Source organism: Nocardia sp. NPDC003693 (assembly GCF_053981095.1).
Genome location: NZ_JBSFNO010000018.1, coordinates 115344 through 159312, shown reverse-complemented (window position 1 = coordinate 159312; position 43969 = coordinate 115344). Strand labels below are relative to the sequence as shown.

Below are 43969 nucleotides of genomic sequence, written 5' to 3'. Positions count from 1 at the left end.
GGTGGGGGATTCGGAACCGCCACGAATGGCAAGGGTTATGCCGATCGTGGCGGTGATCGCGGTGAGCATACGGGGCGGGCGGCGGTTTCGTAATCAGTCGGGGTCGCGCGCCGAATCGTTCAGGGTCGCGACCTGAACCGTTCGGGGTCGTGCGACCCGCCCCGCATCGGGGCGGACCGGATCCGGGACAGCGGTTACGCCAGTTCCTGCTTCAGCTTCTCCAAGACCTCGGCCTGGATCTTCTTCAGTCCCAGCGGCGCGAAGATGCCCTCGAAGATGCCGCCGATGCCGCCGGCGCCCTTCCAGCTGGTGCGCACGGTGACCAGCGAACCACTGCCCTCGGGGGTGACGGTCCAGGTGGTGACCATGGAGGAGTTCGAATCACGTTCGGTCACCATGGAATCGGAGACCGTGATGGCCGCGCGCACGTTGCGCTGGCGCTTCTCGGTGGCCTGCAGCGTCCATTCCACGACGGTGCCCGCGCCCTTGCCGCCCTCGACCACCTTGTAGTCACGGTAGTGCGAGGAGAGGATGCGCGGCCGCACCGACTCGTAGTCGGCGATCGCGTCGAGCGTGCGCTTCGGATCCGCCGTGACGACGATCGAACTGGAGGCGCTGACCTGTCCCACCATGTGCTCCTTTGTGATTCCCGGCTGTGTGCCCTGGTGCCGCCCGGTCATGGTACGCCGGGCGGGGTTCCGGGTGGGTATCCGGATTGGAGACCGGTGAGCCGCTTCACGGGGCGGCGGTCAGCAGCAGACCGGTCACCGCCGCCCCGGTCGCCAGGACCGCCAGCGCGCATCCGGTGAGCACGAAGCGCCGCATGGGGATTCGCACGTCGTGGGTGCGGCAGAACTCCAGGCACAGCAGTGTCGCCAGCGAGGCCCACGGCGTCACCAGCGGACCGGCGTTGGTGCCGATCAGCAGCGCCAGCAGCCGATCGGTCTCCCCGGCGGGTATCACGGCCTCGCCCGCGGTGTAGGCGGGCAGGTTGTTCACCAGGTTGGACAGGCCCGCGCCCGCGGCCGCGGCCCGGAACGCGCCGAGCGCCCCGGTGTCGTCGCCGATCACCGCGCTCATCACCGTCGAGAGCCCGTACCGGCCGAGAGTGGGCACCACCAGGAACAGTCCGGCCACGAAGACCAGCAGCTGCCAGGGGAACAGCGACCACCGCAGGGCCGCGCGATCCAGGAATCCGAAGGCCGCCACCGCGATCAGCGCGGCGCCGCCGGCGGCGTACTCGACGTGCGCGCCCGCGAAGGGAATCGCGAGCACGAACAGCGCGCACGCGCCGCCGGTGACGTACAGCAGCACCCGTTCACGAGCGTCCGCCGGGGTCACCGGCTCCGGCACGACGTAGCGGTCCGCGCCGCGACGCGGCCGCCGCCAGTACCAGAGCCACAGGCAGATCATGGTGACGCTCACCGAAAGCAGCTGCGGCAGCCACATTCTCGCGCCGAAGTCGAGGGCGTGCAGGGCCACGCGGTCGGCGGCGAGCAGATTGGTGAGGTTGGAGACCGGCAGCAGCAGGCTCGCTGTGTTGGCCAGCCACAGCGTCGTCATGGCCAGCGGCACGGGTGCGATACGGGCCGGGATCGCCAGGGCCAGCATGACCGGGGTGAGCAGCACCGCGGTCGTATCGAGGTTGAGCACCGCGGTGGTGGTGGCCGCGAACAGCACGCACAGCAGGAACAGCGCGGCGTAGTTGCCGCCCGCGATGATCGCCAGCCGGTGCGCGATCACGTCGAAGACCTTGGCGCGCCGGGCCAACGCGGCCAGCACGATCACGCTGACCAGGAACAGCAGCAGCGGGGCGATGCGGGCCATGTTGTCGGCGGCTTCCGCGCGCGGCAGCAATCCCGTTGCCACGCAGAGCAATCCGAGGACCAGCAGACCGATTCGAACGCCGTCGAGGACGCTCACCCGGCGGCGGACAGCGGTGGACAGCCGCGCGAGAGCCGAATCCCGCGGCTCGGAATCGAGTTCTCGCATCGATCAATGCTGACATGGCGCATACGGCTGGGCAGCATGCCCGCGCCCGGTTATGCTTCGCCGCGATCCTGCATGACCGGATTGTCTGTTCTACGGGTTTTCTTCGAGGGGAATCGCTCCACCATGCACTCCGTTCGCCGCGTCAAGAGCGTGCTGTCCTGCGTTCTCTCCATCGTTCTCGGATGCGCCCTGCTGTTCGGCGGCGTGAGCACGCTGAGCGACGACGGCACGGTGAAGTGCGGCAGCCGGGTCATGTCCCCCGGCGACACCTGCGACACCACCCGTAAGGGGCGCACCACCACCCGCACGTACGAGGAACAGAAGGACAGCAACGGCTCCACCCCCTGGATCCTGTTCGGCCTCGGCGCCCTGCTGATCGCCGGCGGCGGCTTCATGCTGGTCCGCGAGATCCGCCGCGGCTCGGGCAACGGCCCCACTCCCCCGGCGGGCGGCGCGCCCGACCCGTACGCCCAGCCCTCCCCCTACGGTCAGCCCGGCCCGTACGGTCAGCCCAACCCGTACGGCGCGCCCGCACCGCAGGCGCCCGCGTACGCCCAGCAGCCCGCCTATGCCCAGCAGCCCGGCTACGGACAGCCCGCGCCCTACGGCGGCCAGCCCGGCTACGGTCAGCAACCCCAATACGGCGCACAACCGGGTTACGGCCAGGCCCAGCCCGGGTACCCCGCACCGCAGGGGTACCCGCCGGCCGGTCAGCCCTATGCCCCGGCGCCCGGCTACGGTCCGCCGCCCGGTCAGGCCCCGTCCCCGTACGGTCAGCAGCCGGGTTACCCCTACCGATAGGCCCGCGACCCGGCCCCGGACCGGGCCCTCCCGGGTACCCACACCCCGCTACCCGCGGCGCCATCACCACCAAAGCCGCACCGGCACACCGCAATCCTCAAGCAATTAGCCGAAGTAACTATTCTCACGGCGACGCCGGGAATAGACTCGAAGCGTGGCTGATCAGAGCCGCGACGACGCATGCTAACTGTGTGTGAAAAACCGCCCCGCCGGTGTGCTCTTGCTGGCCGTACCGGTCGGTGCACGCTAGCGTTCCGAGGGTGGCAGTGAGTCTGTTGGGGTTGGCTGGCCGCGCACCGGCCGCACGCGAATCAGGGTTCGCCGCGCATCGAGCCGGGGTCGAGAGACTACTGGCGTCCTACCGCGCCATCCCGCCCGATGCGAACATCCGGCTGGCCAAGAAGACCTCCAATCTCTTCCGCGCGCGAGCGAAGAACCCTGCGCCCGGGCTCGACGTCTCCGGCCTGACGCAGGTCATCGCGGTCGATCCGGAACAGCGCACGGCCGACGTGGCGGGCATGACCACCTACGAAGACCTGGTCGCGGTCACCCTGCAGTACGGGCTCGCGCCGCTGGTGGTCCCCCAGCTCAAAACCATCACCCTCGGCGGCGCGGTGACCGGGCTCGGCATCGAGTCCACCTCCTTCCGCAACGGGCTACCGCACGAATCGGTCCTGGAGATCGATGTGCTCACCGGGGCCGGCGAGATCGTGACCGCGACCCCGGACGGCGAGCACGCGGACCTGTTCCGCGGGTTCCCCAACTCCTACGGAACCCTCGGGTACTCCACCCGGCTGAAGATCGAGCTCGAACCGGTGAAACCGTATGTGGCACTGCGCCACATACGGTTTCATGATTTGCGGGAGCTGGAGGCCGCCATGGCGCGAATCGTCTCCGACCGCTCGTACGCCGGGGAGCAGGTCGACTACCTCGACGGCGTGGTGTTCACCGCCGCCGAGAGCTACCTCGTGCTCGGCCGCCAGACCGACGAACCCGGCCCGGTCAGCGACTACACCGGCATGGACATCTTCTACCGGTCCATCCAGCACGACTCCGATCGGCCGGCCCGCGATCGCCTCACGATCGCGGACTATCTCTGGCGCTGGGACACCGACTGGTTCTGGTGCTCGCGGGCGTTCGGGGCGCAGAACCCGAGGATCCGCCGCTTCTGGCCGCAGCGCTACCGGCGCAGCAGCTTCTACTGGAAGCTCATCGCCCTCGATCACCGGTACCACATCGGCGACAAACTCGAGGCGCGCCAGGGTAATCCGCCGCGCGAGCGGGTAGTGCAGGACATAGAGGTGCCCATCGAGCGCACCGCCGACTTCCTGGACTGGTTCTTGCGCGAGATACCCATCGAGCCGATCTGGCTGTGCCCCTTGCGATTGCGCGACGAGAACGGCCCCGAACGCCCCTGGCCGCTCTACCCGCTCGAACCCGGCCGCACCTACGTGAACATCGGGTTCTGGTCCGCCGTGCCCACCACGCCCGGGCAGCAGGACGGCGCCGCCAATCGTGCCATCGAGCGCAAGGTCTCCGAGCTCGACGGCCACAAATCGCTCTACTCGGATTCCTACTACGGACCCGAGGAGTTCGCCGAGCTGTACTACGGCGGCGGCACCTACGCCCGCCTCGCGAAGGACTACAACCCGGATCATCGACTACTCGACCTGTATTCGAAGGCGGTGCAACGCAAGTGACGACGTTCAAGGACCGTTCCGAGGTGTTCGCGGAGCTAGGTACCAAGCTCACGATCGCCGAGATATTCGAGTCGCTCATCGAGGGACCGATGCCCGTGCGCTTCACCGCGTACGACGGCAGCAGCACCGGACCGGCGAATTCCGAGTTCGGGCTCGAGATAGTCAATCCGCGCGGGGTGAACTACGTCGCCAACGCACCCGGCGATCTGGGTATGGCACGCGCCTACATCTCCGGTGACATGCGCATTCACGGCGCACATCCGGGCGACCCGTACGAGCTGCTCAAGGCCATGGCGAGCATGAAGTTCCGCCGCCCGACCGCCATGCAGCTGGTGGTCATCGCCCGCTCGCTCGGCTGGGAACTGCTCAAGCCGGTCGCCCCGCCGCCCCAGGAAACCCTGCCGCGCTGGCGGCGCATCGCCCTGGAAGGGCTGCGGCACTCCAAGACTCGCGACGCCGAGGCGATCCACCATCACTACGACGTCTCGAACACCTTCTACGAGTACGTACTCGGCGATTCGATGACCTACACGTGCGCGGTGTACGGGGACGAGGCGTGGAACCTCGAGCAGGCGCAGGAGAACAAGTACCGGCTCGTGTTCGACAAGCTGAACCTGAAGGTCGGCGACCGGCTCCTCGACATCGGTTGCGGCTGGGGCGGAATGGTGCGCTACGCCGCCAAGCGGGGCGTCCGCGTCATCGGCGCGACGCTCTCGGCCGAGCAGGCCGAATGGGCGCAGGCCAGGATCGCCGCGGAGGGCCTGTCCGGGCTGGCCGAGGTGCGGCACTCGGATTACCGCGACATCGCCGAGGATTCGTTCGACGCCGTGTCCTCCATCGGCCTGACCGAGCACATCGGCGTCCACAACTACCCCGCGTACTTCGAGTTCATCCAGTCCAAGCTGCGCGACGGCGGCCTGTTCCTGAACCACTGCATCACCCGCCCGGACAACAAGCACACCAGCAAGGCCGGGGATTTCATCGACCGGTACGTCTTCCCCGACGGCGAGCTCACCGGCTCGGGCCGCATCATCTCCGAGATCCAGAACGTGGGCCTCGAGGTGCTGCACGAGGAGAACCTGCGCCGCCACTACGCCCTGACCCTGGCCGAATGGTGCGACAACCTGGTGAAGAACTGGGACGCCGCGGTCGAGGAGGTCGGCGAGGGCACCGCCAAGGTGTGGGGCCTGTACATGGCGGGCTGTCAGCTCGGCTTCGAGCGCAACGTGGTGCAGCTGCACCAGGTCCTGGGCGTCAAGAACGGCCCGGACCAGGCCTGGACGGTCCCGCTGCGCCCGTGGTGGCAGCCCTAGCGCGGCTCAGACCAGGGATTCCAGGAAGCCCCGGGGCAACTCCTGCGGCTCGGAACCCCCGGTGCCCAACGGCATTTCGGTGCGCAGCGTGCGCAGCAGCCCGACCACGCCGGGGCCCGCGTCCAGCAGGGGCCGGGTCCAGCCGAGGTCGGCGCAACGGATCACCACGGGCACCAGGACGCCGATGGCCTCGCCCTGCCAGCGGGCCGAGGCCAGGCACTCGGCGAGCAGCAGGGCCGCGTCGAGTTCGGCTCGGGGACGGTTCTTCTCGCGGGTGCGGGCGTGCAGGGCGCGGGCGCGTTTGACCGCGGTGTCGGCGTTGCCGAGCGGCGCCAGATCGTCGGCGGGGCCGCGATCCTCGCCGCGATAGTGGCGGGCCAGCAGGGCGCGGATCGTGGCGATCTCCTCGGCCTCGACGGCCAGGGCCGCGGCGCCGACGGGATGGTGAACGGGCCGGATCTGGGGGTCCGCGGCCGGGCCCGGGGTGAGCTGGTCGGCGGGCAGATCGAGCCGGAGACGTTCGGCCCGGATGTGCGCCGCCAGCCGGGTGAGCTTGCGCTCCAAGGCAATTCGCGCGCCCTCGTCCAGGCGCGCGGCGGCGGTGTCGGTGTCGCCCAGCACCGCCTTGACCCGCGCGCCCACCACGAAGGTGCTCACCAGGAAGTCGATGGGGCCGACCCGGGCCGAGAGCTGATGGCTCAGATCGAGCAGGCGTTCGGCACTCTCCAGATCGCCACGGCGGTAAGCCAATTCGCCGAGCAGCGCGCCCGCCACCCGGGCTGGATGTGAACGCGGGCCGGACCGATCGCGGGCTATCTGCCACGCCTGCTCGAAACACGCGGTGGCGGTAGGTATGTCGAGCTGCTCGTAGGCGGCGGCGCCGAGACCGCAGCGGCCGAACACCGCACCGAGCGGATCGCCGGACCGCGCGTGATACGGCTCGGCCCACTCCTGGGTGCTGCGCGCGCCGTCGAAATCGAACTCGCAGAGGCGCACGAACGAGGCCAGATTCGCGGCCGTCGACACCGTCCACGCGGGCAGCTCGTCGACCAGGCGCAGCGAATCGGTGAGTTGCTCCAGCACGCCGTCGGTGCGATCGCGCGCCACCTTGTCCGCGGCGGCCAGCACGGCGGCCTGGCAGCGCTGGATCACCGCCTCCGAATCCTGCGGCGAGCTGCGGGCCAGCATGTTCGAGAGCCGGCCCAGCGCCGTGCGGGCCGCGCCGGACTGCTGGAGGTTCACGTTCGCCCGGGCCAGCGCCATGAGCAGCTTGGAGCGCGATGTCACCTGCTGCACCGGCAGTTTCGACACCGTCCCGAACAGCGTCGCGAGCCGAGACCGGTCGATGAGATCCATGCCGCCGCTCTCGACCAGGTCGAGGGCGAACTTGAAGTCGGTGGCCGCCATGGCGTGATCCACCGACTGGCGCAGCATCTGGTGTTCGGCGAACCAGCGCGCGGCCTTGCGGTGCAGGGCTTTCACCTGCCCGGGCTGCCCGCGCTCCAGCCGGGCGCGCAGGTACTCGGCGACCATGGGCTGCACGCGGAACCAGCGCGAATCCTCGGACAGCCGGTGTACGAACAGCTCGCGCTCCTCGGCCTGTTCCAGCATCGTCTCGGCGTCCGCCACCCCGCTCAGCGCCGCCGCGAGCGAGGCGTTGACCCGTTCGGGCACCGCGATCGCGCTCAGGAACTCCAGCATCGACGGCTCCAGCTCGCCGAGTACGTTCTCCGCCAGGTACTCCCGTATCGCCCGGCTGTCCCCCGAGAGCCGGGCGATGAGCTGATCGGCGTCGTGCCGGGCGCCGCGCAACGACAGGCTCGCCAGCTGGATCGCCGCGGGCCAGCCGCCGGCCGCGGCGTGGATCTGCTCCACCTGCCGATCGGTGAGATCCAGGCCGTTGCGATCCACCAGGATCTCCCGGGTCTCGGACTCGGTGAGACTCAGCTGATCGCAGTCGATCTCGACGAGTTCGTCGGCCACCTGCATCCGGCTCAGCGGCAGTCCGGCGCGCTCACGGCTGGTGACCACGAACCGGAGATGGTGACAACCGTTGTCCAGCAACGACTCCAGGACCCGGTGCGCGCCCGCGTCGGTGATCCGATGCCAGTCCTCCACCATCACCACCACCGACGACCCGCTCGCGTGCACCTCGTCGATGAGCGCGGAGATCGCGTACGGCACCGCTTCGGCGGGCCGCTCCTCCAGGACCTGCTCCAGCCCCGCACCGATATCCGGGCGCACCCGGCGAATGGCCGCGATCATGTGCGCGAGCAGCCACACCTCGTGATCGTCGTCGCGGTCGATGCCGAGCCAGGCCACCGCGACCCCGCGATCGGTGAGCTCGGCGCACCACTGGGTGGCCAGGGTGCTCTTGCCGAAACCGGCGGGGCCGTGCAGCACCGCCAGCCGGCGGCGGCCGCCCTGGCGCAGCGGTTCCAGCAGCCGCGGCCGCGGCACCGGCTCGCGCGCGGGCGTCGGCGGACGGAATTTCGTTGTGGCCGTTGGCGGTAGCGTGTTGCCCGGGGCGGGGAAGTCACCGCTGCCCGCATCGCCGGCCCGGGCCGCGCCGGTCTCCGAGCCCGCGGGCGGGCGCAGGGTCATCGAGCGATGTCGCGAACCGGGCCGCACCGTTCCGGTGCGCTGGCGCGAAAAATAGCGGCTGTCATCGTAATCGGTGTCCGGACCGGCGACATCGCCGTCCAGCAGCGCCATCTCGTCGGGCACCTGCCCGAGATCGCCCTGCACGGTGCGCAGCAGCTCGCCGAACTCGACGGCCGAGGCCGGCCGATGCCGCGGATCCGGGGACATGGCGGCCTCGATGGCCGCCGCCACGTCGGCGGGAATGTCCTGCTCGCGCAGGTCCGGCACCGGCTGGCTGGTGATGCGCAGGAACTGCGCGATGATCTTCTCCCCCGACTGCCGCTCGTAGGCGGCGTGCCCGGTCAACAGCGCGAACAACGTGGAGCCGAGGCCGTACACGTCCGAGCGCACCGTGGGCTCCTCGCCCTTGAGCACCTCGGGAGCGGTGAAGGCGGGCGAGCCGCTGATCAGACTGGTGGAAGTCCGGAATCCGCCCGGGATCCGGGCGATTCCGAAGTCGGTGAGCATCGGCTCGCCGTAGCGGCTCAGCAGCACGTTGGCCGGTTTCACGTCGCGGTGCAGCACCTGCGCGCGATGGGCGGTCTCGATCGCGCCCGCCAGCTTCACCCCCACCCGCAGCGAATCGGACCAGCCGAGCGGGCCGTTGTCCCGGACCAGGCGTTCGAGCGAACCGTGCGTGGCGAAGGGCATCACGATGTACGGCCGGCCGCTGGCGGTCACGTCCACCTGCAGGATGTCGACGATGTTCGGATGCCCGGACAACCGGCCCATGGCGTGTTCCTCGCGCAGGAAACGCTCGCGGCTCTCGTCGTCGATCTCCGAGGACAGCACCTTGACCGCCACGACGCGATCCAGCACCCGCTGCGTGCAGCGGTAGACCACACCGAAGCCGCCCCGGCCGATCTCCTGCGCCTCGGCCAGCCCCATGGCTTCGAGCTCGTCCACGATCGACACGGGAACGTATGCCTCGGTGGCGTTTTCGACTCGGGAAGGCGCTCTCCGGGGGCCTCCCGGGTCAGGCTGTGAGTTCACGTCTCTGCCCACCTCGAACTCGACACGAGCGCACACACCGAACCGACGGGTGGTCCGATGCGCAACCCGTACATATTCCCAACGTAGCGCGGGTTTCGCCGGATCGGGCACGAAACGCCAGCACGGGGACCGGAAAGCACACCGCCCGGGTCACGAGAATCGTGACCCGGGCGGTGCCGGTCGTTGTCAGCGGCGCGGACGCCGCCTCCCGACTACTTGCGCAGCGAGGACGGAACCTCGAAGCGCTCGCCGAACTTGGCGGCCAGCTCGTCGGCGCGCGCCACGAAGCCGGCGGTGCCGCCCGGGTAGCCGACGATGAACTGGTGCACGCCACCGGTCCAGGCCGGGTAGCCGATGCCGAAGATCGAGCCGATGTTGGCGTCGGCGGTGGTGGTGAGCACACCCTCGTCGAAGCACTTCTGGGTCTCGATGGCCTCGATGAAGAGCATGCGGTCCTTCAGGTCCTGCAGGGTGACGCCCTCGGGGAGCTCACGCTGGGAACCGAAGGCGTCGCGCAGACCCTCCCAGATGCCGGCGGTCTTGCCGTCGACGTAGTTGTAGAAGCCGGCGCCGTGCAGCTTGCCCTTGCGATCGAACTTGTCGATCATGGTGCCGATCACGTTGCCCGAGGCCAGCGACGCCGCGGAGATGACCTTGCCCTCGGCCTCGGCCGCGGCACGGGTCTCCTTGAAGATCTTCTGCATGGTCTCGAAGTTGAGCTCGTCGCTCAGCTTCAGCGGCGCGGCCGGGTAGCCCGCCTGCAGGCCGACCTGCTCGATGGTCTGCGGATCGATGTTCTCCTCGAGCATCATGATGGCCTCGTTGATGAACGTGCCGATGACGCGAGAGGTGAAGAAGCCGCGGCTGTCGTTGACCACGATCGGGGTCTTGCGGATCGCCAGGGTGTAGTCGTACACGCGGGCCAGCGCCTCGTCGGAGGTCTTCTCGCCCTTGATGATCTCGACCAGCGGCATCTTGTCCACGGGGGAGAAGAAGTGGATGCCGATGAAGTCCTCGGACCGCTTCACACCGTTGGCCAGCAGGGTGATGGGCAGGGTCGAGGTGTTCGAACCCAGCAGCGCGTCGGCGTCGACGATGTCCTCGATCTCGCCGAAGACCTTGGCCTTGAGCTCGGGGTTCTCGAAGACGGCCTCGATGACGAAGTCGACACCGGCGAAGTCGGCGGCGTCGGCCGACGGCTTGATGCGGGCGAGCAGCGCGGCGGACTTCTCCGGCGTGGTCTTGCCACGCGAGAGGGCCTTCTCCTCGAGCTTCTCGGAGTAGTTCTTGCCGCGATCGGCGGCTTCCTGGGTGACGTCCTTGAGGACGACCTCGTAGCCGGCCTTGGCGGAGACGTACGCGATGCCCGCGCCCATCATGCCCGCGCCGATGACGCCGATCTTCTTGATCTCACGCTTGGGCACGTCCTTGGGACGCGAACCACCGTTGTTGATCGACTGCAGGTCGAAGAAGAACGCCTGGATCATGTTCTTCGCGACCGGGCCGGTCAGCAGGGAGACGAAGTAGCGCGACTCGATGAGCGAGGCGTTGTCGAAATCGACCTGCGCGCCCTCGACGGCCGCGGACATGATCGCGCGCGGCGCGGGCATGTTCTGGCCCTTGATCTGCTTGCGCAGGTTGGCCGGGAAGGCCGGGAGGTTCGCGGCCAGGGCCGGGGTGGACGGGGTGCCGCCGGGGATCTTGTAGCCCTTGACGTCCCAGGGCTGCACGCCCTTGTCCGGGTTGGCCTTGATCCACGCCTTGGCGGCGGGGACGAGCTCCTCGACCGAGCCGACGACCTCGTTGATCAGGCCGGTGGCCTTGGCCTTGGCCGGGGTGAACTTGTTGCCCTGCAGCAGGACACCCATCAGGCCGTTGGCGATGCCGAGCATGCGGGTGATGCGGGTGACGCCGCCACCGGCCGGGAGCAGGCCGAGGGAAACCTCGGGCAGGCCCAGCTGGACGCCCTTGACGTCGGCCGCGATCCGGTAGTGGGTCGCGAGGGTGATCTCCAGGCCGCCGCCGAGGGCCGCGCCGTTGATCGCCGAGACGACGGGCTTGCCGAGGGTCTCCAGGCGACGCAGGTCGCCCTTGATGGAGGTGAGCTCCTCCATGATGTCCGCCGCGTTCTCCGGGGTGGTCTTCATCATGTTCTTGAGGTCACCGCCGGCGAAGAAGGTCTTCTTCGCGGAGGTCAGCACGACACCGGTGATGTCGTCCTTCTCGGCCACGAGGCGATCGACGGTCGCCTTCATGGAGTCCTTGTACAGCTGGTTCATGGTGTTGGCGCCCTGGTTGGGGTCGTCCATGGTCAGCACGACGATGCCGTCGGCGTCCTTTTCCCAGCCGATCATGTTCTCGGTCATAGTTTTTGGTTCTCCTAGAGAAAAGTCGGTGGGCGTTAGACGCGCTCGATGATGGTGGCGACACCCATGCCGCCGCCGATGCACAGGGTGACCAGCGCGTAACGCGCGTTGCGACGGATCAGCTCGTCGACCATGGTGCCGGTGATCATCGCGCCGGTGGCGCCCAGCGGGTGGCCCATGGCGATCGCGCCGCCGTTGACGTTCAGCTTCTCGTCCGGGATGTTCAGGTCCTTCTGGAACTTCAGAACGACCGAGGCGAACGCCTCGTTGATCTCGAACAGGTCGATGTCGTCAACCGTCAGACCGGCCTTGGCCAGCGCCTTGAAGGCGGCCGGGGTCGGACCGGTGAGCATGATGGTGGCGTCGGCGCCGGAGGTGGCGGTGGCCACGATGCGGGCGCGCGGGGTCAGGCCCGAGGCCTTGCCGGCGTCCTCGTTGCCGACGAGCACGAGGGCCGCGCCGTCGACGATGCCCGAGGAGTTACCACCGTGGTGCACGTGGTCGATCTTCTCGACGTAGGTGTAGCGCTGCATGGCGACGGCGTCGAAGCCGCCCATCTCGCCGATGCCGGCAAAGGCCGGGTTCAGCTTGCCCAGGTCGGCGGCGGTGGTGCCGGGACGCATGTGCTCGTCGTTGTCGAGCACGGTCAGGCCGTTGATGTCCTTGACCGGAACGACGGAGTTGGCGAAGTAGCCGTTCTTCCAGGCGTTCTCGGCCAGTTCCTGCGAGCGCACGGCGTAGGCGTCGACGTCATCGCGGGTGAAGCCCTCGATGGTCGCGATGAGGTCGGCCGAGATGCCCTGCGGGACGATGTAGGCGTCATAGCTGGTGGCGGGATCCATGAACATCGCGCCGCCGTCGGAGCCCATCGGCACGCGGGACATGGACTCGACGCCACCGGCGATGACCAGGTCGTCGAAGCCGGAGCGGACCTTCTGCGCGGCCAGGTTCACGGCCTCGAGGCCGGAGGCGCAGAAGCGGTTGATCTGGATGCCGCCGACGGTGTCGGGCAGGCCGGCGGTGAGCACGAGGGTGCGGGCGATGTCGGCGCCCTGGTCACCCACGGGGGAAACAACACCCAGGATGATGTCCGAGATCCGATCCTCGTCGAGGTTCGGGAAGCGGTTCCGCAGCTCAGCGACCAGACCGGTGGTCAGATCGATGGGCTTGACCGAGTGCAGCGACCCCTTCTTGTTGCGGCCGCGCGGGGTGCGGATGGCCTCGTAAATGTAGGCCTCTGTGGTCATATCGGAGTGTTTCCTTCCTTAAGGTGCGCCGTCACCGCGTTGTGCGGTCAGCACGTAGCCATAACCTCGCCGACCGGCCGTTCGGCCAGCCGTCCTGACGCTGTACAAACAGCGGCACGAACCGGTCGGCACGGCTCAGGTAACCCGTACGCCTGGGCATACCTTAGAACCTCGCCGAACCGATACTCGCGGCCACCCGATCATAGTACCGCCCGATGCGAACTCCGGTTAACTTAATCCGTCTCACAGGGCAACTGTCAACCCTCCAGTGGAGTAGCGCCCAATTCCGACCGCAGGAGTTCCAAGGCCACATCATCCGGGTCGCGGCGCTCTTCGGCGGGGACCGGCACGGCCGCGGCGGCGAGCAGCTCCCGCTCCTCTTCCTCCGTAGTAGCAGGTGGGACGCCGTCATAACCTACCGGCGAGTAGTCCGAAGGCCCCGGGTCATCGGGAAGGTCGGGCCCGTCGGGTAGCGGAATATCGTCGTCCGGCGGCGTGTTTCGCAGCGCCGCGCCGCCGCGGGTGAACACCCGCTCCGGCGCCGCGGGCGCGGGTTCCGCCGGGCGTTCCGGCGCGGGTGCGGGCGCCGCCGCCTCGCCGCCGGCGGGCGCGCTCGCGGGCGCGGCGCCCCAGCCCGCCGGGGCCGCGGCGGGCGCGCTCGCGGCGGCGGGCGCGCTCTTGGCCTGACTGGGCCGGGAGAACTGCGCCGGCCCCTTCTTGGTGGCGGGCCCGGCGCCCGCGGGCCCCTTGCCCGCGCCCTTGGCGGGCGCGGCGGCGGCCGGGGCGCTCCCCCCGCCGACCTCCCACTTCACGTCGTGCTCACGGCCCAGCACGGCCCGCACGGCCGACCGCACCGCGTCCAGGTTCTGCGGCTGCGACAGCCGCTGCGCCAGCGGCGCGTGCTGGTGCGCGAAGACGATGGTTGCCCCTTCGAGCCGCGACACCGACGCCCCCGACAGCAGCGCCTGCACGGCGGCCCCGAACTCCCGGACCTTGGCCCGGATGTCGGCCCACGCCGCCTCGATCTCCCGCAGCACCTCGTCGGGGTCGGCACCGCCGGACGCGGCGGGCGCCGACCGGTCGTCGTCGGCCGCCGGGGCGACGTCGGATTGCGCTGCCGCACCGCCCGTTTCGGGCACGGCCTCGAAGCCGTGCGCGGGTTCAGGGGCCGGGTCGGAATGCGCCGCCCCACGTGTTTCGGGCACAACACCGAACGCGGGCGCGGGCTCACGAGCCGGATCGAAGTCGGGTCCGGCCGCCGTGGCGGCGTCCGGACCGGAAGCCGGCTCGGCACCGAGGGTGAGTTCCCCGTCGAGCGTCGGCTCCGACGCGGCCATGACCTCCGCGACGAGCGCGGGGTCTCCGCCGACGCCGGGCTCGACGTCGAGTTCGAGGGCGGGTTCGGAGTCGAGCGCGGGATCGGCGTCGAGGCCGGGCTCCCGCAACTCCGGCACGAAGTCGCCGTCGGCGTCCCCGTCCGGTCCGGCCGAGGAGATGTCCTGCGCGACAACGCCTTCGGGCGACGCGTCGGCCGCATCGGAACCGTCGTCCGCCGCAGGGTCTGCCACCCGCCGCGATTCGGGGCCCTGCGGGATCGCTGAAACCCGAGCCGCACTCATCTCCGGCGGCCGCATGGCGACTCGCCCCTGGAACTCCGAATCAGTCTGCGACACAATTGTTTCGGACACGGAGACCGAGCTCGGCGCGACAGTGGACGGCCGCTCCGCGGCCGCCGGATTCGCGTCGGACTCGCGCGCCGCGGGCGCCTGCTGCACGGGGGCAGCGTAGTGCGCCGGGGCGGAATCCTGTTCGGCACTCGGCTGCGCGGCCGGAACCTGCTGCGGCGCAGCGACATCCGTGGGCTGGGGCGCGGCGGGCGGCGGGGGCGTCTGGGCCGTGGGGGCCGAGTTCTGGTGGGGCGCTTCTGGTTGTTTGTTGCCGCGGATGGCGGCCAGGGCCTCGGCGCCGCGGCGGCGGGGCTCGCCGGTGGGGGTCGTCGGGGCGGCGGGAGCAGGGGCGGGGCGAGGGTCGGACTGCTGGGGCTGTTGGGGTCGGGCGGGCGCGGGGGCGGGCTGTGCGGGCGGGAGGGCGCCGCCGGCCATGCGGCGTTCCAGGTTCTCCAGGCGCTGCAGGGTGGCCGTCTCGGCGTCGGAGGCGGCGGGCAGGAGCATGCGGGCCGCGACCACCTCGAGCAGGAGGCGGGGGGCGGTCGCGCCGCGCATGTCGCCGAGGCCCTCGTGCAGGAGCTCGGCGAAGCGGGCCAGGGACGCGGGGCCGATGTCGTTGGCCTGGAACTGCATTCGTTCCAGGACGTCGCCGGGGCCGGTGACCAGGTTGCGGGCGATCGCGTCGGGGACCGCGCGCAGCAGGATCAGGTCGCGCAGGCGCTCGAGCAGGTCGGTGGCGAAGCGGCGGGGATCGTGGCCGGCCTCGACCACGCGGTCGATGGTGCCGAACAGGGTGGCGCCGTCGCCCGCGCCCAGGGCCGCGACGGCGTCGTCGATCAGGGCGACGTCGGTGACGCCGAGCAGCGAGACCGCGCGCGGGTAGGTGACGCCGTCGGGGCCCGCGCCCGCGAGCAGCTGGTCCAGCACGCTGAGGCTGTCGCGCGGCGAACCACCGCCCGCGCGAATGACCAAGGGGTACACCGCCTCGTCGACCCGCACGTTCTCCTGATCGCAGATCTTGCCGAGCAGGCCGCGCATGGTGGCGGGCGGCAGCAGCCGGAAGGGGTAATGGTGCGTGCGGGACCGGATGGTGGGCAGCACCTTCTCCGGTTCGGTGGTGGCGAAGACGAAGATGAGGTGGGCGGGCGGCTCTTCGACGATCTTGAGCAGCGCGTTGAAGCCCGCGGTGGTCACCATGTGCGCCTCGTCGACGATGAAGACGCGGTAGCGGGATTCGGCGGGCGCGTAGAAGGCGCGGTCGCGCAGTTCGCGGGTGTCGTCCACACCGCCGTGGCTCGCGGCGTCGAGCTCGATGACGTCGAGGTTGCCCGCGCCGCCGGGACCGAGCGATACGCACGAGTGGCAGACGCCGCACGGGGTGGAGGTCGGGCCCTCCACACAGTTCAGCGAGCGCGCGAGGATGCGCGCGGACGAGGTCTTGCCACAGCCGCGCGGGCCGGAGAAGAGATAGGCATGACTGATCCGCCCGGTGTCCAGGGCGGTACTCAGGGGATCGGTGACGTGCTCCTGCCCCACCACTTCAGCGAACGTTGCCGGTCGGTACTTCCGGTACAGAGCCACGGCCCGAGGGTACCGGCAGGCGGTGACACCGCTCCGCTGCTCCCCGGCGGTTCCGAACAGGCGCGTCGCACAGTTGTGTGATGTAGGTCACATCCAATCCGGAGGCCCGTTCGATACCGACCGGACCGGACGCGGTCCCGGTGACGCGCTCGAGCAAATTCTTAGCGTGACCCACCGGCTCGATAGCCGGACGTAACTTAAGTGCAAGATCACCATTTACGGACACGCGTTCGGTTTCAACTCCGCAGACCGGACATAACGATCGCATCAACCGATGCGGCAAGATCGCAATTGTTTGGCTACCGTGGACCTCGGCAACTTCGGTAGCCAAACCTTCATCAGGTTGGTGGCCCCGGCCGGTCCCTCATCCCGACCGGGGCACAACCAAATTCTCCGGAGGAACGCCCAGTGCCGTCGCACGACGACATCGCAGAAGCCTGGCTCTCCAGCACCGAGTTCGCCGGTGATCTCGCCGCGGTCGGATTGCTCAGCCGAGCCATCAACCCCGAGGACTACGACATCAAACGGGCCTCGCTACCGGTGTCGGCCGCCGCCGATCCGGCCACCGCCGGGGCCATTCTCGAGCTGCTACAGCGCGGTCAGGTGCCGACGCTGGCGGCCATCGAAACCCTCATCGTGCAGAACGACATGCGCGCCGAGGCCGAGCGCATCGAACGCCTGGGCCGGCGCGCCCAGCGCAGCGTCGACGACTTCGGCCGGGTGCTCGCCAAACTCACCGACGAGTACTGGACCGCGCACGGCACCGGCCCGACGCGGCGCGACATCCTGCTCTCCGAACCGGTGTTCGCGCTCATTCGCGATCGCGTCGGCGATATCGCGCCGACCGCCGTCAAACATCTGTGGCTGATCGAGCGGGCGCAGCGCGCGGGCTGGATCGCCTACAGCGCCACGCCCCGATCCCTGTGTGCCGGAAGGCGTTTCCACGCCGCGCGGTACGGCAACCGGGTGTCGCTGCGGCCGGTGAACGCGCTGGGCACGCTGGTCGCGGCGTATCTGCGCGATCAGATCGCCGAGCAGGGCCGCCCGCCGCGCTGGTCCGTCCTGGCCTACGAATTGCGGGACGATCGCGGTCGCCGCGTGTTCAACGACACAGCCGATGCCCGGGCGCAGCAGCGGTGGCTCACCACCGCCGAATGGATGGCGCTGGAGGACGACCTCCCGGTGCCCGGACCGCGTGGATTGCGGGCGCTGGCCAAGAAGAGCCGGGATCGTCGCAGCTAGACCTGTTACAGACACGTATCCAAGTCCTCAATTTCGTAACAGCGCCGAAACGTGAGTTTTCGGTAACTTCCGTGCAACGCGAATTCGCGCGAAGGGAGTTACCGATGACACCGACCCTCGACCCGGCCGCCACGGCCTGGCTGCTCGCAGCCACGGCCATGGTGCTGCTCATGACGCCAGGGCTGGCCATCTTCTACGGCGGCATGGTGCGGTCCAGCGGTGTGCTCAACATGCTGATGATGAGCTTCATCTCCATTCCGCTGGTGACGGTGGCGTGGCTGCTGGTGGGGTACAGCCTCGCCTTCGGCGACGACGCCGGCGGCGGGCTCATCGGCGATCTAGGGCATATCGGGCTCTCCGGGATCGATCCGAGTTCGCTGTACCTGATCGGTGAGACCACCGGTATTCCGCAGCTGCTGTACGTCACCTTCCAGCTGACGTTCGCCATCCTGACCGTCGCCCTGGTCAGCGGCGCCATCGCCGATCGCGCGAAGTTCTCGGCGTGGATGGTGTTCGTGCCGCTGTGGGCCATCGCGGTGTACGCACCGATCGCGCACTGGGTGTGGACCCCGGACGGCTGGCTGGCCAAGTTCGGCGTCATGGATTACGCGGGCGGCCTGGTCGTCGAGATCGCCTCGGGCGCTTCGGCACTGGCGCTGGCGCTGGTCCTGGGCCCGCGCGTGGGATTCAAGGTCGACGCCATGCGCCCGCACAATCTGCCCTTCGTGCTGCTGGGCGCGGGTCTGCTGTGGTTCGGCTGGTTCGGCTTCAACGCCGGTTCCGCGCTGAACGCCAACGGCACCGCCGCCGCGGTCTTCCTGAACACCCTGGTCGCGGGCTGCCTCGGCATGCTGGGCTGGCTCGCGGTGGAGCAGTTCCGCGACGGCCGTCCGACCACCTTCGGCGCGGCCTCGGGCGTGGTGGCCGGTCTGGTCGCCATCACCCCGTCCTGCGGTTCGGTGACCACGGTCGGCGCGCTCGTGGTGGGCCTGGTCGCGGGCGTGGTGTGTTCGTTCGCGGTGGGCTGGAAGTTCAAGGGCAACTACGACGATTCGCTCGACGTGGTGGGTGTGCACTTCGTGGGCGGCGTGGTCGGCACGATGCTCATCGGGCTGCTGGCCAGCCAGACCATGACCGGCGAGGGCGGCAAGGAGGGGCTGTTCTACGGCGGCGGGCTGACCCAGCTCGGCAAGCAGGCGGTCGGCGTGGTCGCGGTGGCGCTCTTCGCCTTCGGCGTCTCCTTCGCGCTGGGCAAGCTCATCGACAAGACCATCGGCTTCCGGGTGAACCGCGAGGACGAGGTCAACGGGATCGACTTCGCGCTGCACGCGGAGACCGCTTACGCCGAGGGCGTGAACGGGCACGGGCACGGACAGCGACGTCCGGGTGAGGGGCCGTTCGGGCACTGAGTCGGTCCGAACGGTAAAAGGCCGGGGCGGTGAGTGATTCACTCACCGCCCCGGCCTTTTGCCGGGATGGGGCACCGGACGTCGCGCCGGGTCAGTTCACCTTGCTCGCGGCCGCGGCGAACGTATTGCACTGTGCCGTGCGGTTCTTGTCGTAGCCGAGCTCGAACCAGCCGCCGCTGTTCTGCGAACTGCCGTGATCACGCATGTCACCCGGGGCGTCGCCGCGGTGGTAGATGTCGTTCTTGGCCACGTTGATCTGCGCGGTGGTCAGCGCGCCGCCGCCCTTGGACGCGGCCAGGTACATGCCGTCGAAACAGTTGGCCTGCAACTCGGTTCGGCGCGAGAGTTCGAGTCCGCTGTCCGAGCGGGTGCCCGCCGAACGCCGTTCCTGGTGCACCTTGCCCAGGATGCCGGACTGCGCCTGCACGTGATGGCCGTACTCGTGCGCGAAGACCGACAGGTAGACCACCCAGTTGTCGCCGTACATGTCGGTCTGCAACTGACTGATGGGCATGTAGATGGTCTTGTCCGCGGAGCAGTAGAACGCGGCGAAACTGCTGCTGTTGCCGGTGCACAGCGTGGTGATGCCCGAAGTGCCTTCCGAGACCATGACTTTGGGCGGTTCGAAGGCCAGGTTCACCTCGGTGAACAGCGGGCGCCAGGCGTCCTCCAGGCATTTGGCGGCGGTGTCGAAGAAGGTGCGGGCGGTGCTCACCTGCGTGCCCCACGGTGTGTAGTCGCAGTTCGCGGGGACGAGGGTGAGGTTCGTGTCGACCACGAGCGGATTGTCCGAGGTCTTGGCCACGCCGGGGGCGTCCGGCTGGGCCGGGTAGGTGGTGCCGACCCCGTCGCCGGAACCCAGTGTGTCCAAACCGTTCTTGACGGCCGTGCGCAGCAGCAGACCCGTCACCAGCAGGATGAGCACGACCAGCAGCGTGCCCCAGCGCGTGCGGCGCGGCGGCGGGGGCGGCGGCTGGGTGCGCCCGGCCGCGGTGTGCGCGGGCGGCGGCGGCATCGGCGGGCGATAGGCGGGCTGACGGGGTTGCGCGCCGGCGGGCGGGCCGTATCCCGGTGCGCCGCCGTACCCGGGCGGCCGGGACCGCGGGTGTCCCTGGGGCGCCGGGTATCCCGGTCCGGGCGGCTGCGCGGGACCCGCCGGCCGGTAGCCGGGGGGTGGCGGAAAGCCTTGACGCTGCGGATAACCGGGGCGCTGCGGGTAGCCGGGCGGTGGCTGCATCGGTCGCTGTCCGGGTTGCTGCGGGCGCTGCCCGGGTTGTGGCGGCCAGCCACCCGGGGGATTCGGTCCGTGCCCGGACGGTGGGCGAGTCATCCCCCACACCCCCTCGTTCCTCAGTGACTACCGACAGCCGCTGAGGAAGAATAGCAAGCTGGCTAAAGTAGCCATCCATGCAGATTTTTCGGGGGGGCGCCCTCGTCGCGCTGCTGCTCGCGGTAGCGGGCATTTTCGCGCCGATCGCCCACGCGCAGCCGGTCGGGGTGCGCATCACCGCGGATATCAATCTCGGCGACGACGGTCTGCTGCGAGTGAGCCAGACCGTGGAAGTGCCCGAGGGCGAAGAGTTCCGGCAGGTGCTGCCGCTGCGGGTGCAGCTGAGCGAGGGCGTCGAGCGCAGCTTCGAGGTCACCGATGTGCAGACCGTCGGGGACGGCACCGCGGGCGTCGCCGACAATCTCTTCACCATCGAGGTGCGCCCGGGCACGGCCACGGTGACGTACGTGGTGCACAACACGGTGTCCGAGACCCAGGGCGCGCAGGTGTTCCACTGGACCGGGGTGCTCAACACCGATGTGGCCTCGATCAGCGCCACGGTGATCAGCCCCGATTTCCGGATGGGGATCACCAAGTGCACGATCGGCCCGCCCGGAAAACCCGAGAACTGCGCGGACATTCGCGTCGAGCCCGACGGGGTGGCGCACCTGGAGAAGACCGGACTGCGCAAGGGCGACATCGTCGATGTGACGTTGCAGGTGCCGGCGGGCACGGTGCAGGCCAACGCGAATATCGAGGACGACAACGCGCCCGGCCCGTTCTCGCTGACCACGCCGGTGTGGGCGGCGTTCGGCGCGCTGCTGGCCGGGCTGCTGGCCGCGGGCGGGTACGTGTTCTGGGCGCGCCGGGTGCAGCCCAACGGCGCCGCGGTGCTCGACCCGCTGGCGCGCGAGGGCAATCGGGTCACCTTCACCTCGCCGGACGGCGTACTGCCCGGAACCGCGGGCCTGCTGGCGGACGGCTACGTCGATGCCGCCGACATGGCCGCGACGCTGGTGGATCTGGCCGTGCGCAGCTATGTCTGGGTCGAGGTGGCCGGTGATTCGGACTGGCGGATCACCCGGGTCAACGCCCCCGACGAGCACCTGACGGGCTACGAGCGCGCGGTGTACGCGGCGCTGATTCCCGACGGCAAGGATTCGGTGCTGCTGTCCCAGCGCCGCGGCCGGGTTCCGGCGAACGATGTGCGCGCCGCCCTGATCGACGACGCCACCGCGCGCGGCACGTTCATCGATCGGACCCGCCGCGGCTTCGAGTTCTGGCTGGGCGTGGGCCTGATCGCCGTCGGCGCGATCACCACCGTGGCCCTGGCCCTGGGCCCCGGCCACGCCCTGATCGGCGTGGCCCTGGCCGCGGCGGGCGTCGCGGCCCTGCTGCTCCCCCGCTATCTCCCCTCGCGCACGGCGCTGGGCCGCGACGTCGCGGCCCGCGTGCAGGCGATGCTCCGCAGCCTCGACGCCGTTGTCCCCCAGCAGCTTCCGCCCCCCGATCAGGAGATGGTCTTCTCCCGCGGCCTCCCCTTCATGGTCGCGGGCCGCCGAACGGACCAGTGGGTCAACAAGTTCCGCGACCTGAACCCCGCCGACGACGGCGAGCTCGGCGTCTACTGGTTCGGCGGCTTCGAGTCCGAACACGACCTCTACCAGTTCGCCGGCCACTTCCCGTACTTCATCACCGCCGTGGAGGGCCTGTTCGCCGACGCGAACGACCGCTGACGACTCCGTGACGCCGAGCGGCCCCGAACGTATCGCGCGTTCGGGGCCGTTCTCGTCGTCGGGCGGGACGGTGGCGGGCTATCCCGCGTGCACGGCCAGGGCGCGGCGGGCGTAGGCGCGGACGTCGGCGTCGGTGTCCTCCAGGGCCGACTCCAGGGACTCGCGGGCCGCGTCGGACTCGGGCCAGGTGCTCAGGGTCAGGACCGCGGCCTTGCGGATGTCGGGGTGGATGTCGGTCAGGGCCAGGCGGAGGGGGTCGGCGGCCAGGTCGGGGCCGGCGGCGGGGAGGCCGCGGGCCGCGCCCTCGCGGACCTGCCAGGCCGAATCCTTCAGGGCTGCGGCCAGGACCGGGGTGTCCTCGGGGGTGCCCAGGCGGGCCAGGGCGGTGAGAGCGGCCGCGCGGACCAGGGGGTCGCGGTCGTCCAGGAGGGCGCGGACCGACTCCAGGCCGCCGCGGCCGATCGTGGCCAGGCCGCGGGCGGCGGCTATGCGAACCTCGCGGTTGCCGTCCCGGGTCGCGGCGGACAGCGCGGTCCAATCGTCCAGGGAGACCAGGCCGCTCACCGCCTCGATGCGCACGCGGTGGTCGGGGTCGGCCGCCGCGCGGGCGAACAGTTCCGGGGAGCCCGCGCGCAGGGCCCGCAGCAGGTCCACGACCACCGCGCGGACGGCCGGGTCCGGGGAGTCCGCGTGCGCGGCCAAACCGTCGGCGGCGGGCAGGATCTCGACCAGCTCGCGAAGACCGGCGATGGCCTCGGCGCGAACGGGCGCGTCGGAATCGGCGAGGGCGGCGATCAGCGGCTCGCCCCAGCCGTCGGGGGTGCCCTCGGTCAGGACCGAGATCGCGGTGGCACGGACCTGGGCATCCGCATCATCGAGGAACGAGCCGAGTTCGGCGACGGTGGGCGCGTCCAGCGACAGCAGCAGCGCGATGCGCGGCGAGACCACGGCCGTAGCCACGGGTCCGGTGGCCGATACCGCAGCCGAATCCGGCAGCGCCGCAGCCACGTTCGGCGGGCTGCCCACCAGTTCCGGCTGGGCCACGGGGATGACGGTGTCGTCGGCGGAGGGCAGATCGTCCAGCCCGGGGACCGGGACGAAGTACGGGGCGACCGGGCGCTTCAGGAACTCCATCTCGCCGCCGTCGGTCTTGCGCAGGTTCAGGTGGTAGCGCCAGTCGACGTCGTCGCGCTCGGGGAGGTCGGCGCGTTCGTGGTAGAGACCCCAGCGGGATTCGGTGCGGGTGAGCGACGAGCGGGCCGCCATCTCGGCGCAGTCGCGGATGAAGGTCACCTCGGCGCAGCGCATCAGCTCGTGCGGGGTCTGCGCGCCCATGGCCTCGATGTCGTCGAGCATGCGGTCGAAGGTCTCGATGGCGAGCGAGAGCTTGGTGGCCGTCTTCGGCGGCGCCACATAGTCGTTCACGAAGCGGCGCAGTTTGTACTCCACCTGCTGCTGCGGCGGGCCCTCGGGATTGCGCAGCGGGCGGTACACCAGCTCGTGCGCGGCGGCCAGCTGATCGGCGGGCAGTTCGGCGGGCGCGGGCAGGTCCGCGAGGGTGGACGCGGCGTGCGCGCCGGCCAGGTCGCCGTAGACGAACGCGCCGATCATGTAATTGTGCGGTACGCAGGCCAGGTCACCGGCGGCGTAGAGGCCGGGCACGGTGGTGCGGGCGTTCTCGTCCACCCAGACCCCCGACGCGGAATGCCCACTGCAGAGGCCGATCTCGGAGATGTGCATCTCGATGTCGTGCGTGCGGTAGTCGTGCCCGCGATTGGCGTGGAAGGTGCCGCGGGTGGGGCGCTCGGTGGTGTGCAGGATCCCCTCGAGGGTGTCCAGGGTCTCGGTCGGCAGGTGCGAGACCTTGAGATAGATGGGCCCGCGCGCGGATTCGATCTCCTGCTTGACCTCGGACATCATCGCCCCGGACCAGTAGTCCGAGTCCACGAAGCGCTCACCCAGGGCGTTGACCTGGTAGCCGCCGAAGGGATTGGCGACGTAGGCGCAGGCCGGTCCGTTGTAATCCTTGATGAGCGGGTTGATCTGGAAGCATTCGATGCCCGAGAGTTCTGCGCCCGCGTGGTACGCCATCGCGTACCCGTCGCCGGCGTTGGTCGGGTTCTCGTAGGTGCCGTAGAGGTATCCGGAGGCGGGCAGGCCCAGCCGTCCGCAGGGCCCGGTCGCCAGGATGACGGCCTTGGCCCCCACCGCCACGAATTCCCCGGTGCGCGTGTTCAGCGCGGCCGCGCCGACCGCGCGCCCGTTCTCGGTCAGCACCCGAACGGGCATGAGCCGGTTCTCGATCCGGATGCGCTCGCGCATCTTGCGCTGGCGCAGCACGCGATACAGCGCCTTCTTCACGTCCTTGCCCTCGGGCATGGGCAGCACGTACGACCCGGAGCGGTGCACGCGGCGCACCGCGTACTCCCCGTAGGCGTCCTTCTCGAACTTCACCCCGTAGCGCTCCAGCCGCTGCACCATGGCGAAGCCGCGGGTGGCGGTCTGATAGATGGTGCGCTGGTTGACGATTCCGTCGTTGGCGCGGGTGATCTCGGCGACGTAGTCCTCGGGTTCGGCCTTGCCGGGGATGACGGCGTTGTTCACCCCGTCCATGCCCATGGCCAGCGCCCCGGAGTGCCGCACGTGCGCCTTCTCCAGCAGCAGCACGTTCGCGCCCTGTTCGGCGGCGGTGAGCGCGGCCATGGTGCCCGCGGTGCCGCCGCCGACGACCAGTACGTCGCAGTCCAGGCGAGTCAGCTCGGACAGATCAGGAATCTCCATGGGATACACCAGCATTCGAAGTCGGGGACGGCGCGTCCGATACGGCCCGCCCGGCGGCGTCGAGCCGGGCGGACGGGGAACGGCGCTACAGAGTGGCGAGATCGCCGGAATGATCCAGCGCGGTGATGATTTCGGCACGCAGCGCCGAGTGGTCGACGCCCAGGGTGCGCGGCCGGGGGACCTCCAGCAGCGCCCGCAGCGGTTCGCCCGCCCGGCCCAGCACCGCGACGCGGTCGCCGAGCAGCAGCGCCTCGTCCACGTCGTGGGTGACGAACACGACGGTGGTCGGATGCGTCCGCCAGGTGTCGATGAGCAGGCGTTGCATGGTGGCCCGGGTCTGGGTGTCGAGCGCGCCGAAGGGTTCGTCCATGAGGACCGCGCGGGGCGCCCCGGCCAGCCCGCGCGCGAGCTGCACGCGCTGGCGCATCCCGCCGGACAGGCTCTTGGGCAGGTAGTCCGCGAAGCCGGTGAGGCCGATCTCCCGGATCCAGCGCTCGGCCAGTTCCCGGCGGCCCGCCCGGGGTTCGCCCCGGAGCTTCAGCGCCAGTTCGATGTTCGAGCGCACGGTGCGCCACGGCAGCAGCGCGTTGTCCTGGAAGACCACGGCGCGATCGCGGTTCGTTCCGGTCACCGGCACGCCGTCGGCGAGCACCCGCCCGGCGTCCGGCCGCAGCAGGCCGGCGAGCGCGCGCAGCACGGTGGACTTGCCGCAGCCGGAGGGTCCGGTGAGGATCAGGATCTCCCCCGGCAGCACCCGCAGGTCCAGGCCGCGGATGACGGGTGCGCCGGTGTAGGACAGGTCGATGCCCTCGGCCGTCAGAGTCATTCCGGCGCCGGTCATTTCGCCACCTCCTGGACGCGTGGCAGCCAGTGCGTCACGCGCCGGCCGATGAGTTCGACGGCCGCCGAGGTGCCGTACCCCAGGACGCCGATGGTGATGATGCCGACGAAGACGCCCGGGTAGTCGACGATGGTGTACGCCTGCCACGTGCGGTAGCCGACGCCCAGTCGCCCGGAGATCATCTCGGCCGACACCACGCAGATCCAGGCCACGCCGATGCCCACGGACAGGCCGCTGAAGACGCCGGGCAGGCTGCCCGGCAGCACGACGCGCAGCAGGACGTCCCACCGGCTGCCGCCGAGCGTGCGCACCGAGTCCTCCCACAGCGTGGGCAGGGCGCGCACCGCGTGCCGGGTGGACACCATGACCGGGAAGAACGCGGCGAAGAAGGTGATGAACACGATCCCGGCCTCGTCCTCGGGGAAGAGCAGGATCGCCACCGGCACCACCGCGATGGCCGGAATCGGCCGCGCCAGTTCGGTGATGGGCCCGATGGTGTCCGCCGCCCACCGCGACCGCCCCAGCGCGACCCCGGTGAGCACGCCCAGCGCCGCCGCCAGCCCGAAGCCGGTGAGGATGCGGATGAGCGACTGCCCGAGGTCGAGGTAGAACACCTCGGTCCCCAGTTGATGCCGGAAGGCCCGCACGATCTCGGTCACGGTCGGCAGCGTGTCGAACCGGACCCAGAGCCGAATGTCGTTGGCGGTCAGGAACTGCCAGGCTCCGATCGCGATCAGCACGGAGGCCAGGCGAACCGCCCGGGACCGCCACGGGGTCGCACCGGACCCGGGACGAGCGGCCACGACGGCCGGTTCGGCCGCGGGCGCGGCGGAAACCGTTCCGGCCGCGGAGACCTCGGTCGAGGCGGTCACGACCTGACCTCGGTGACAGCTTGGTCGTAGGCGATCGTCGTCGCCGCGGAATGGGCGCTCAGGTAGCGCTGGGCGGCCGCCGCGGTCGTGAAGGGCAGGTAGGTCTCCCCGTCACGAACCCACAGGGCCTTGTCGGCGAACCAGCGGGTGCCGAGCTCGGCGTCGGGGATGTAGGCGGCGCGGATCGTCTTGCCCTGGGCGCGAGCCTGTTTGACGGCGCGCAGCAGGCTCGTGGGGTCCGAGACCGGCTGGGTCGCGCTCTGGCCGGTGAACCAGATCTCGCCCGCGAGCGCGGGATTCTCGGCGGGCTTGTTGCTCACCGGATCCGTGCCCTGCACCGGCGCGGGGTTGGCGTTGTTCGCCAGCTCGGCGTCGTAGTTCCGGCCCGCATCGGCGAAAGCCTTGCGCAGCGGGTCCTGTTCGACGAAGGCGTCGATGTCCAGGTCCGCGAAGTCGCCGATGCTCTTCAGATACTTGACGTCGTCCTTGAACGCGGCCAGCAGGCTCGGCTTCAGCGTGGTGTCGAAGGAGGTTCCGCCCGGCCCGTTGTAGAGGTACACGACCTCCTGTGCCAGTCCGGAGTTCTCGGCGACGAGGCGCGCCGCTTCCAGGGGCTCGGTGTGGATGAAGTCGGTCGCGTCCAATTGTGCGCGCAGGAAGGCATCGAGTACCTCGGGATGGTTCTTGGCGTAGTCACGACGAGCCACCACACCGTGGAAGGTGGGCACGTTCAGTTCGGCGCCGTCGTAGAGGAGTTTGGCCTTGTCCTGGAAGACGAGCAGCCCGGGCCAGGCCACGAACTGCGACAGCGCCGCCACCTGACCCGATTCCAGCGCCGAGGCGCCGACCTGCGGCTGCTGGTTGAGCACCTCGACCCCGGCCTTGGGGTCGATGCCGGCCCGGGTCAGGGCCTGCACCAGGGTGCCGTGCCCGGCCGAGCCGACGCTGGCCGAGACCTTCTGCCCGGCCAGGTCGTTGATGGTGCGGGCCGGAGAATTCGGCGCGACCACCACCATGTTCAGCGCGCCCTTGGGGTTGTAGCCGGTGATGGACACCAGCTCGGTGCGCGACCGCTCGTTGGCCTGCGTCCGCGAGCCGTTGATCAGCAGCGGGTAGTCGCCCATCGAGCCGATGTCGATCTTCTCGGCCACCATCTGCGCGGTGATCGGCGCACCGGTGTCGTAGTCCTGCCACTCCACCTGATACTTCGGCCCACCCTTAGCGGTCAGGTCGTTCAGGCGCTGCTCCAGAAAGCCCTTGGCCTTCAACAGGGTTCCGGCGGTGACGGTATTGATGGTCTTGGACTGGTAGCCGACGACGAGTTTGACGGTGTCACCGCTCGCGGATTCCTCGAGCGAGCAGCCGGTGACGGTGAGCGACAGCGCCGCGGCGAGCGCGAGGGCGGCGAGGCGGGCGGGGCGGAACTTCACGGTGAATCCTTCAGCGGAGCAGGTAGGGCATGTTGACGGTGACGGCGCCGGTGGGACAGCGGGCGGCGCAGGGCCCGCAGTACCAGCACTCGTCCACGTGCATGAACGCCTTGCCGTTCTCGGGATTGATCGCCAGCGAATCGAGCGGGCAGATCTCCACGCAGAGCGTGCAGCCTTGAATGCACAGGGATTCGTCGATGGTCACCGGGACATCCGCCCGCTGGTTGACCAGGGCCATTCAGATCAGCCTCCAATCGGTGCGCTCCGGCGGCCGGATGAGGCTGCCGCGCATGGTGATCCGGTCGCCGCGCATCCGGATGTATTCCAGGTCGACCGGGCGGCCGTCCTCGAGTTTGGTGAGCCGCTCCAGCAGCAGCAGCGCGCCGCCTTCGGGCAGTTGCAGGGTCGCGGCCGAATGGGCGTCCGCGCTGATGGCTTCCAGGGCCAGATCGGCCGAGCCGAGCGGACCGCCGCTGATCTGCTCGATGAGCGCGAAGACGTCGTTCGTCTCCAGATCGCGGGTCAGGACCTGCTCGCCGATATCGGGGACCAGGTAGGTCAGGTCCAGGCTGAGCGGCAGATCGCCGAACCAGCGGAGACGTTCTATATAGACGGCCTGCTGCCCGGGTTCCAGGCGCAGGCGCCGGGCCACCGCCGGCGGCGGGGTCACGCGGTGCGCGGCACGCACCTCGTTGTGCACCTCGCCCTGCCCGCGCAGGGTTTCCTTCAACCCGAGCAGGGCGTCGAGGCCGTGATCGTATTTGCGGCGCGCCACGTGGGTGCCGATCTTGGGCGCGCGCTCGATGAGGCCCTCGTCCTTGAGCAGGGCGAGCGCGTCGCGCACCGTGTTGCGGGACACCGTGAACTCGGTGGCGAGTTCCTGTTCGGTGGGCAGCGAGTTCTCGAAGGCGTCCGCGTGAATCTGCTGCCGGAGGATATCCGCCACCTGGCGGGCGCGATCGGCCCGGCGGATCGGGGTGCGCAAGGGTGTCGGTTCTGCTGACATTTCGTACTCCTTTCCGCCATTGACCTGCGGTTTCGAACTGTAGCGGCGCATCGGTCGGCCGCTCGCGGACCAAGATCGGACACGTTTGCGCGCCGGCGGCAATGCGCCGGTTCCGGCCCGCGGCGTCACCCGTACGGCCTGCCGATTCCCGGACCGCGCGGGGTATTGCGCCACCGCGGCCCGCGCCGGTGCGGCTTGCAATCACGGTGATCCGAATGCGTGTGCGCTCGCGCGGGGCGGAGTGAGGTGGACTACGGGCCCTGTCTCGAGATGTGGGAGCGCTGTCCGAGTTCACAGTGGCGTCGGTCACGCCGGGGCGGTATTCCGCCACCCCGGTCTCGATTCGGCAAACAGCAAGGGCCGCAAAATATTCGGTGCGGAGGCGGCCGCATCGGAGGGTTTGGGGCGGGGGCGGGACGCCACGCTCGGGTACCCCGGCAGCCGTTCGTTATCTTCCGTTCGGCTCGAGCGGAGTGTTAACTTGAATCCATGTCCGCCACCCATCCCCTCGCCGCACGGGTCACCTACGTGACCGTCGCGCTGGGTGTGCGCCTGCCGCTCCAGCGGGAACTGTGTTGTCCCCGCTCCAGCGCAGCCGAGATCTAGTCTCTCCGATTCGTTCGAATTCGGGTTTGTTCGCTGCACCGCTGACTATCTCCATCTAGGCATTCGTCCCCCCTCTGATCAGGCCGGGACCGCAGCAAGGACCGATTCATATGTCCAGCCCCACGCTCGAACGCACCCTTTCCACCAAGACCACCGCGGCCACCGCGCGGCTCGCCCCGGCTCGTCCCGCGGTACCGCCGGAGCTGCGCATTACCGACAACCCGGCCGCCGCCGTCCTGCGGGCCGCGGCGCGCGGGCCCATCTTCCGCGATATCGCCGCGCAGGCAACGGGTCTCAGCATCGCGACCGTGAATCGCCAAGTCTCGGCGCTGCTCACGGCCGGACTGCTGCGCGAGCGCGCGGACCTCACCGCCTCCGGCGCGGTGGGCCGTCCCCGCGTGCCCTTCGAGGTCGACACCGATTCGTTCGTGACGGTCGGCGTGCACATCGGCGCCAGCGTCACCCGCATCGTGGCCGCCGACCTGTCCGGCCGCATCCTCGGCGGACTCGAGATCGCAACTCCGCAAACGGGTCAGGACGCCGCGCTGACCATAGTGGCCCGCAGCGCCAAGGCGTTCCTCGATCGCCTGCCGCGCCGCCGCCCGCTGTGGACCGGCGTCGCGCTGGCGGGCCGGGTCGATCCCGCCGCGGGCGTGGTCGATCACCCGCGCCTCGGCTGGCAGGCCGCACCCGTGGCCGCGGTCTTCAGCAGCGTGCTGGATCTGCCGGTGTCGGTGTCCGCGCACGTGGAGGCCATGGCCGCCTCGGAACTGTTGCTGGCCAACCGCGAACCGGGCGAGGGCCCGCGCCCCGGCAGCAGCCTGTACATCTACGCCCGGGAGACCGCGGGCATCGCGGTGACCCTGCACGATCGCGTGCACACCCCCGCCAACGGCCCCGGCTCCATCGCGCACCTGCCGACCGGCTCGGACGCCGATTGCACCTGCGGCCGGCGCGGTTGCTTGGAGGCGACCATCGGTGAGCGCTTCTTCCTGGAGCGCGCGGTGCGCCGCGGCGTGCTGCCCAAGCCGGAGGCCACCCGCCGCCCGGCGATCACCGATCTGTATCGCGCCGCGGACGCGGGCAACACCGCCGCTCGCGATCTGCTGCTCGAGCGCGCCGACATCCTCGGCCGCACCGCGGCGCTGGTGCGCGACATGTTCAATCCCGATCGCGTCGTGCTGGGCGGGCAGGCCTTCACCGGCTACCGGCCCGGAATGGAGCGGGTGGCACAGGCTTTCGCCGAGAGCACCACGCTGCCCGCGGCGGATCTGCGGGTGAGCCGCTTCGGCGGGCGGGTGCAGGAGTTCGCGGCCGCGGTCACCTCGCTGAGCGTGTTCTACGCCGATCCGGTGTCGGCGATGCGGCGCGCCACGCGCACCGCGCGCTGACCGGAAGGGCTCGGCCGGAACGGATCTCCGGCCGAGCACGGCACACTCCGCGCCGTCGATGATCTCGGAGGCACACGCCGTACGAGCACGCGGCAGATCAAGCGCCCGCTCCACGTGCTGACCGAGATCTACATCGCTGAGCCCGAAGACACACCGCGCGACTGTTCGGCGTCGCGACTGCCACGAGGCCGAAGGGTCGTCGACCACGGCTACAGCGTTCGCGGCCATCGACTTTCGGCGCTGCGATACTCCGGGCTGCACCCGCCCGGATGTTCCGGCACTGCGGCGTTGCGATGGTCCCCGGGCGCTGCGGCGTTGCGAATTCCGGGACTTCGGTGTGCCGCTCCGAGGCTTCGACCTTCGGCCACGTCGCCCCGGTGCAGAACCTGCGACGGCACCGAAGCCGGGCCCGGACGGTCCACGGTCCGGGCCCGGCCCCGGGCTCGGCTGCGCTCGGCCCTGTCGCGCAGCCGTTCTCACCTCGCTCGCGCTGGAGTCCCCTTCCCCGAGAGCGAGGTGAGAGCTCAGGCCGCCTTGACGTGGGTCAGGCCCCACTCGCGCGCCAGCAGGCGGTGCGAGGTGAGCCGATCCTCGTGGCGGTGGGTGACGCTGGTGACGACGAGTTCGTCCGCACCGGTGAACTCGCGCAACGCGTGCAGGCGCGCGGCGACGGTGCCGGGAGCGCCGACGAACTGGGTGGCGACCCGGTCGCCGACCAGCCGGCGCTGATGGTCCGACAGCGGCGGGGCGGTGTCCGGGTCGAGGTACTCGGCCGCGCCCTCTCCGCTGCGAATGCTGTAGACCCAGTGCGGGTAGGTGGAGGCCAGGTGCCGGGCGGTGGCGTCGTCCTCGGCGACCACCACGTCGGCCGAAACCACCAGGTACGGGCGGGGATAGCGCTCCGAGGGCCGGAAGGCGTCGCGGTACGCCTGCACGGTCTCCACGATCGTGCCGGGTGAGACGTGGTAGTTGGCGGCGAACGGCAGCCCCAATTCCCCCGCCAGCTGCGCGCTTTCGCCGCCGCTGCTGCCGAACAGCCACGGCTGCACGTCCGCGCCCTCACCGGGGACCGCGCGCAGGTGCACGCCGTCGGTGCCGGTGTAGTGGCCGGTCAGCAGATCGCGGATCTGCTGCACCTGTTCGCTGTAGGGCAGCGGCCGCGACCCCGGCAGGTGCAGCGCCTCGAGGCCCGCGGCGATCCGGCTGGTGTCCAGCAGCTGCCCCGGGATGAACGGCGGCGGGATCACCACGCCGTCCCGGACCTCGGTGCGCCGCTCCGGATTCGGCACCGGTCGCACGCCCGCCGAGCGCAACTGCTCACCGCGATGACCCGATCGGCCCAGGCCCAGATCCAGGCGGCCGGGATGCAGGGCGTCCACCGTGCCGAACGCCTCCACCACCGCCGCGCTGGTGTGATGCCCCAGCAGCACCGCCGCCGTCCCGACCCGGATGGACTCGGTGGCCGCGGCGATCAGCGCGACGAGGGTCGTGGGCGCCGAACTCGCCACCGCGACGAAATGATGCTCGGCGATCCAGTACCGGCGGTAGCCCCAGCGTTCGGCGTTGCGCGCCAGGTCGATGGTGTTGCGCAACGCCTGGCGGGCATCGGATCCCGCGCTGATCGGCGACAGGTCCAGGACCGACAGCGGGATGGTCATGCCGCTGTCGCTTTCCCCGGATCCCGCTCGCCCGCTTCGAGTTCCAGCGGCAGGCGATTCTGCGCGGGGGCGATGGGGCAGGTCGCGTAGTCGGTGAAAGCGCAGGGCAGATTGACGGTCCGGTTGAAGTCCAGGGTCAGGGTGCCGTCGGGGGCGGGGCGGGGAATGTCGAGCCGGCGGGCGCCGCCGTAGGTGGTGACGCCGCTGGTGCCGTCGGTGAACAGCAGGTGCAGGCCGAAGGTCTGGTTGCCGAAGACGATGAGCCGGTGCTCGAGTCCACCGAGTTCGAAGGTGACGGTGCCGGTCGCGACGTGGTGGTGTTCGAGCCCGTCGACGACGGCTCCGGTGGTGACCACCCGCGCCACCTCGAACGGCTCGAAGCGGCCGAGCACCGTCCAGCGCGGATCGACCGGGTAGACCGGGATCTCGGTGAACGCGGCCAGGGCCGGGGCCGCCGGGTCGTGCACGCGCAGCGCGTACTGCTTGGTGCGGCGGATGATCTCGATGACGCGGTCGCCCGCGCGCACCTCGAGCCCCGGCTTGCCCTCACCCGGCGTGAACTCGACCTCGCCGTCCAATTCGGCTCCGTCAAACCGCAATTCGTCGCCCGCGCCGGCCCGTACGTAGACGTGCTCGCCCTCGGCGCGCCAGCGCCCGGGCAGGCCGTCGATCACTTCCTCGGTGGCGCCGAGCCAGTGCAGCCCCGTGAGGCTGAGCCAGCCCAGCGGCTGCCGGGCCCACTCCTGTCGCTCCGCGCGCCAGGTGACCCACTGCTGTTCGAATTCGGTGACGGTTGCGGTCATGACGCACGTGCTCCTTCGGTGCCGAGAATGGGGGCGCAACCGAGGTGGTCGCGCGCGGGGTGTACTCGGTGCGGAGTTCCGGCGACCCCCGCGGTCCGGAATCGGCGGGCGGTGCGCCGGGGACGACGGATGGTTCGGCACCGGGACTCCGGTGATAGCGACAGCTTCGACGCTACGAAGGCGGGCGGCCGGTGTCGCGGGTCCCGCTCATCGTGAATTATTTCGCCGCACCGTGTTTCGCCCCCCGATCACACCGCGGCGGTCAGGACGCGCGAACCCCTTCGGCGTCGAGGTGGGGGTGGCGCAGGCCGAGGTGGTCGCGCAGGGTCGTGCCGGTGTACTCGGTGCGGAAGGTGCCGAGTTCCTGGAGCTCGGGGACCACCTTGTCCACGAACTCGTCCAGGCCGCCGGGGGTCAGGTGCGGGACCAGGACGAAGCCGTCGGCGGCATCGGATTGCACGTGGTTGTCGATCGACAGCGCGACCTCGCGGGGGGTGCCCACGAACTGCTGGCGCGCGGTGGTCGCGATGATCAGCTCGCGGATGCTGAGGTTCTCGGCCTCGGCCTTGGCGCGCCACGCCTGCGCGACCGCCAGCGGATCGCGGGCGTGCCGGACCCGGCCGCGGGTGATGTTCACGTTGTCGACCGGATCGATGTCCGGGAGCGGGCCGTCCGGGTCGTAGGCGGACAGGTCCCGGCCCCACACCTGTTCCAGGAAGGCGATCGCGGTCTGCGGGGTCACCTGGCCGCGGCGGATCACGCGGGCGTTCTCGGCCGCGTCGGCGGCGGTGTCGCCGAGCACGAAGCCCGCGGCGGGCATGATCTTCAGATCCTCGCGCCGGCGACCGTACTTGGCGAGCCGGTCCTTGACGTCCCGGTAGAAGCGCTGTCCGTCCTCGAGTTCACCGTGCGCGCTGAAGATGACATCGGCCTTGGCGGCGGCGAATTCGCGGCCCTCGTCCGAATCGCCCGCCTGGATCTGCACCGGGTAGCCCTGCGGACTGCGCGGGAGCGCGAACTCGGCCTCGATGTCGAACTGGTCGCTGCGCAGGCGCACCGTGGCCGGGGGCGGGGCGAAGACGCCGCGCGCACGGTCGACCACCGGTCCGGCGGCGGGCGGGCTGTCCCACAGCGCCCGGGTCGCATCGATCACCTCGGCGGCGCGGGTGTAGCGCTTGGCGTGCTCCAGATAGCCGCCGCGCCGGAAGTTCTCGCCGGTGAAGGCGTCGGACGAGGTGACGGCGTTCCAGGCCGCGCGCCCGCCGGAGAGATGGTCGAGCGACGCGAATTGCCGTGCCAGCTCGAAGGGTTCGTTGTAGGTGGTGTTGATGGTGCCCGCCAGGCCGAGGTGCGTGGTGACCGCGGCGAGGGCGTTGAGCACGGTGAAGGTGTCCGGCCGGCCCACCACGTCCAGATCGTGGATCCGGTCCAGGTGCTCGCGCAGTCGCAGGCCCTCGGCGAGGAAGAAGAAGTCGAACCTGCCGCGCTCGGCGGTGCGCGCCAGGTGCACGAAGTTCTTGAAGTCGATCTGGCTGCCCGAGCGCGGGTCGGTCCAGACGGTGTTGTGATTGACGCCCGGGAAGTGCGCGGCGAGGTGGATCCGCTTGCGTATCGGCTGTTCCGGCATGACTCTCCTCAGGCGGTGGCGTAGCGGTTGACGGGGCGCGGCAGGCCGAGCCGGGAGCGCAGGGTGCGGGCGCCGTCCGCGCCTGACTCCGCGGGGCCGGGCGTCGGCGGCGCGATCAGCGGCAGGTACTCGAGCACGGCGGGCAGCGCGAGCGGCCGCAGCACCACACCGTCGGCGGCACAGTCGATTTCGACCTGCCGCAGCAGCTCGTTGAGCTCGGCGGCCGTGCCGATGTGGAACACGGTGGCGGGCGCGGGTGTAGCGAACCAGTCCTCGAGTTCGGCGACGCCCGCGGCCGCCGCGTCGGCGGTCTCGGCAAGGTGGACGTCGATGTCCAGCAGCACGCGCAGCCGCTGGGGATCGCGGCCCGCGGCGGCGGCCGCGGTGCGGAGTTCGGTGCGCACGGCCGCCGCGGTGGCGAGATCCGCCGCGGCGATGCGCACGATGTCCGCGCGGTGCACCGCCACGCGGGCGCTGGGCGTGTCGGCGGCCCGCACGGTCACCAGGGGCTGGCCCTGCGGCGGGCGCGGGGTGATGGAGGGGCCCTTCACCGAGAAGTTGTCGCCGGTGAAGTCGATGTAGTGCAGCTTGTCCCGGTCGATGAAGCGGCCGGTCGGGGCGTCGCGGATCTCGGCGTCGTCCTCCCAGCTGTCCCAGAGCGCGGTCACCACCTCGATCGCCTCGTCGGCTTCGTGCCAGCGGGAGCGGGCATCCTGTTCCGCCTTGCGCCCGAACAGCCGCGCCTCGCCGTCGGCGGCGACGGTGACCTCCCAGCCCGCCCGGCCGAGGCTCGCGAAGTCCAGGCTCGCAACGGCTTTGGAGAGATGGAACGGCTCGGTGTGGGTGACGGGCGCCTGCGGCACCAGGCCGATGCGCTCGGTCACCGCGGCCGCCCGGGCGGCGATGGCGACGGCGTCGAGACTGCCGAGCACCCCCGCGCCGGGCTGACCGGTCGCGCCCGCGCCGGGCCGGCCGGTCGATGCCGCGTACGAATCCGGGATGAAGGCGAGGTCGATGCCCGCGGCGTCGGCGGCGCGCAGGGCGTCCACCCAGTAGCCGGGGGTGAAGAGTTCCTCCGCGCGCGAGTCCGCGCGCCGCCAGGAAGCCGGGTGCGTGCCGGTGCCGGGCAGTTCCAGTCCGAGCAGCAGCGGGGTGAAGCGCGGCATCACGCCGTCCTTTCGACGAGGGGGGCGAGCTCGGGCGCGGCGTCCGGGCGCGCGGGCGCGACGGCGCTCCGGGCGCGGGGTACCGCCGCGAGCAGCTCGCGGGTGTATTCGTGCCGCGGATCGCCGAAAAGATCGGCGGTGGCGGCGGTTTCGACGATGGTTCCGTCGCGCATGACCGCGACCCGGTGCGCGAGCCTGCGCACGACGGCCAGATCGTGCGAGATGAACAGGTAGGCCAGGCCCAGCTCGGAGCGCAGGCCCTCCAGCAGTTCCAGGATCTGTGCCTGCACCGAGACGTCGAGCGCGGACACGGGTTCGTCCAGCACCAGCAGTTCCGGCCGCAGCGCCAGGGCCCGCGCGATGGCGACCCGCTGGCGCTGGCCGCCGGAGAGTTCGGCCGGTCGGCGCGCGGCGTACGCGGCGGGCAACGCGACCTGCCCCAGCAGGGCGGCGACGTCCTCCCGCCGCGACCGCCGGTCACCGATTCCGAAGGCCTGCAACGGTTCCGCGATGATGCGCCCCACGGTCAGCTTCGGATTCAGGGACACGTACGGGTTCTGGTAGACGACCTGGATGCGGCGGCGCAGCGCGCGCAGCGCCGTCCCGCGCAGCCCGCCGATGTCCTGCCCGTCGAAGGTGACGGTGCCCGCGTCGGGCGTCTCCAGCCGGGCGATCAGGCGCGCGGTGGTCGACTTGCCGGACCCGGATTCGCCCACCACGGCCAGGGTTTCGCCCCGCCCGATGGTGAGCGAGACGTCCGCGACGGCCGCGAGCGATACCCCGCGCGCGATGTCGAAGGACTTGCGCAGGCCGGTGGCGGTGAGCAGCGGGGCCGGCGACGCCGAGGGTCCGGCACCACGGCTCACGCCCGAGGTGGTCCGCGATGCCGCGGAGGACTTCGCCACCGCCCCGGCCGCCGAAACCCCCGCGGGCTCAGCCGCTTTCGATCCCGCATCGCGCGGGCCGGTCTCGCCGCCGTATCCGTCGAGTTCCAGTCCCGGCGCGGCCGCGATGAGCCGCCGGGTGTACTCGTGCCGGGGATCGCGCAACACCGTTGCGGTGTCGCCGATCTCGACGATCCGGCCCTGCCGCATCACCGCGATGCGGTCGGCGCGTTCGGCGGCGACGCCCAGATCGTGGGTGATGAGCAGCACCGACGTGCCCGACTCCGCGGTGCGCGCGGCCAGGTGGTCCAGAATGCGGCGCTGCACCGTCACGTCCAGTGCGCTGGTCGGCTCGTCGGCGATCACCAGTTCCGGGCCGCAGGCCAGCGCGATCCCGATGAGCACCCGCTGGCGCTGCCCGCCGGAGAGGTCCTGGGGATACTGCCGGGCGCGCACCTCGGGGCGATCGAGCCCGGCCTGCTCCAGGATGCGCACGGCCTCGGCGGCGGCCGTGCGCCGGTCCGCGCGACCGTGGATGCGCAGCACCTCGGCGATCTGATCGCCGATGCGCAGCACCGGATTCAGCGACGTGCCCGGATCCTGCGGCACCAGCCCGATGCGCGCCCCGCGAATGCGCTGCAGCGCCCGCCGCGGCGCCCGATCGAGTCGCTCGCCCGCGAATTCCACTTCGCCACCGGTGATCTCGCCGCCGGTGAGCAGCCCGATCACCGCGTGCGCCAGGGTCGACTTGCCGGAGCCCGACTCCCCCACCAGGGCCAGGGTTTCCCCGCGCTCGACCCGGAGCGCGACGTCGTGCACCGCGACCGTGGTCCCGGTGCTGCCGCGATATTCCACGCGCAGGCCCTCGACGCGCAGCAGTGCCGCGCTCATCGGACGTTGTCCCCGCTGATCGCGCGGGAGATCCGCTGGGTGGACAGCACCAGGGCGATGATCACCAGACCGGGCAGGGTGGTGAGCCACCAGGCCGTCGCCAGGAAGTTCCGGCTCTCGGCGATGAGCGAACCCCATTCCGGGGTGGGCGGCACCGCGCCGTAGCCGAGGAAGCTGAGCGAGGCGATCGCGAGCACCGCCACCCCGAACTCGATCGCCGCCAGCGCGGCCACCGGCCCGTAGGCGTTGCGCAGGACATGCCTGAACAGCACGGTGGGCCACCGCACGCCGGCGGCGAAGGCGGCCTCCACGTAGGGCGCGCGCCGCACCCGCAGCACCTCCGCGCGCATGACGCGGGCGAAGCGGGCGACCAGCGCGATCCCGACGGCGATGGCCACGTTCGTGGTGCCCGCGCCGAGCACGGTCACCGCGGCCAGCGAGAGCAGCAGCTCCGGAATCGCCAGCAGCACGTCGATCGCCCGGGACAGCACGGTGTCCACCACCCCGCCCACGGCCCCCGCCACCAGCCCGACGAGCGCGCCGACGACCAGGCCGATGAGCACCGCGAAGACCGTGGCGCTGAGCGAGAGCGCGGCCGCGTGCACGACCCGGGTGTAGAGGTCGCGGCCCAGATTGTCGGTGCCGAACCAGTGTTCGGCGCTCGGCGGCCGGAACTTCTGCGCCGGTACGCCGGTCAGCGGATCGCCCGAGGCGAACAGCCCCGGCGCCACGGCCCAGCCGAGCACCAGCAGCAGGACTCCCGCGGCGGCCAGCAGGCCCAGGTTCCCGCGCAGCGACCACGACGCGAAGCGCGAATCACGCTCGGCCGTGCGACTTTCCGCGACACCGGGCGCTTCGTACCCGGCGAGGGCGTCAGTCATCGACGATCGCCCAATCGGTGTACCAGTACCCCATACCGGTGTCGACGAGGGCGTGCGACAGGAGCAGCACGCGGCGGCGCGAACGGAAGCCGGTGTCGCCGCTGTCGCTCGTGCCACGCCACCGGGAACGCAGCCGGGTCACGACCGCGCGCAGCGGGCGCGGGGCGGGCAGGGCGGGGACGACGAAGGTGGAGAATCCTGGGTCAGACACGGGCGCGCTCCTTGCTCGAACGGTGCTGGACCACACGGGGATCCAGTAGCGGGAGAATGAGGTCGATCAGCAGGTTCACGCTCACGAAGACCAGGGCGGCCAGGGTGACGATCCCCAGCACCACCGGAATGTCCTGCATGAGCACCGCTTCCTGGGTGAGCCGGCCGATACCGTTGCGCGCGAACACCGTCTCGACCACGACCGAACCGGCCAGCACGGTGCCCACCCACAGGCCCGAGACCGTCAGCGCCGGCCCGGCGGCGGGCCGCAGCACGTGGCGCAGCTGCACCCACCAGCGCGACGCGCCCTTGGCGAAGGCGACCTCCACGAAGGGTTGTCGCCAGGTGGTGACGAGGCCGGCGTACAGCACCTGGGCGATGACCGCGCCCACCGGGATGGCCAGGGTGAGCGCCGGGAGCACCGTCCCGGTGAACCCGGTCCCGCCGAACGCGGGGACCAGCCGCAGCTGGAACGAGAACACCTGCAGCAGAATCAATCCCACCCAGAAGGTGGGCATGGACGCGCCCAGCGGCGGTAGGGAGGTCAGCAGTCCGCGCAGCCATCCCCGCTCGGTGTAGGAGGCGGCCAGCGCCAGGGCGACACCGCCGATCACCGCGAACAGCAGGGCGGTGCTCGCCAGGGCCAGTGTGGAGGGCAGCGCGTCGGCGAGTGCGCCGGTGACCGACTGCCCCGTGCCGACGGAGTGGCCGAGGTCGCCGCGCACCGCGTGCGAGATCGCCGTCCAGTACTGGACCCAGACCGGTTGATCCAGGCCGTATCTCGCGCGCAGTTCGTCCAGCGCCGCGGCGTCGATCGGCGTACCCGGGGTGGCGTTGGCGACCAGCTCCACCGGATCCGAGGGCAGCAGGTACAGCACCACGAAGGACAGGCTGAACGCCGCCCAGAGCACCCCCGCCGCCTGCAGGACTCGGCCGATCACGTAGCGGCGCACGGCGTTACCGCTGGATCCAGGTGTCGTGGAACTGCAGTCGGGCCGAGGCCTCGAACTTCAGGTCCGCGACCTTGCCGCCGACCCCGATGGCCTGGGACAGCTCCACCGTGGGAATCCACAGGCCCTCGTCGAGCACCGCGCCCTGTGCCTCGTTCAGCAGGCGATTGCGCTCGGCCGGATCGGTCGCCGAGAGCTGACCGCTCAGCAGCGCGTCCAGCTTCGCGTTCGGGCCGCGGCCGTTGAGGTTGCGCTGGTCGACCCCGAACGTGGTGCGCAGGATGTCACCGTCGGCGCGGGTGGTGTTGTAGTAGTTCAGGTCGAAGTTCTTGGTGTTCTGCCTGGCGGTGGACTCCGCCACCGAGACCTGCTCCAGCTTCAGGTCGAAGCCGATGCCGCGCAACTGCTGCTGGGTCAGCTCCAGAATCGCCTGATTGCCCGCGAACGCCGGGGCGAAGGTCACCGCGGCGGACAGGCGCTGCCCATCCTTGACGCGGACGCCATCGGCTCCCGGCACCCAGCCGGCTTTCTCGAGGATCTGCTTCGCGGCGTCCTGATCGAACCGCAGCCGCGCCGACAGATCGGCGTACCCCGGAGTGCGCGAAGCCAATACGCTGCTCGCGGTCTTGAACTGCGGACCGAGCACGGTGTCCACCAGTTCCTGGCGGTTGATGGCGGTCAGCAGGGCCGCGCGCACGGCCGGGTCGGTGAACGGTCCGCGGGTCACGTTGGGCTGCAGGCCGAACGGCAGTCCGGGGTTGGAGGTGAACTGCACCCGGGCGCCCGCGGACTCGAGCTGCGGAACATCCTGCGGCAGCGCGTCACTGATGGCGTCGAGCTGGCCCGAGGCCAGGCTGCCGGTGCGCACCCCCGACTCCGGGACCACCGTGAAAACGATCTTGTCCAGGTACGCCTCGCCCTGGGTGGCGAAAACGGCGGAGCCCCAGTTGTATCCGATCCGCTTGGCCAGGGTCGCCGAGGCGCCCTGCTTCCACTCCGCGTAGGTGAACGGACCGCTGCCGACATTGCCGCCCAGGCAGCGGTCGTCGGCCGACTTGGCGAGGGTGGCCTCGCCCTGGATACCCAGCTGCGGCGTCGAGGTCGCCTGCAGGAATTGCGAATTGGGCGTGTTGAAATCGACCTGCACGGTGCGCGCGTCGACCGCCTTGCTGCCGGCGTATCCGGAGAGATAGCTCGCCGCCAGTGGCGCCTTGGCGCCACCCAGCGCGACGATCGAGTCGAAATTCTTCGCCACCGAATCCGCGGTGAGCGGGGACCCGTCGCTGAAGGTGACGCCCTCGCGCAGCTGGAAGCGGAACGTCTTGGCGTCCTGGCTCACGAACCACGACGAGGCCAGCCACGGCGTGATCCTGCCGGTCTCGGGATCCTGGTCGGTCAGCGAATCGACGACCTGCCGGGTGACGTAGATGGTCTGGTTCGTCGCCGACTGCGCGGGATCCGAGCACGTCGGAGCCGTCGACAGACCGTAGCGCAGGGTGCCGCCGGGCTGTGGCGGTCCCGACGGCTCCCCGCTGCCGCTGTCCGCCCCTCCGCACGCGGCGAGGGACAGGGCGGCGGCTACGGTGCCGGCGAGGGCGAGGGAACGTTTCACTGAGGGTCTCCGGAGGGGTAACGATCGGCGCCGAGCGGACGGCTCGGAATGTGATGGCGCAGTTCGGGCGCCACCTCCGCCTGGAACAGTTCGAGGCTTTCGCGATGCTGCTTGTCGGTGCGGCCGTCGCCGTCGGCGCCGAGGTGAACCACCTCGTGCCCGAGCGCCTCGTGATAGCGGTGCAGCTTGTCCAGCACCTGCGCCGGACTGCCGATCAGCGCCGAGGAACGCTCGACGAAATCCTCGATGGTGTCGAAAACGATGGGGGCGCCGAACTTTCGCGCCGCGGCCTGCCGGGCGGCGAACAGCGGGCGGTACGCGTCGACGGCCTCCTGCGAGTCGCGGGCCACCAGGAAGCCCGCGGTGCCCGCGCCGACCAGGGCCGCCGCCGGGTCGTGCCCGTACGCGGCCCAGCGCTCGCGATAGTGCGCGACCAACTCGGCGTACGGCTCGACCGGATTGGTGACGTTCGCCGAGAACAGCGGATCACCGTGGCGCGCGGCGTAATCCGCGGACTCGTGACTGGTCGCGCTGCCGTGCCAGATCCGCAGACGCGGCTGGAACGGGCGCGGCAGCGCCTTGGCCGCGGTCAGCGACGGGCGGAACTTTCCGGCCCAGGTGACGCTGTCGTGTTCCCAGAGCCGCCGGAAGAGTTCGTAGCCCTCCCGATTGCGCTCCCACTGATCCTCGACGGTGACGTGGAACAGCTGGGCCTGAGCCGCGCCGTTGCCCTTGCCGATGATCAGTTCGAGGCGGCCGTCGGAGAGATTGTCCAGCGTGGAGTAATCCTCGAAGGCACGCACCGGATCCAGCAGGCTCAGCGTGGTGACGCCGGTGAACAGCGCGATGCGGGAGGTGACGGCCGCGATATGGCTCAGCACCACCGGCGGCGCGGCCGAGATGAAGGGATCCTCGTGCCGCTCGCCCACCGCGAAGCCGTCGTAACCGAGATCCTCGGCCAGGCGCGCGCTGTCGACGACGCGGCGCAGGCGCTGACGCGCGGTCTCGGTGACGCCGGTGACGGGATCGGGGGTGTGCGTGATCAGTGTCAGCAGCAGGAACTTCATCGAACGGTCCTCCATCGGTCCTGACCGAAGCACCCGCGCCCGGGAGCCCGGGGGGTCGCTGCGACTTCTGCGAGCCAGGTCTCTCGGTCGCTCTGGATGGTGCCGATGACGTTACGAAGCCGCGCGGCCGGTGTCGCCGGTCCGGATCATCGTGAGTTCAACCCGGACCGGCGGCGGTGGATCAGGGCTGGAAATTGTGGAACAGCAGGACCGAAAGTCCCAGGCCCACCGCCAGATTCACGAGCGTCGCGGCGCCGAAGACCACGATGGGCCGCGGGCCCGCCTCACGAATTCCCCTGGCGGAGAACGCGAGGCCGATGGAGACGAAGGCGAAGATCAGGAACCAGGTCCGCAGATCGTTCACCGTGGCGAGCGCCGGCTTGGGCTTGTCCGCGTACTGGGAGTACAGCGTGCCGATCACCGAGGCGGCGATGAAGCCGAGCACGAACTTCGGGAAACGCGCCCAGAATTCGCCGATGGTCGGGCGTTGCGCGGTGCCGGTGCGGTCCACCCGCAGGGCGAAGTACGCGGTCAGGGCGATGGCGACCAGGCCGATCAGCGCGTTCTGCGTGGTCTTGACGATGGTGGCGATCTGCAGCGACTCCTCGCCCGCCAGCGCGCCCGCGGCCGCGACGGCCGCGGTGGTGTCGATGTTGCCGCCGATCCAAGCGCCCGCCACCGCGTCCGACAGACCGAAGACGTCGGCCAGCCACGGCAGCAGGAAGATGGAGGGCAGCGCGAAGATGACCACCATGGACGCCGCGTAGGCGAGCTGCTCGCGCTTGGCCTGCACCGCGCCCGCCGCGGCGATCGCCGCGCTCACCCCGCAGATGGAGACCGCCGAGGCCAGCAGCGCGCGCAGGCGATCATCGATGCCGAGCACGCCGCCGAACCACCAGGTGAAGCCGAAGACCGCGGTGATGAGCAGCAGCGCCTGCAGAATCGCGGGACCGGCGGCCGTGGCCAGAATCTTCAGATTGATGGACGCGCCGAGCAGGACCACCCCGGTCTTGATGAAGAACTCGGTGCGGAAACCGGCCGACAGGCGTTCGCGCAGGCCGAGTTTCCAGAGCAGGGCGTTGCCGAGCAGGCCGAGAATGATGGCGTAGATGGGGTATTCGACGCTCTTGGCGATCTTCTCGAACGGGGTGTCGACCGCCCACTTGGGTGCGTTGACCTCCAGATAGCGGGTGATCGCACCGAGCACCACGACCACGGCGATGCCCGCGACGGCCAGGGCGATGCGATTGCCACGCGCCGGATCATCGGCGGTGGCGGCCGTCTCGGTTGCCGCGGCACTCGCCTCGGCGGACTTCACGAGCGATTCCTCTTG

Annotated in this window: 31 protein-coding genes (1 of these 31 running past the window's edge); 7 read left to right on the top strand and 24 right to left on the bottom strand. The window is 70.4% G+C overall.

The annotated features are described in order from the left end of the window. Positions 1–194: 194 nt before the first annotated feature. The gene (locus ACWDOP_RS21165) at positions 195–629 is read right to left on the bottom strand and encodes an SRPBCC family protein (protein WP_456346443.1); all 435 of its coding nucleotides are present in this window, start codon (positions 627–629) and stop codon (positions 195–197) included. 106 nt (positions 630–735) lie between these two features. Continuing rightward, the gene (locus ACWDOP_RS21160) at positions 736–1992 is read right to left on the bottom strand and encodes an SLC13 family permease (protein WP_456346442.1); all 1257 of its coding nucleotides are present in this window, start codon (positions 1990–1992) and stop codon (positions 736–738) included. A 123-nt stretch (positions 1993–2115) separates the two neighbouring features. Here ACWDOP_RS21160 and ACWDOP_RS21155 point away from each other — a divergent pair, with 123 nt between their 5' ends. From ACWDOP_RS21155 to ACWDOP_RS21145, 3 genes are all read left to right on the top strand, one after another. Further along, a complete protein-coding gene (locus ACWDOP_RS21155; RefSeq protein WP_456346441.1) occupies positions 2116–2793 on the top strand; it encodes a hypothetical protein in 678 nt (225 codons plus the stop codon). A gap of 266 nt (positions 2794–3059) precedes the next feature. Next, positions 3060–4493: an FAD-binding oxidoreductase gene (locus ACWDOP_RS21150; RefSeq protein ID WP_456346452.1), complete on the top strand. Its 1434-nt coding sequence runs from the start codon at positions 3060–3062 to the stop codon at positions 4491–4493. Then, the gene (locus ACWDOP_RS21145) at positions 4490–5806 is read left to right on the top strand and encodes a class I SAM-dependent methyltransferase (RefSeq protein WP_456346440.1); all 1317 of its coding nucleotides are present in this window, start codon (positions 4490–4492) and stop codon (positions 5804–5806) included. The genes ACWDOP_RS21150 and ACWDOP_RS21145 overlap by 4 nt, the downstream gene beginning before the upstream one ends. 6 nt (positions 5807–5812) lie before the next feature. On the opposite strand, the gene ACWDOP_RS21140 is transcribed toward ACWDOP_RS21145, so the two are convergent. The 4 genes from ACWDOP_RS21140 to ACWDOP_RS21125 form a co-directional block, all read right to left on the bottom strand. Further along, positions 5813–9337, bottom strand: a complete 3525-nt coding sequence (locus ACWDOP_RS21140) for a protein kinase domain-containing protein (RefSeq protein WP_456346451.1) — start codon at positions 9335–9337, stop codon at positions 5813–5815. A 317-nt stretch (positions 9338–9654) separates the two neighbouring features. Beyond that, positions 9655–11808: a 3-hydroxyacyl-CoA dehydrogenase NAD-binding domain-containing protein gene (locus ACWDOP_RS21135; RefSeq protein WP_456346439.1), complete on the bottom strand. Its 2154-nt coding sequence runs from the start codon at positions 11806–11808 to the stop codon at positions 9655–9657. 35 nt (positions 11809–11843) lie between these two features. Then, a complete protein-coding gene (locus ACWDOP_RS21130) occupies positions 11844–13055 on the bottom strand; it encodes an acetyl-CoA C-acetyltransferase (protein ID WP_456346438.1) in 1212 nt (403 codons plus the stop codon). A gap of 257 nt (positions 13056–13312) precedes the next feature. Then, entirely contained in the window at positions 13313–16303 is a 2991-nt protein-coding gene (locus ACWDOP_RS21125) for a DNA polymerase III subunit gamma and tau (RefSeq protein ID WP_456346437.1), read from the bottom strand. A gap of 408 nt (positions 16304–16711) precedes the next feature. On the opposite strand from ACWDOP_RS21125, the gene ACWDOP_RS21120 reads away from it, so the two are divergent. Further along, on the top strand, positions 16712–17545 hold the full coding sequence (locus ACWDOP_RS21120; protein ID WP_456346436.1) for a hypothetical protein: 834 nt from the start codon (positions 16712–16714) through the stop codon (positions 17543–17545). Between the two features lie 104 nt (positions 17546–17649). Next, complete coding sequence (locus ACWDOP_RS21115; protein WP_456346435.1) at positions 17650–18954, top strand: ammonium transporter; 1305 nt, start codon at positions 17650–17652, stop codon at positions 18952–18954. Between the two features lie 91 nt (positions 18955–19045). On the opposite strand, the gene ACWDOP_RS21110 is transcribed toward ACWDOP_RS21115, so the two are convergent. After that, positions 19046–19969, bottom strand: a complete 924-nt coding sequence (locus ACWDOP_RS21110; RefSeq protein WP_454208470.1) for a neutral zinc metallopeptidase — start codon at positions 19967–19969, stop codon at positions 19046–19048. 392 nt (positions 19970–20361) lie between these two features. Here ACWDOP_RS21110 and ACWDOP_RS21105 point away from each other — a divergent pair, with 392 nt between their 5' ends. Continuing rightward, positions 20362–21960, top strand: a complete 1599-nt coding sequence (locus ACWDOP_RS21105) for a DUF2207 family protein (RefSeq protein ID WP_456346434.1) — start codon at positions 20362–20364, stop codon at positions 21958–21960. A gap of 78 nt (positions 21961–22038) precedes the next feature. Here the strand turns inward: ACWDOP_RS21105 and ACWDOP_RS21100 are convergent, their stop codons facing one another. The 6 genes from ACWDOP_RS21100 to ACWDOP_RS21075 form a co-directional block, all read right to left on the bottom strand. Continuing rightward, positions 22039–24741, bottom strand: coding sequence for a fumarate reductase/succinate dehydrogenase flavoprotein subunit (locus tag ACWDOP_RS21100; protein ID WP_456346433.1), 2703 nt, complete (start codon positions 24739–24741; stop codon positions 22039–22041). 85 nt (positions 24742–24826) lie between these two features. Beyond that, the gene (locus ACWDOP_RS21095) at positions 24827–25582 is read right to left on the bottom strand and encodes an ABC transporter ATP-binding protein (protein ID WP_456346432.1); all 756 of its coding nucleotides are present in this window, start codon (positions 25580–25582) and stop codon (positions 24827–24829) included. Continuing rightward, positions 25579–26385, bottom strand: coding sequence for an ABC transporter permease (locus ACWDOP_RS21090; protein WP_456346450.1), 807 nt, complete (start codon positions 26383–26385; stop codon positions 25579–25581). Before ACWDOP_RS21090 ends, ACWDOP_RS21095 begins: the two co-directional genes overlap by 4 nt. A 65-nt stretch (positions 26386–26450) precedes the next feature. After that, positions 26451–27884 (bottom strand): ABC transporter substrate-binding protein, encoded by a 1434-nt coding sequence (locus ACWDOP_RS21085; protein ID WP_456346431.1) that lies wholly within the window; start codon positions 27882–27884, stop codon positions 26451–26453. Positions 27885–27894: 10 nt separating this feature from the next. After that, entirely contained in the window at positions 27895–28122 is a 228-nt protein-coding gene (locus tag ACWDOP_RS21080; RefSeq protein ID WP_067574315.1) for a 4Fe-4S dicluster domain-containing protein, read from the bottom strand. After that, positions 28123–28890 (bottom strand): GntR family transcriptional regulator, encoded by a 768-nt coding sequence (locus tag ACWDOP_RS21075; protein ID WP_456346430.1) that lies wholly within the window; start codon positions 28888–28890, stop codon positions 28123–28125. Positions 28891–29606: 716 nt separating this feature from the next. On the opposite strand from ACWDOP_RS21075, the gene ACWDOP_RS21070 reads away from it, so the two are divergent. Beyond that, positions 29607–30887, top strand: coding sequence for an ROK family protein (locus tag ACWDOP_RS21070; protein ID WP_456346429.1), 1281 nt, complete (start codon positions 29607–29609; stop codon positions 30885–30887). Positions 30888–31411: 524 nt separating this feature from the next. On the opposite strand, the gene ACWDOP_RS21065 is transcribed toward ACWDOP_RS21070, so the two are convergent. From ACWDOP_RS21065 to ACWDOP_RS21015, 11 genes are all read right to left on the bottom strand, one after another. Then, positions 31412–32545, bottom strand: coding sequence for an LLM class flavin-dependent oxidoreductase (locus tag ACWDOP_RS21065; protein WP_454208486.1), 1134 nt, complete (start codon positions 32543–32545; stop codon positions 31412–31414). After that, positions 32542–33348, bottom strand: coding sequence for a DUF1684 domain-containing protein (locus ACWDOP_RS21060; RefSeq protein ID WP_454208487.1), 807 nt, complete (start codon positions 33346–33348; stop codon positions 32542–32544). The genes ACWDOP_RS21065 and ACWDOP_RS21060 overlap by 4 nt, the downstream gene beginning before the upstream one ends. A gap of 262 nt (positions 33349–33610) precedes the next feature. Beyond that, a complete protein-coding gene (locus ACWDOP_RS21055; RefSeq protein WP_456346428.1) occupies positions 33611–34975 on the bottom strand; it encodes an NtaA/DmoA family FMN-dependent monooxygenase in 1365 nt (454 codons plus the stop codon). 8 nt (positions 34976–34983) lie between these two features. Next, positions 34984–36141, bottom strand: a complete 1158-nt coding sequence (locus tag ACWDOP_RS21050) for an LLM class flavin-dependent oxidoreductase (RefSeq protein ID WP_456346427.1) — start codon at positions 36139–36141, stop codon at positions 34984–34986. Beyond that, positions 36141–37916 (bottom strand): dipeptide ABC transporter ATP-binding protein, encoded by a 1776-nt coding sequence (locus tag ACWDOP_RS21045; RefSeq protein WP_456346426.1) that lies wholly within the window; start codon positions 37914–37916, stop codon positions 36141–36143. Before ACWDOP_RS21045 ends, ACWDOP_RS21050 begins: the two co-directional genes overlap by 1 nt. Continuing rightward, positions 37913–38797 carry an ABC transporter permease gene (locus ACWDOP_RS21040; protein ID WP_456346425.1) on the bottom strand — a complete coding sequence of 295 codons (885 nt, stop codon included), beginning with the start codon at positions 38795–38797 and terminating at the stop codon, positions 37913–37915. The genes ACWDOP_RS21045 and ACWDOP_RS21040 overlap by 4 nt, the downstream gene beginning before the upstream one ends. Continuing rightward, positions 38790–39008, bottom strand: coding sequence for a hypothetical protein (locus ACWDOP_RS21035; protein ID WP_456346424.1), 219 nt, complete (start codon positions 39006–39008; stop codon positions 38790–38792). The genes ACWDOP_RS21040 and ACWDOP_RS21035 overlap by 8 nt, the downstream gene beginning before the upstream one ends. After that, positions 39001–39960, bottom strand: a complete 960-nt coding sequence (locus ACWDOP_RS21030) for an ABC transporter permease (RefSeq protein WP_456346423.1) — start codon at positions 39958–39960, stop codon at positions 39001–39003. The genes ACWDOP_RS21035 and ACWDOP_RS21030 overlap by 8 nt, the downstream gene beginning before the upstream one ends. A 4-nt stretch (positions 39961–39964) precedes the next feature. Next, positions 39965–41569: an ABC transporter substrate-binding protein gene (locus tag ACWDOP_RS21025; RefSeq protein WP_456346422.1), complete on the bottom strand. Its 1605-nt coding sequence runs from the start codon at positions 41567–41569 to the stop codon at positions 39965–39967. Then, entirely contained in the window at positions 41566–42636 is a 1071-nt protein-coding gene (locus ACWDOP_RS21020) for an LLM class flavin-dependent oxidoreductase (RefSeq protein WP_456346421.1), read from the bottom strand. Before ACWDOP_RS21020 ends, ACWDOP_RS21025 begins: the two co-directional genes overlap by 4 nt. A gap of 181 nt (positions 42637–42817) precedes the next feature. Next, a protein-coding gene (locus tag ACWDOP_RS21015; protein ID WP_456346420.1) for a YeiH family protein crosses the window boundary here: on the bottom strand, positions 42818–43969 show its 3' portion. It continues 33 nt past the right edge of the window; only the last 1152 of its 1185 coding nucleotides appear in the window; its start codon lies off the right edge, out of view; the stop codon is at positions 42818–42820.

What these genes read in the sequence shown, in the direction of transcription:
- ACWDOP_RS21075 (WP_456346430.1), bottom strand. Translation starts at nt 28,890, where the DNA reads ATGTCAGCAGAACCGACACCCTTGCGCACCCCGATCCGCCGGGCCGAT.
- ACWDOP_RS21055 (WP_456346428.1), bottom strand. Translation starts at nt 34,975, where the DNA reads ATGCCGGAACAGCCGATACGCAAGCGGATCCACCTCGCCGCGCACTTC.
- ACWDOP_RS21160 (WP_456346442.1), bottom strand. Translation starts at nt 1,992, where the DNA reads ATGCGAGAACTCGATTCCGAGCCGCGGGATTCGGCTCTCGCGCGGCTG.
- ACWDOP_RS21105 (WP_456346434.1), top strand. Translation starts at nt 20,362, where the DNA reads ATGCAGATTTTTCGGGGGGGCGCCCTCGTCGCGCTGCTGCTCGCGGTA.
- ACWDOP_RS21110 (WP_454208470.1), bottom strand. Translation starts at nt 19,969, where the DNA reads ATGCCGCCGCCGCCCGCGCACACCGCGGCCGGGCGCACCCAGCCGCCG.
- ACWDOP_RS21095 (WP_456346432.1), bottom strand. Translation starts at nt 25,582, where the DNA reads ATGACCGGCGCCGGAATGACTCTGACGGCCGAGGGCATCGACCTGTCC.
- ACWDOP_RS21040 (WP_456346425.1), bottom strand. Translation starts at nt 38,797, where the DNA reads ATGACTGACGCCCTCGCCGGGTACGAAGCGCCCGGTGTCGCGGAAAGT.
- ACWDOP_RS21050 (WP_456346427.1), bottom strand. Translation starts at nt 36,141, where the DNA reads ATGCCGCGCTTCACCCCGCTGCTGCTCGGACTGGAACTGCCCGGCACC.
- ACWDOP_RS21080 (WP_067574315.1), bottom strand. Translation starts at nt 28,122, where the DNA reads ATGGCCCTGGTCAACCAGCGGGCGGATGTCCCGGTGACCATCGACGAA.
- ACWDOP_RS21045 (WP_456346426.1), bottom strand. Translation starts at nt 37,916, where the DNA reads ATGAGCGCGGCACTGCTGCGCGTCGAGGGCCTGCGCGTGGAATATCGC.
- ACWDOP_RS21135 (WP_456346439.1), bottom strand. Translation starts at nt 11,808, where the DNA reads ATGACCGAGAACATGATCGGCTGGGAAAAGGACGCCGACGGCATCGTC.
- ACWDOP_RS21070 (WP_456346429.1), top strand. Translation starts at nt 29,607, where the DNA reads ATGTCCAGCCCCACGCTCGAACGCACCCTTTCCACCAAGACCACCGCG.
- ACWDOP_RS21100 (WP_456346433.1), bottom strand. Translation starts at nt 24,741, where the DNA reads ATGGAGATTCCTGATCTGTCCGAGCTGACTCGCCTGGACTGCGACGTA.
- ACWDOP_RS21130 (WP_456346438.1), bottom strand. Translation starts at nt 13,055, where the DNA reads ATGACCACAGAGGCCTACATTTACGAGGCCATCCGCACCCCGCGCGGC.
- ACWDOP_RS21155 (WP_456346441.1), top strand. Translation starts at nt 2,116, where the DNA reads ATGCACTCCGTTCGCCGCGTCAAGAGCGTGCTGTCCTGCGTTCTCTCC.
- ACWDOP_RS21140 (WP_456346451.1), bottom strand. Translation starts at nt 9,337, where the DNA reads ATGGGGCTGGCCGAGGCGCAGGAGATCGGCCGGGGCGGCTTCGGTGTG.
- ACWDOP_RS21115 (WP_456346435.1), top strand. Translation starts at nt 17,650, where the DNA reads ATGACACCGACCCTCGACCCGGCCGCCACGGCCTGGCTGCTCGCAGCC.
- ACWDOP_RS21020 (WP_456346421.1), bottom strand. Translation starts at nt 42,636, where the DNA reads ATGAAGTTCCTGCTGCTGACACTGATCACGCACACCCCCGATCCCGTC.
- ACWDOP_RS21060 (WP_454208487.1), bottom strand. Translation starts at nt 33,348, where the DNA reads ATGACCGCAACCGTCACCGAATTCGAACAGCAGTGGGTCACCTGGCGC.
- ACWDOP_RS21065 (WP_454208486.1), bottom strand. Translation starts at nt 32,545, where the DNA reads ATGACCATCCCGCTGTCGGTCCTGGACCTGTCGCCGATCAGCGCGGGA.